The sequence below is a fragment of the Alistipes sp. AF14-19 genome (assembly GCF_003461645.1).
Classification (GTDB): Bacteria; Bacteroidota; Bacteroidia; order Bacteroidales; family Rikenellaceae; genus Alistipes; species Alistipes shahii.
The window spans coordinates 57,672-109,885 of sequence record NZ_QTXM01000010.1; the positions used below are offsets into that span (position 1 = coordinate 57,672).

Sequence of the window (52,214 nt, forward strand, 5' to 3'; positions counted from 1 at the left end):
TAGTCCGGCAGCACCTTGATAGCCTTGCACCAGCAACTGTGTATCGCCTCGTACTCCGCACCCGTCACGGTGTAAAGTTCCGGTAGTTCCACCTCGAAAGCCACCGTGATGTCGGCGTCCTTTGAGATGATGCAGCCATGCTCCACCGCTAAAAGTGGGAACCTGTTTTCCAGTGTTGTCATTTTCGATGTATTCCTCATTGTCTTTCTTCCTTTCGTTGTCGTTTGAACAGACGGGTTATCCGCCGCCGGTTGATAAGGTATCGGGGATGGCTCCGTGCCGCTCCTAATTTCATCAGCCCGTGTTCACCGTACCGGGCGTTCAGCGCGAAGGTCTGCCATACAAGGAGGGAGGACGATGCCGCGCCGAAGCCGATACATATCCACTGGTCGATACCGACCATGTAGAGGATGACGAACAGGACGAAGAGAGCCAGCAGACCTCCGCAGAAGATGAAGAGGTACTGTGCCTTCAAGCCCTTGAACTCTACCGGACGGCCGATACCCTTGTTGATTGGGTATTCAGCCATACATTATTTATTAAAGGAAGAATGAGCGCAGGATGGTGGCGGCAACAATCAGGAAGATGCACGCGCCGAACCACGAGGCGGCTGTCTTGCTGGTGTCGGGGTCGCCCGATGAAAACTTGCCGTACACTTTTACGCCCCCGATAAGCCCGACGACTGCACCGATGGCGTATATCAGTTTAGTTCCGGGGTCGAAATAAGAACTCACCATAGAGGTGGCTTCGTTGATGCCCGCGATGCCGTTTCCCTGCGCGAAAGCGGAGGCGGTTGCGGCGATGACAAGTGCCGCGGAGAGGATTGCTTTTCTGTTTTTCAAGATGTTCTTGTTCATAAACTGTTCTTGTTTTTTGCCGTCAAAAGGGTGGATGGTCCTTTGTCGGGCGGTTGATACTTTGTTTCTTTACTTTGGTTTTAGTGGATGCCCGTTTGTTTCCACGGACGTGGGCGTGTCCGTTGCGGATGGGGATGCGCCTTGCGTTTCCTCGCCGCGTGGGTTGATGTCATTCTTTCATGTTCATTTCTTTTATTGTTGTCATACATAGTTGCGAATGTCGAACTCCTCGATGTTGTCCGGCACGACGAACTCCTTTTCAGATTTCTTCAGCCGAATCTCGATAAGCCCCTTGATGCGGATGCCTATCTCCGAAGAGCCTTCCATCATTTTCTCGTACAACTCCGTGCCCTCCATGTCGGTGAACACCTTAGCCGCCTTTTCACGTTCCGCCTGTGTCGCGTCCGGGTTTTTGGCGGTCTTGCAGGCGTCGTCAATCTCGTCAAAGCTGCTGCCCGAAGCCCGTGGCGTGTCCGAGGCGTCCTCTTCCGGTTCGTCGTCCCCGTATCCCAGTTCCTCCGGCGGTATGCTCGTGAAGGTCTCATCGAGTTTTTCCTCCGGGACTTGTGCCGGGCGGGATGCGTTTCCCGTTTTTCCGTCGTCAAAAGTAGCCTCTTCCTCCGACAGCTCAATGCCTTTTTCAATAGTGGCGGCTTCTTGCGTCGGTATGGCAGCGGTTGTCCGGGTGGATGCCATCCTGAAACGGCTCTTGCCGATGATGTCCGCCTTTTCCGCAGGGACTTCCTCGTGTGCCGCTATGCGTTTAGCCTCATTCCCGTCCAGTGACCGCCATAATCCGACAATGCCCTTGAAGAAGCGGACAATCCGCGTGTCCATGATGCGCTCGTAAAGGAGCAGGAACAGGAACCAGAGGTTGCAGCCGACCGATACCGCCAGCAGAATGTCTGTCATGCTGATTGTGTAATTCATATCCTTCCGTTTTTGGTTAGAATACTGAATTGTAATTTCGGGCATAAAGGCTCTTTATCGCATCTTCGCACTGGTTGAAGTGGTGCGTCAGCACATGGTCGATGTAAGCGGACAGCGTAAGCCGGTCATGCCCGATTACACGGGTGATACGCATGATACGCTCGTGGTACTCCGGGCGCACATACGCCATCTTCCCCTCACGTGCCTTTACTTCCGGGTCGCGGATGAACAGGCGTTCATAGTCCTTCTCACTGCATTTGCCGCTTACCGGGACAGGCGACAGTATTTCCACACTCGCCTGCACTTGGGTAAACATACCTCCGCAGTCTTGCTGTGGTCTTTTTTCATTCGGTGTCATTTCTTTTTCCATTTTCAAATCAGATCTTCACGTTGTTTCTTGTACAGTTCGTTGATTCTCTCCTTGTGCTGTTCCAGATGCTGGCGCAGCACGGTATCCACATATCCGCCTACTGAGATTTCCCCTCCGGCGATGTCGTTCACGATTCTGAGGATCTTGCCGTGGACGTCACGGCTGATATAGACACATTGGCGGGTCTTTATCTCGTTGCGGCGCAGGAATAGCTCGTTGTAGTCCTCGTCCTGCCTTTTCCGGCGTCCACTTTCCCTCTGCGCTTTTTCCCGTGTTACGGGTTGCACAGGAGATGGTTCCGGTGCGGCGGTGTCCTCTTCGGTCGGTGCAGCTGCGGGTACTTCCTGTGCGGGGCGCAGTGTCCCGTCCTGTGTGCGCCGCCCGATGGAGGCTAACAGCAGTTCCTCGTCGATGCCTTCCGTGTTCACTTTCCTGCTGCCCATGCTCACTGCGGTCTGATGATGTCGCTTATCTCTTCGGAAAACTCCCGGATGCCACTCCCTTTCAGCAGTGCCGTGTCCATCGGGAAGATGGTGGAGCGGAAAACGCTCTTGCGCTCTTCCGAAAGGTCACGGCGGAACTTCTTGCTGTCGGGCAAGCGGGTGGAAAGTACCGGAAAGCCCATTTCGGCTATCACTTCCTCGTAGATGCCGTACAAGTCGTTCCTCTCCCTGCCGTCCACCATCGTCCAGAACAGATGCAGCCCCTTTGTTTTCGCCTGTCCGGTAGTCATCAGCCTGTCGCGGAACATCGTGACGAATTTCAGGGTACTCTCCACGACAAAGCGGTCGGCACTCAGCGGAGTGAAAATGTAGTCCATCTGCGAGAGCGTCTTTATCACGCCGTTGCTTCGGAGTGTGCCGGGCATGTCGAAGAACACCACGTCGGGTTTCACGTCCTCAGTGGCAATCATCCTCTCGGCATCGTCGAGGGCGTTCACCGCATTGCTTTTGACGATGGTGTAGGCGTTCTTTTTGATCCGGCGGAAATGGTCGCAAGCGAGAGCCTTGAAGTAGGTGCTGCTGTCGATAAGCCCCATTTCGTGTTCGCGCAGCCCGTGGATGCTGTGCTGCGGGTCGTCGCAGTCCACGACGGCGACATTGTAGCCTTTCACGTTGTGCAGGTAGCTGGCGGCAAGTGCCGTGACAGTGGATTTGCCGATGCCACCTTTCTGTGTTGCGAATGCAACGAAGATTTCCTTACTCATAGTTCCATTTATTTTAATTGTTGATGATTTGTTTTTCTGTTTCCATACGGATTTGGCTGTCGCACCATCCGCTTCCGTGACTACACACGCAGGCGGGTCGTCGCGTATCCGGTTCTGTGGTGAAGCGGTGCGTCGGACAAATGGTGATTGACGACATTGCGTCATGAAGTCATTGAATCCATACGTCACCGAATTGTCGGAGAACCGGGTTTCCGACGGTTCGGGTATCCGTTTCGGCAAGTATCCGAAGAAGCGGATTTCCGGGTATTTGAATGTTCCGTTTATCATATCTTCAAATCGTTCGTTTCTTGAATCATGCTGCAAATAAACAAGTATATTTTGGAACCTGTATCACTTCTCCGGCAAGTGGCGGCACGTTGCGCCGGTTGGCAGTCATTGACCGGGTCAAGCATCTGTCCGATACCGCTTTAAGGGCGTAACTTTGCACCCGGACAGCAGGGTTCGCCGATGACGCGCGGCCCGGAGTCCTGAAAGGTATTTTCCCAATCCGTCCCCTGACGGATTTTTATGTTCACCTGAACATAGCAAGATGTCTTTTCAGCCGCTCAAAATATTTTGAGCAGCCACGAAAAGCACTTGCCCTTGCAGGGGGCGGGCTTTCCCTCCGAAGTCGGGAAGCCTTTCAGAACTGCGGTGCTGTAATCCGAAGCGGCGGCTTATGCCGTCAATCCGCTAAATCCAAAGTAATATGAAAGAGAAAAGGAAAAGCAAATCAGGGAGAAATCCCAAACTTGATCCGGCGGTGTACCGGTACACCGTCCGTTTCAACGAGGAGGAACACAACCGTTTCCTCGCCATGTTCGGAAAATCGGGTGTCTATGCACGGTCTGTTTTCCTCAAAGCGCACTTCTTCGGGCAACCGTTCAAGGTGCTGAAGGTGGACAAGACGTTGGTGGACTATTACACCAAACTGTCGGATTTTCATGCACAATTCCGTGCCGTGGGTACGAATTACAACCAAGTCGTGAAGGAACTGAGGCTGCATTTTTCAGAGAAAAAGGCGATGGCGTTGCTCTACAAATTAGAGCAACACACCGTCGAACTCGTGAAACTGAGCCGCCGGATTGTGGAACTTTCAAGGGAAATGGAGGCAAAATGGTCGCAAAAATCAGTGTAGGAAGTTCGTTGTACGGCGCGATTGCCTACAACGGGGAGAAGATTAACGAGGCGCAGGGGCGGCTTCTCACCACCAACCGCATCTACAATGACGGTTCGGGAACGGTGGACATAGGCAAGGCGATGGAGGGTTTTCTCACCTTCCTGCCACCGCAGATGAAGATCGAGAAGCCGGTGGTGCATATCTCTCTCAACCCGCACCCGGAGGATGTGCTGACCGATATTGAGTTGCAGAATATCGCCCGCGAGTATCTGGAAAAACTCGGTTTCGGAAACCAGCCTTATCTTGTATTCAAGCACGAGGACATCGACCGCCACCACCTGCACATCGTGACGGTCAACGTGGACGAGAACGGGAAAAGGCTCAACCGGGATTTTCTCTACCGCCGCAGCGACCGTATCCGCAGGGAACTGGAACAGAAGTACGGATTGCATCCGGCAGAACGTAAAAATCAGAGATTGGATAATCCGTTGCGCAAGGTGGCCGCATCGGCAGGTGATGTGAAGAAGCAGGTAGGCAACACCGTGAAGGCTCTGAATGGGCAGTACCGTTTCCAGACGATGGGCGAATACCGTGCGCTCCTTTCCTTATATAATATGACGGTGGAGGAAGCGAGGGGCAACGTGCGCGGACGGGAGTATCACGGGCTGGTCTATTCCGTCACGGACGACAAGGGTAACAAGGTGGGCAACCCGTTCAAATCCTCGCTTTTCGGGAAGTCCGCAGGCTATGAAGCCGTACAGAAGAAGTTTGTCCGTTCCAAATCGGAAATCAAGGATAGGAAACTGGCAGACATGACGAAACGCACCGTCCTTTCCGTGCTGCAAGGCACTTATGACAAGGACAAATTTGTATCCCAACTCAAAGAGAAGGGCATCGACACCGTACTGCGCTACACAGAGGAAGGGCGCATCTATGGGGCTACCTTCATCGACCACCGCACGGGATGCGTGCTGAACGGTTCGCGCATGGGTAAGGAGCTTTCGGCGAATGCCTTGCAGGAACACTTCACCCTGCCATACGCCGGACAACCGCCGATACCGCTATCCATCCCTGTGGATGCTGCGGACAAGGCACACGGGCAGACCGCCTACGACAGTGAAGATATATCGGGCGGTATGGGCTTGCTCACTCCCGAAGGTCCGGCGGTAGATGCCGAGGAAGAGGCTTTCATCCGGGCGATGAAGCGCAAAAAGAAGAAAAAACGCAAGGGCTTGGGTATGTAATCAGAGTATCAACAATTAAAAAATCAATGTATGTCACAACAAGAAGACGATTTGAGGGCATTGGCGAAAATCATGGATTTTCTGCGTGCCGTGAGTATCATTTTAGTGGTCATGAACGTGTACTGGTTCTGCTACGAAGCCATCCGGCTGTGGGGCGTGAACATCGGCGTGGTGGACAAAATCCTTCTGAACTTCGACCGCACGGCGGGGCTGTTCCATTCCATTCTCTACACGAAGCTGTTTTCCGTCCTTTTGCTTGCCTTGTCCTGTCTGGGTACGAAGGGTGTCAAGGGTGAGAAAATCACTTGGGGGAGAATCTGGACAGCATTTGCCGTCGGGTTCGTGCTGTTTTTCCTGAACTGGTGGTTGCTGCCCCTGCCGCTGCCGCTTGAAGCGGTGACGGGACTGTATGTCCTTACCATTGGAACGGGCTATGTCTGCCTGTTGATGGGTGGTCTGTGGATGAGCCGCCTGTTGAAACACAATTTGATGGAGGATGTTTTCAACAACGAGAACGAGAGTTTCATGCAGGAAACGAGGCTTATCGAAAGCGAGTATTCGGTCAATCTGCCGACACGTTTCTATTACAGGAAACGCTGGAACAACGGTTGGATCAATGTAGTTAATCCCTTCCGTGCGTCCATCGTGTTGGGTACGCCGGGCAGCGGCAAGTCCTATGCCGTGGTAAACAATTTTATCAAGCAACAGATTGAAAAGGGCTTTAGTCAATACATCTACGATTTCAAGTATCCCGACCTATCTACTATTGCCTACAACCATTTGCTGAACCACCCGGACGGCTACAAGGTAAAGCCGAAGTTCTATGTGATCAACTTCGACGACCCGCGACGCTCTCATCGGTGCAATCCCATTCACCCGGATTTTATGGAAGATATTACGGATGCCTATGAGAGTGCCTACACAATAATGCTCAACCTCAATAAAACGTGGGTGCAAAAGCAGGGCGACTTCTTCGTGGAGTCACCTATCATTCTGTTTGCCAGTATTATCTGGTATCTCAAAATCTATCAGAACGGGAAGTTTTGCACGTTTCCCCATGCTATCGAGTTTCTGAACCGCCGTTACGAGGATATATTTCCGATACTGACCTCTTATCCGGAGCTGGAGAACTACCTTTCGCCGTTCATGGATGCGTGGCTTGGAGGGGCTGCGGAGCAGCTCATGGGTCAGATAGCGTCGGCAAAAATCCCGCTTTCGAGGATGATTTCACCGCAGCTCTACTGGGTGATGTCAGACAGCGAGTTTACGCTGGACATCAACAATCCCGAAGAGCCGAAAATCCTCTGCGTGGGTAACAATCCCGACCGTCAGAATATCTACGGTGCGGCACTCGGTCTGTATAATTCCCGTATCGTGAAGCTCATCAACAAGAAGGGGATGCTGAAGTCATCGGTCATCATCGACGAGTTGCCCACAATATACTTCAAAGGGTTGGACAATCTTATAGCTACCGCCCGAAGCAACAAGGTTGCCGTGTGTCTGGGCTTTCAGGATTTCAGCCAGTTAGTGCGTGACTACGGGGACAAAGAGGCGAAAGTGGTGATGAACACTGTCGGCAATATTTTCTCCGGTCAGGTGGTGGGGGAAACAGCCAAGACGCTCTCCGAGCGGTTCGGTAAGGTGTTGCAGAAACGGCAGTCCATCTCCATCAACCGGCAGGATGTTTCCACCTCCATCAACACGCAGATGGACGCGCTCATTCCACCGAGTAAGATTTCCGGGCTTACGCAGGGAATGTTTGTCGGTTCTGTATCCGACAACTTCAACGAGCGTATCGAGCAGAAGATTTTTCATTGCGAGATTGTGGTGGATGCCGAAAAGGTGAAACGGGAAGAAAGTGCCTACAAGAAAATTCCCGTCATTACAAACTTCACGGACGAGGACGGCAACGACCGCATGAAGGAAACGGTGCAGGCGAACTACCGGCGCATCAAGGAAGAGGTGAAGCAGATTGTGCAGGAGGAACTGGAGCGTATCAAAAACGATCCGGTGCTGTGTAAACTGCTACCAGATAATGAGACTGTCTAACAAGTCCCCAAAATTGAAAATTATCCCTATCGAAGTTTGAAGTGACCCCCAAAAGTTGGATACAATTTTTTTGGGGGGGGGCACTTCAGTTCTGACGGGTAAAATCGTAAAATTCGGACTTGTTAGACAAATACTTACGCGGTTTCAACCTCAGGTACTGAATCTATCGAATTGACAAATTTAACCAATTGCGGATCTGAATCTTTTTGTATGAGGTTTCGGAGACTCTTTTTCAATTCATAAGCATCATCCCCTGCTGTATTTATTAAATCCATATAAAAATCTTTGTTTTGCAGAATCAATGAACGGCATGCCCCATCGGAAATTACAGGTTTCACTATTTTATCAATAACGTCTCCAGCTTGACTTTTCAAATTACCATGCGATCTAAGCCATGTTTCGAAAAATTGAAACTTTATTGCATTGATAGTCTTTTTACCGATGCAGAAATCATTTCTTATATCGGTAACTGTCGATTTAATTTTTCGTTTATCCAATCTTTCAACTATATTCTTGAAACAATTAGGGAAAGGATTCAAACTTTGAGTTCCAGAAGCAATATCCATCAGAATCTTTTTGCCAAATTCAGTCAAGTTATCTGGCAAGGATTTGATTTTAGCCAGTAAATGTTTTATTGCGACAAACCAATAATATGATGTATGTGCTGTTCTTTGGGCGTATAATGTATCAACACTTATTTCAGACAACGCTTCGAACGCTATTTTATTGATATGATCGGTCAGGACATTGCTTATTTTAGTGGTCAAATCGTAAAAAGATGCGTCAGGAATTACATCTTTAATATTGTTCTTAGTGATATACTTATCCAAATCGGTATTCCACTCTGCTAAATGCTCGATAAATACCTCATCCGTTACACCTATTCTGTTCTTAATATCTTCAAATTGGGGCAATATGTCTGAGAGCAATAATTTATAGCCAAGTTTATGATTTACCATGTATTGTAGTGTTTCATTTAATAGCGGTATATTCCATCCCACACTATTTACTAATAAGTCTCCATGATCCACATAATAGTCCATGAGTTCTGCAACATATTTTATATCTCCACCCTCTATTAAGGAAACGGAATGACCATGTGCCAATTGCATGGCGACTAAATCGTAATATCCAGACTCTTTAATGTTTCGGCCATCAGTTTCTAATTCAGAATGCAACTGATTTATGTAGGTTGAATCTAACGTTACAGGTAAAGGTCTTTCTTCGTCAGATGCCAATAAACGATAGGTTGTAAATATAGCCCCTATATTATCTTTATTTACATTCTGTTCATCAATGCAATTCGTGATCGCTTGCAAAAGCGTTGGAAACGTATAGGTAGAATTATCTTTTAACGTTTTTACAATATCTGCATGGTCGAAATTATCGGGTAGTAAGTTTGCCAAATAATTATCGAGCGCCTCCGAATTTGTTGCTACTTGATAATATTTATATGCTTTAGTTGTCGCGTTATCCCGATAGGCAGCATCTGTTGCATTTGCAGCTTGAATATAATCGATAAATGTATTTGGCTTGACTGTTTTTGCTTCAATCAATGACGTAAAATCGCACGCCAACTTATTTTGCGCAATAAACCTGTCTATTGCATCTAACGTTTTGAAATAGTCGCCGCCATTGAAGTCATTGAACCGAACTATCTTCTTATATAATTGAGCAATCACATGGTTTTGGCTTTCCGTGTCTAAATGCAACAGCAGTTCTTGGTATTCGACAGGGAACACCTGCTTCTCTATGGATTCTTTTAATTTCAATTGTGCTATTCTTTGCCATACACGCAGAATAACATCGCTCTTTCGAGTTAATTTATGCAAACAATGTATAATCTTATCGATAAGCGCATTGTCCATACATTGTATAACTTCTTCTAATACAGTGTCAAATTGTTTATTAGTCTCTGCATATTGATTTATGTCGTGGTCTTCTTCTCCGTTGATGCAGCCTTCAATATATTTTTTCAATGGAATTTGTCGAGCATCTTCAACATCGACACCATATACCAAAGCTGCAATTTCGCGTTGTGTTTGCAGATCATTGTTAATTATTGTTTGAATGCCATTCAGATAGTCGCCGGACAATATTTGTTCTACTGGATTTGCCAGAATATCCGTCTTCTTCAAACAGAACAATGCTATGTTTATCATCAAAATTTCGTTACACCACTCTTGTTTAAGAGCGACCATCTCATTGATATATGATATAATTTCCCTAACATTGGCATTAGGATTTACCAATCTGAATATCCGATTTATAGTTTCTTTCGCTTCATTTTCTGTTTCTCCAAATGCTTCAACAAACAGTTTGTTGAATATACTTCGATAGTCGGTAATAACAGGAGGAGCAACACGATAAACAATAGGGAAAGTTTTATTGATAAAATACTTGGTCAGTTGTTTCGTTTGTTCGTCGGTCTCATCTCCGAATGCACAAGCTAAATGTGTTTCATCGAAAGGAATAACAGCCCAAACATTTTCAAAACCGCTATCGGCGAAGAACGTATGGATAGAAGACCATAATTCTTTTACTTTTTCAGCGGGGAGACGATCCATGTTGTCAAAAACAAGGACTAATTTACGTTGTCCTTTTTCCTTGATAAAATCAGAAATGTCTTGCATCCATGTTTTGAACTCGTAAACCGTTGGTTCGTCTTCGCTCAAAGTCTCATAGCAAACGTCCTTTTCGACTTTATCTTGATAAATAGCTAACATATAACTCCATCCATATTTATGATCTTTGCTATATGCCCATTTCCAAACGCACAATGCAATAAGAACTGGCAGTGCAGCTATGATAATAGACAATAAAGAAAACCACCATGTTGTGGGTGTAGGTTTTACTGCATACGCAATAAATGTAAATATCGGAGTTAAAACTGCAACCAAAAATGCCGCAACCATACCATTACTGATAAGGGGATATTTTTCGGTTACGGTCTCCGTTTTACGGGCTAATAAATATTTCAGCTTTTCAGACCATGATACGGTTTTCGTACCTCCACCTTTGACTTTTATTGTTGCATTTCCAGATAGGATACCATCATCAATAAGTTTGCTTGTAAGCAATTCCAATATAGAGCGGCGTTGCAAGTCCTCTTGATGTCCCCATGCGTCATACTCAAAAAAGTAATAGTCGTCTGATAATTCACGTTCCAACATTTTAACCACGTTGGATTTTCCAGATCCCCAAATACCTTCGATGCCGATAATTCGAGGTAAAGTACATTCCTCATCCAATGAATCATTCTGACAAAAATGGCGAGCAATAGTTTTTGCCAACCTTTCTTGCGAACCTCCATCGAATTTGTCAATACCACACGGTTTATTTTGGATAAACCGCGGATATTGCTGTTTGGATTGTAGTTTTGTTTCCATATACGTAATTTATTGATTATACGAACTCCAAATAATTCTCCCGATTTACCACATGAAACTCGGCATAGGGATAGGCTTCTTGGAAGGCTTTCGGTGCGGCCGGCATTTTATTTCCCCACTTGAACTCCAAGGCGGTAAGACTGTCGGCACTCTCCTCAATCAGGTCGATTTCCTGTTTGTCGTAGGTGCGCCAGAAATAGAACTCCCTGTGCAGTCCCTCATTGAAGTTCGCTTTGCGCCGCTCTCCGATGATGTAGTTCTCCCACAGCGCACCGACATCCTGCCGAATGGCCAGCGGTGAGAAAGCCCCGATAATGGCATTGCGAATGCCGTTGTCGTAGAAGTACCACTTGCCAGCTTTTGTAACCTCCTTGCGTAGGTTACGCGAATAAGCCCCCAGACGATAGATAACGAAGACCTTTTCCAATAGGTCGAGGTATTTTTCAACGGTCGTCTTGCTCATGCCGAGTTGTTTACCTAACTCTTCGTAAGAAACTTCGCTGCCCAACTGAAAAGCTATCAATCGCAGTAGATCGCGCATCTTGCTCGAATTTTTTAAGCCGTCAATTGCTAAGATATCTTTAAGCAGGTATGCACCGACAATATCACGTAGGTAGTCTGTTTTACGTTCATAGTTCTCCATCATTACTACTTCGGGATAGGAACCGTAAATCAAGCGCGCTTCGAGGTTCTGGCGGGTTTCAAGTGCCGTTTCCGTCTGTGCGATTTCCCGTTGCGAGAATGGTGTAAGGAGAAATTGCGTACTGCGGCCGACCAACGGTTCACCAGTCTTATTCAGCAAATCGAATGACGAAGAACCACTTGCCAAGACACTTATTCCCGGTATTTCATCAACTATCAACTTCAGAATACTACCGATTTGTGGTATGTTCTGTGCCTCATCAATAGCCAGCAAATCAATACCATCCAATAAATGCCGATAATTGGCTATTGAGCGATTCTCCAATAGTGCTAATGTGTCGTAGTCTTCGCCGTTGAGCATCATCGTCCTACCTGAATAGTTGTCCACAATTTTACGCATCATTACCGTTTTACCAACACGGCGAGCACCAAAAATCAGTACTGCTTTATTGGGCGCGATTCGTGCTGTAATCTTCTCTTGAAGTATTCTATTTACTGTTTCCATACCTTATAAAATATAATGCAAAGATAATCATATTTTTTTAATTGGCGAATTTTACAAAAAAAACGGGCTATTAAATGGCGATTTTTACAACCACAATCTTATGGAAGTTGTTTCATTGTTTTTAGTAATGATATATGTTCATACTATGATGACTCAATAATTTACCAGACATACGTTTCTGAAATTTGTCCTTATAGGAATGAAAAACTCACATATATTGTGCTAATTAATATATAATTAAATGAAAATAAAAAGACAGGATACGAGTATTCCTGTCTTCTCATATGTAATGGATATTTTTTTATTTTCTCATCCGCTCCAACTCCTCATCACGCAACATTCTCTCGTTCAGTTTTTCCTGCATCCTGTCAATGAAATAGGTGCGGCTTTCGTTCTTCCGGCGTTTGATATCAGTGTAGAAGCGGTAGCAGTCTTTAGAATCAACCCCGAATATCTTATAGAGAAGTGGGGCGAGCTGTTTGAGCGGCATATTGCCGTTGTTGATGCAGCCCATCACGTCTATGCCGTAGATAAGTTCCACGAGGTCGATGGCATTGCCCGTCCATTGAAGAAGGCTGGCGGTGGTTTCTGTTGCGTTGTTGGCGGATATTAGTGGTGGCACTTGGGGCGTGGCAAGGAATTTCTGCATCTTTCTTACGAAAGACAGAGCCTTGCTGACGTAGGCGGCAATCTCTCTTTTTTCTTCTGACAGATTACGTACGGGATGGTGCTGCAACTCGATTTCGATGTAGGCAAGCGCGATGACGGTAAGGTTCATGTCCATGCCGCCGTTGCACAGTTCGATCACTTGGGTGGCGAAAGCCGTGTATGCCGTTTCCATATTGCAGTCGCCGGCTTCGTTTATCAGGCGGAAAAAGTCGGTTTCCGCCAGCAAGAAATAATTCATGGTTCTGTCAATTTTGAAAATTACACTTTGTTTTCTGCGTGCGCACATGAATATAATTGGCAAAAAACGCGGCAGAAAATAAAAAATCCAACACTCAATTTTACAAAGTGCTGGATTTCAGAGGTATAAAATTCAGTATTTTTTCACAAGGACAAATTATCTCCGACTTAAATTGTTTGTAATCGGAACATTTATTCTATTCCTGAAAATAGAAATGTATGCTTGCCGCACATTTTGGCTATCTTGCTTTTTTATCAAGGATATAGATAATGCGACATACACCGTTGGGATAGCTTTTCAAAGAGGAAAGCGTCCAGTGTTGCTCTGGCAGAGCCGACTTAAAAAAATGTCGTCCGCTTCCGGATATGAAAGGAACGGTGTATAGTATGATTTCATCCACAGCGTGCATCCGCAGCAGTCCGTTTATATAGTCTGCCGTGTCCGGTGTGGCTTCCGCGAGGTAACGGATGTTTGTGCAGTCTTTTCTCCATTCGTGCAGCATTGAAATGGAATAGTCCGGTGTCACACGGTAAAAGGCTTTCTTCCTGATTTCATCAAGACCGCAACGGTCAAGGCACAAATCCTGATGTGCTTTATCATATAACTCTGAAGAAAGACATCCGTCCATCGTCAGTACGGCGAGAATCTGAACTTTACCCATAATCGTTTCCTTTCGTTAGGCAAGGGTAAAAAAGTAGCGTGCAATTCACACTACCTTCAAGCGATGGCTCTGGTAAAGCCTTTACGGAGAGTACGTGAATGCACGCTATGCGTAAGCATAGCATAAGCATCACGCAATCGTCTCCGTAGTTCCAATTTACCAGATTTTCGCTTGAAACGCCTTGCGGTCTTATCCTATATGTTGGCGGCGAAAAGCTCCTGCCAATCGCCGTTTTTCTCAAATGTTATGCAAAGATAGCCAAATTCAGTGAATTACGGGCTATGATTGCTTGAATTTATATTTAAGTCCATACTCTTCAAGTTTGCTGTATAGTGTTGTCCTGCCTATGCCGAGCAGTTCTGCGGCGACACTCCGGTTGCCGTTTGCCTGTTTCAACGCACGCAATATCCGCTCCTTATCCTCCGCGTCATTGCGCAAGGCGAAGCTGACAGTAGAGGTCGGTTTCGTCACGGCAAGTTCCAGATGCTCTTTCATGACAACACCTTCCTGCGCCTGCAATACAGCACCCATAACTTTCTGCCGAAGTTCCCGCACGTTGCCCGGCCATGCGTGTGTCAGCAACGCTTTACGTGCTTCGGAACTGAACCCGCTCACGCTACACTCCAGCTCTCTGTTTGCCATATCACGGAAGAACTCTGCCAGCGGCATAATGTCTTCTTGACAGTCACGCAACGGAGGAACGGTTATCCCGAAGTCGTGCAGGCGGTACAGAAGATCCTGCCGAAAACGCTTTTCATTCACCGATACCTCCAAATCTTCATTGGTAGCAGCGATGATGCGGACATTGAAATTCCGGTCTGCCTTGTCTCCGACCGGGCGATACCGCCTCTCCTGTATGGCACGGAGCAACATCTGTTGGGTTTCCAACGCGAGGTTTCCTACCTCGTCCAGAAACAACGTGCCGCCTTCCGCCTCATGGAAATATCCTTTCTTGGCATTGTCCGCACCTGTAAATGCACCTTTGACGTGTCCGAAGAAAGCCGACGGTGCAAGCTCTTTGGAGAGTGAACCGCAGTCCACCGCCACAAATGGCTTGCCTGCACGTTTGCTCTTGTCATGCAACAGGTGGGCAATATGCTCCTTGCCCGTGCCGTTCTCACCAAATATCATCACGCTCATATCGGTGGCGGCTACCAGCCTTATGCGGTGCATGATTTTCTGAAAGGCGGAACCTTCACGGGCGAATATAGGCATACGGCGTTGTCCTGCCTGACGTTCTTTCAGTATGGAACGGATCAGGGGGACAAGTTTATCCTCCACAAGCTGTTTGGGAATATAGTCTATCGAGCCGAGTTTCATGCTTTCCACGGCGGTATTAACTTCGGCGTAGTCGGTCATAATGATGAAGGGCTGCATCTTTCCCTCCTTTCGCATCCAGCACAAAAGGTCTATGCCACTGCCGTCAGGCAGACGCAGGTCGGCAACCACGATATCATTATCTGTTGCCTGTTGCAGATGTTTCTTCGCGGTTGAGAGGTGGTAAGCCTTCATATTGCGGTAGCCCTCCCGTGACAGCATATTGCAGACATATTCGCAATACACGATGTTGTCTTCCACCACAATTATTTTTGTCTTATTCATCTTCGTATTTTCTCCTTTCCTCTTCTGCCAACCGTATTATTTCCACTCCCTTATCCAGCACGGCAGTCACGGCATGGCTTAACGCTTCACCATCCGGGAGAGCATCGCCACGAAGCAATCCGTAAAGTACATTCAGCGGTTGGTCGGCACGGAGCACCTCCCACGAACTGCGCAGGTGGTGGATCAGGGAATCCAGCTTTTGCAGGTCTTTTTCTTTTGCTGCATCCCGTACCGCCTGCATTTCCTTTTCTGTTTCAGTTATCAACTTTTCCAGCATGACGGCTTCATTGCCATAGGACAATAAGGCGGAAAAGTCCGGTTTCCCGTCCGGTGTCGCTTTTATGGCACACCTGTCGGAAACCTCCATCAGTTCCGATATGGAGAACGGTTTGAACAGGCATCCGGCAAAGCCTTTTGCCAATAGTTCCCCTTTGTTACAACTGCCCGAAGCGGTTGCCACAACCACCGGGATTGTTGGTGAATTGCCCACGTTGGACGAACGCAACAGTTCCAGCAATTCGAAACCGTTTATATCGGGCATATTCAAGTCTGTCAGCAACAGGCTGTATTCTTTCTGGCGTATCATTTCCATCAGTGCCGCAGCATCGGTGCAAGTGTCGCAGTGTATTCCTTCTTGGGAATACATCTCTTTCAGCATCAGAAGTAATACCTCATCATTGTCAATGGCGACAACATCATGGAATTTATTGTTATGATAAACAGGTGTATTGCTTGTATATCCAAGCTGTTCTTCAGCTTCCTGCATAGAAATTTCAACTGTGAAACGACTGCCTTTCCCTTTCTTGCTGTCTAAACGGATTGTTCCGCCAAGCATCGACACAATATTACGCATTATGGCAAGCCCAAGCCCGAAACCCTCCTTTGCGGCGGCATTTGATAGACGTTCAAACGCACCGAACGCTTGTTTCTGTTCCTCTTCTGTCATGCCTGTACCTGTATCTTCAACGACCAGTGTCAGAACTCCATTATCATATTCAGTAATCAAAGAAACACCGCCTTCTTCTGTGAACTTGACAGCGTTTGACAGCAGGTTATTCCCGATTTGTATTATTCGCTCTTTGTCGGTCAATACAATGGCATCGTGTCCAGTCTTCACGGACAAGGACAGCCCTTTGTTCACGGCAACAGGCATGAACTCCGTTTCAAGTGTGTGCGTGATTGCTGAAATCCGGCAGGGTGACAGACGGGGCTGTTCCTTGCCGTTGTCCAGGCGGAAGAAGTCAAGCAAAGTGTTAAGCATATCCCGCATACGGTCGGAGGATTGCAGTATGTTTTGGATATACTGCCCGGACTTATCCTCACACTGTTCTTTCCGTATCAGTCCGGCATAGCCTGTTATTGCTGTCAGCGGTGTGCGCAGTTCATGGGTGATAGTATGTACCGCCTTCTTCCTTGACGTTATCAGTGCCTCGTTCCGTTGTACGGATTGTTCCAGTTGCCTTATCAAATCAGTTGTCTTGTGCTTGTATTGTTTAATGCTTTTTGCATCACGATGTATGATGATGTAGGAAATTAACAACAATAGAAGAACGAATCCCATTAAACCGCCTACTTGCATAAATGACTTTTCACGCATGGCAACTATTTCGTTTTCCCGGCTTTGCAGTTCGGTTTGTACCTTTTCTTCTATTTGGCAAATCAATTCTTGCAGTTGTCTGTTAAGTTCTGCATTACGAGCTGCAAGGCTGTCGGCTTGTTCCGACAATTGGCGATCCTGCACTTTCTGTTCGCTGATTACGTTTCTATTGACCGAATGAAGGATAGTGGTTGATACTGCTGGAGTTACTTCCTTTTTTTTGCCGAATATGCCTAAGAAACCTTTTCGTTTTTGTAAGGGGCAGAACGAAAACTCCAAAAGGGATAAAAGAGATGAAACGATTGTAAAGTAGATAGTTAGGATAGAACGGTCAAATTTCGGCTGCGTAATTTACCGTAATTTCAGTGCAGGAATTTCAAGGCGAAACGCCCCAATTCAATGCGTAACCGCAATATTCAGTGGTAATTCACCACAAAAACAGGCCCGCACAGCCATTTAAACGTGGTTTGTGCGGGCTTTATAGTATAATGACCGACTGTCCCCCTATTTGAGCGAGTTCAGGCGCAGCGACGCCTTGATAAAAGCAAGCGCCCGGATGCGGTTGATGTGTATCTCCATCGGTTTGTGGTGCTCGTTATAGCTGACCAGCACGATGTGATCCGGTGTATCTGATTTTTGCAGGTATTTCACCGAAACGTGCTCGTCTCCGTCAATGTCGAACGAAATCAGATACATTTCACCCCATATAATGCTGTGCATGATGTCATGTACCTGCTTGTAAAATACGATGTCACCGCTTTTCAGCAGCGGGTACATCGAATCCCCTACGATACGCAATCCTCCGTCGCATTTGGGGATCAGTGTCGTCTCCATGACCTCGACGATCGACTGGCTGTATTGGTCTGCAAACAACGGAACAAGGCCAGCGACGGCCTCCATGTCATATATAGGTATCTGCTGGCGGTCAATCAGACGATCGGTTCGCAGTTTGAAAACCTTATCTACGGTAACATCGGCGACATTCTCCTCGAAAGTTTCCTCACCTTTCGGGTATTCGGGATTTGTCCCTAAATTTTGGAGTTTTCGTATTGGGACATTTTGGGGGACAACTTTGGGTGCATTTATATTGTCCCTAAATTTTGGAGTTTTGGTAAGCAAAATTTCTCCTTCTCCAGTCAACAGCCAAATAGGATTTACATCGTTATAATACGAGAGAAATCTCAATAGATTTTCTTCGGAGATACCATTTGGTTGGCTTAAAACACCGTTTGTTGTTCCAGTATCTCTATAAAAAGCATATTTTGTAATACCTTTCAATTCAAGGTATTGCAAAATTCTGCGTTTTATAACTGAAAAATCTCTCTTATTTTGTTGCATAATTGAGATAACTCTATTATATTTGCGTAAAGTTTACAACACAAAAGTATTCAATTTTTTTGATTATGAGCACAGAAAACCGAGAAAAACGATTGGAGACCATTCGGAACGGTCTCCGGCGCGGGGATAAGAAGCATATCGCACGCCTCGCAGGCGTGCATCCGGTGTGGGTCTCCTACGTGATCATGGGTCGCGGAGTAAGTGAGCGAATTCTGACGATCGCCGAGCAGATCATCGCAGAACGGAAACAGTAAAACTAATACATAGAAAGATGGAACAGCCAAAGCTCCGGTGCATCAAATGCAAGTGCGAAATCAGCGGCGCACATTACAATACCCCCGCGGGGCGGTATTGCTTCAAATGCTGGGACAAGGTTCCGGCCCGCAAGAAAAAGATGATGGAACAGCTGGCTATGGAACGGTTGGCAAATATGGGTCGCCTTTTCGAATAATTGCAATCTATGACCCACGCCTCCCTTTTCAGCGGCATCGGCGGTTTTGATCTGGCTGCCGAGTGGGCGGGATGGACGAACGCCTTCAACTGCGAGATAGACCCTTTTTGTCGAAAAATCCTCAAATACCATTTTCCAGATGCAGAACAATACGGAGACATACGAACAGCAGACTTTGCCGTTTGGCGAGACCGCATCGACGTGCTCACAGGCGGTTTCCCCTGCCAGCCGTTCAGTCTCGCAGGCAAGCGCAAGGGCACGGAGGACGACCGCTACCTCTGGCCGGAAATGCTGCGGGTTATTCGGACTGTTCGACCCAACTGGGTCGTTGGCGAAAACGTTTACGGAATTGTTAACTGGTCGGAAGGAATGGTCCTCGACACGGTGTGTTCTGACCTGGAAGCGGCAGGATACGAAGTGCAGCCGTACATTATACCGGCTTGCGGTGTCGGCGCGCCCCACCGACGGGACAGATGCTGGTTTGTTGCCCACCGTACAGACGCAGGGGTTGAAACAATGCGAGAAGGGCAAGACGGTTTTCATGCCGTTGGAGTTGCTGCCGACGCCGACTGCGATAGACGCCGGGTCGGGGCGTATCAACCGGAGCCTGTCTCCGGGAGCTGCGGAACGTCCGACATTGGCCCTTTCGGCCAAGATGGGCCTGTTGCCGACACCTACGGTCAACGATGCCACGAATTCCAGTCTCCCGGCCAGCCAAGTCAAACGCAAGAGCGGATTGCCCAGAATGGCAATGCAAAGCGACGAATACCGAACTGGAACGACTTCCCGACTGAATCCCCTGTATGTGATCGAAATGATGGGTTTCCCGGTGAACTGGCTGGTCTCTCCTTTCCTGCGTGGTGCCGGGGATCCATCAAAGCATGCGGCAACGCTATAGTGCCGCAGGTAGCCTTGCAGATATTCGAAACGATAAACATAATCAAGTACTATATGATTATCCCGTGAACGCGCAGGCATTGTTTCGGAGCGATACCGACACGGGAGCAAAAACAAGGTTTTAAACGGATTTAAACACGATTTTAATGATCCTGCCAAACGACATACTGATACGCGCGACCTCCGACGGGCAAACCGTCTGGGTGTCGCAGCGTATGGTATGCGAGGTATGCGACATTCCCGAGGAAACGCTTCGTAAAGGGATAAAGCGCTACAAATCCTCCCTTCCTCCCTCGTGGCGGAAGGTTGCCGATCAGTCGGATTTCTTCCTGGGCAAAAAGGAGGGCAAGGCCTGGCGTTGGGGCCGCAAGGGCGGGCAGTACTACTACGACTACGACCATATCCCGAACCGGAAACCGACCTGCTACCGGGACATGCTGCCCTCGAAAGAGGAGCTGATCGGCGCCGTCGAGGGGCAGAACCTTCGGGGCAGCCGCGAGCGCCAGGCCGAACAGCGTCGGATGATCCGGGAACAGGTGCAGCTTCTGATCGACAATACCGACATTGCCTATTACGAGGAGTACAAGGTCGGAGACCTGGCGGTCTACACGCAGGATAAGGCCCGGCAGATGGCTGTTTCTGTCGCCTGGTGCCGTTTTCTGAAACGTGCCCTGTCTCGGAACGAATACAAGCGGCTCGGATTCCCTACGCAGGCCGATTTCCTCGTTCTGTGTGTCGATCTTCTCGCCGAAGCGTCCCTCGAGGGGCTGCGGATCAAGAACGCTGACAGTTTGCGCAAGAAGATCGGCGGCATTCCGGAGGACCCCGGCCAGCTCCGGGAGTGGCTCGTCTCGGGCAAATACGGCAACGATAACCGCCGGATCATCGGCAAGTTCGAACTGGTAGACTACACCACGGGCGAAGTGATGAAGATGGACGCCCACGAGACGGCAATTATGACCTACTGGCTGAATCCCGGAGGCTCGGAAAAGGATACCAAGCGGGAACTGTGGCAACTCTATGCGGGAGACATGGAGGCGATGGGTATTGTTCCCGTGAAGCCTTCGACGTTCAATCACTACACGAACGCATGGAGCCGGAAAATGCTGTCGGCGAAGGAACGCCACGGCAAGAAGCATTTCAAAGATACCTATCGGCCCTATGTTCCTGCCAAACCGCTCGAGTTCGCTAACTCGCTGTGGGCCTCCGACGGTTCGGGCGTCGTACCGTACCGCTATCAGGATCAATATGGCAAATGGCGCATGATGAAGATATACGTGATGCTGATCTCGGATGTCGGCAGCCGCTACATCGCAGGCTATTCCGTGAGCCGGAAAGGTTTGCACCTCGAGGACGGCACGATGCTGCGGCAGGCGATGCGCATGGCGCTCGTCGACAACGGCAAGACCGAGGTGCTGGACTTCATCAGCGACAACCACGGCGCCTATACGGGCGAAGCCTCGAAGGCTTACCTGCAGCGCGTTTGCCGGAACTTTCGCACGATCGCACCGGGGAACTCTCAAGCGAACCCCGCCGAGGCCATGTTCCGGTTGTTTAAACGCCGTTTCAAGAGTTATTTCAAACTGCCTGAGACCTCGTGGAACGCCAGAAGCCTCGAAAGCATGGCGAATCCGGACTACTACGACATCATGGCCCTGCCGACCTATACGGAAGCTATCGAGAAACTGACGGTCGCCATCCGTGAATGGAACAACACGCGCCTGGAAAATGAACTCACTCCTTCGGAATGGTTTCATACACTGAAGAACGACCGGGCCGGACAATATACCGATCGGCAATACCGCCGGATCACGGGTGAAATGTCGAAGCGGGATTTAAGCTATCTACGGTCGATTTTGACACTCGAACGCGACGGCAAGGAGTACAAGTTCGACATCCCGACGGATGCTGGCACTGTGGCCCTGATCGCGCAGCACATGGGGTATGCTTCATCGTTCAAAACGCATGTCTATTGGAACTCCGAAGGGGCTGATGTCTACACGACCGACGAGGTTTACATGTTCACCTGTTCGCCTGCACCGCTGGCGTCGAAGTCCATGACCGAAGCAACCCCCGACAGTCTCCGGGCCCTGGCTTACTACAACCGCAAAGGTGCAGAGTTCGAGGAGATGGTCGACGGGTTCGTCGAGGATGTCGAAGCGGCAAAGGCGGTCATGGTCCGCGGCTATGACTTCAACATCCGGGACAACGCCACCAAGGAGGATTACAACGCCATGCACGAGCAGATCAGCGCCGCCGAATATGAACGGGGCCGTGCGAAGCTGGAGGCCAAGAAACAACGCGCCCGGGAGCGGGAGCGAAAGAAGGTAGACCAGGTCCAACAGCAGGCAGTGATCGACTACCACAAAAATCACATTTCCGATTTGTCAAAATACATCAAATAACCGCCTTATGGAAAAAATCAAAAAAGACGAAATCATTACTGCCGCCAAGCAGTACATGCAGCGGCACGGCATGTCGCAGAATGCCTTGGCGAAGACTTGCGGAATCAGCGCGTCGTATCTTTCCAACCTGCTGAACGGGGTCTATGAATACAAATCCGGCCCTGACAAGGTTACGGAGATCGCCGACCGCTATTTCATTACGCTTGCATCGGTGATCGGCTTCGAGATCGAGCAAACCTTTTGGAAGGTAGAGCCTACGCCGCAGTTTGTGATCGCCATCTCGGCTCTCGAACGTGCGCATCTGAACTGCACCGCACGTTTCGGCGGCGTGAAGATGATCATCGGCGAAAAAGGCTGCGGCAAGACCACGGCGATCGACCAGTACTGCAAGGCCAATCCGACCAACACGTTTCGTGTGACGATCAACGCCGAGGACGGCATCCGAGACATCCTCGAGGAGATCGGTCGCTTGCTCGACCTCGACCTGCCGATGCAGAAAGGTGCACGCCTGCGCCTGATCGGTTCCGAGTTCCGGCGCCGTGCGCTGTGCGGGGAGCGCAACATGCTGATCCTCGACGAGGGTGAGAACACCAAACTGCCGGGTATCCGGGCCTATAAAGCCATCTATGACATGATCAAGGGATATGCGGCCTTTGCGATCGCCGGAACCGCCGATCTGCTGAAACTGCTCGACAGGCTCGAACTGCGCGGTGTCAACGGCGTTCCGCAGTTCAAAAGCCGGATGAAGGCGAACACGATTATTCTGCCGCCGATCGACCGGAAATTCGAGAACTTCATGTATAAGGTCAAGGATGAAAACCTCCGCAAAATCCTCGTCGAGCTCTGCACCGATTACCGGGAGCTTAACGATTACCTCGAGCCTGCGATCATCGCCGCGCACAAGGACGGCGTGGCGCTCACGGACGACTATTTCAGAACCATGTACGGCATAATGAAAAACAACAACAATGGGACAGCAAAACGGTATTAAAATCAGCCCGGAACTGATCGCGGAATTGCGCAGGTTTGCCGGGACAGTCGCCCAAACCGGGGCAAGCATCAACGAGATTATGAGTGTCGCGGATGCAATGCGGCAGACCTTCCTCGACAATTATTCGAAGGAGGCCCTGAAAGCGATCAAAACCATCAAATCGTAATCAGTATGCCCGAGATCATCGAACTAACCAAATCATCGGCGGCAAGCCTGGACTGTCTTTCATACATGATTGACAAGCGCCGTAAGAACATACTGATCGCGGAGACCTATCTGAAGTTGCACAGGCAGAATCTCTCCCCGGAGCGGATCGCGCAGATCGAGCAAGACCTGGAAGACATGCGTTTTGGCTTGCACAACATGGAGACCGACTATTGCAGCATCGCCGGGGAACCTTACACTGACAAACGTAATTCTTAATCAATATCACTATGAAAGACGAACTGAAAGACATGACCGCCGACCAACTGGAACAGCTGCTCGAGCAGAAGCGGGCCGAGGAGCGCCAGGCCGCAGACAAACGGCGCCGGGACTATGAGGAGACGCGGGCCGACTTCGTGAAGCGTATGGCAGCCGAAACCCGCAATATCACTGGCCGGGTGCGCGAGTTCTACGACCTGGTTGTGGCCGAGACCGATGCTTTCCGAAAAATCATGCAGGAGTACGGAGCCACGCGCCGGGACGACCAGCTCGGCTACTCGGTGCAGGAGGGAGACTTCCGCCTCGAGGTGAAATGCAATCGGGTAAAATGCTTTGACGAACGGGCCGACGTGGCCGCCGCCCGGCTGATCGACTTCCTGAAGGCATGGATCGGCGGACGGGAGAAAGGGGCCGACGATCCGATGTACCAGTTGGCAATGACGCTCCTGGAGCGTAACCGCAAGGGCGATCTGGACTACAAGTCCATCAGCAAACTGTATGATCTCGAGGCGCAGTTCAACGATCCCGAATACTCGGAGATCATGCAGTTGTTTAAGGAGAGCAACGTCGTTAACGGCACCGCCATAAACTTCTACTTCCACCAGCGCGACGAGCGCGGTGTATGGCACAGGATCGAGCCGTCATTTAACCGGATGTAAGCCATGACTATCAGACCTTCCATATCCCTATTTATCATCTACCTGGGGCTCAAATTGGCTGATGCGGTCGATTGGTCGTGGTGGTGGGTAACATGTCCGTTGTGGATCGACGCTCTTTTTCACCTTATCCTTTTTGTTTGGGCTTTCTGTAGGGCGATTCGCAAACAGCTACGATCCTAATTCCCGAACGGTTTTCTGCGGCGGTTCGATTCCGCCGCCGGGAGCAACATGATTAAATTAAATATTGTAACAAAATGACCGAATTCGAACGCGGCGCAAAGGTTCGCCGGATCAATACTCTGATGTCGGCCTGCCGCCTGATCCCCAACCGGACGGACATCCTGGCGTTGTGGGATGCCCGCAGCTATGACGAACTTACCGACAATGAGATCGTCGCCCTGCAGGCATATATGGAGTTTGCCCACCGGGCCAAGACGACCCCGGCCACTGATGCGATCCGGCGTCTCCGGTCGCAGGTCCTGGCACACCTGACAAAACTCGGGATGTACGCTTCGCCCGAGGACTGGACGAAGGTGAACCGTTTCCTGCTGCAGCGGCGGATATGCGGGCGTCTGCTCTATATGCTCGATGCACAGGAACTGCAAGCACTGGTGCGCAAACTGCGGGCCATCGGAGACAAGAAGCCCGCCACGACCTCACGGCCTTCGGTTCAGGTGACGCCGATCTACATCATTCCGGGAGGCGGTCCGACCGTGGTGAACTGACATAAAAAAGCCCTGCAATATTGCTATCACAAGGCCGACCTGCTACAAAGATAGTCAATAATTGCGGAAAATGGCATACAACAACAAAAATCACATCCGAAAACGTGAGCATGCGGTGCGGATCACGAAGCAGTACTATGAACCCGGGCGGCAGGATAGGTGTCTGAAATGGGTGTGGAAAAAGTACATCTACGACCAGTTTCATGTCGAATATGCTGCCTATTTGTCCTGGCTCCGCAAAGAACGCGAACGCACGCAGCAGGACATCCGACAACCAACTCTGTTCGATTGATTTTATTCAGGGCTTTCGATCTGCTTCAGGTTGAAAGCCTTGTATTTTTCCAATTCACTCACAACCTCCGGATACTTTATTGGTAAACCGTCAATGAAACGATCAATGTCTTCTATTAAGTATTGCCGTCGCTTTAGGATAGCTGATTTCCGCACCAGTTGAGCGATGGCACTTTCCCAGTAGCGGCGGTAGTTTGAGGCGAGAGAACAGTATTTCTCACGGATCATCTCGTCAATATCCATTTTATCAGGGTGTTCAAGGTGTTCAAATTCCTGCGGGGTGATGGTTGTCCGCCAATTCGTCTCAAATTCGTTGATCCCTTTTTTTAGAATTGCAGAATAGTTGGACTGTCCGGATAGCCCTTTGAGTTCTTCAATGATATTACGAAGATTTTCCGCTTTCTTGAGTAGTGTGTGGTCCGAATTACACTCTTGAAACTCGCGCATAGAGGCAAGTGCAACGTGTACGGTCAGCCAATGATCCCGGGAACTGCTCGGATTACATTGAACTGCAGGGGTTATCGAAGTCGGAGTATGCTCTTTCGGTTTAGGGGTGTTGACGGGAGTTGTCAAGATTTTCCAAATTTTGCTCCAGTTGGACATATACGCTTGTTTTGTTTCAAAAATAGTAAAAAAAGCAATCTTATGCGAAACAGCCCGGCAAATTGCCGGGCTGTTTCGTTACGAGCGTTCCGTGGTGATGTCGATCTGGACGCCTTCGGCCTTTTTTCGCGGCTTATAGGCTGCGTTGTCCGTCCCGCCGAACCGGAACTGCATGACGTATTCACGGATCGCATCTTCACGTTTCACCCGCCGCAGGGATGTGCGCGTAAGGCCCGAAAACCCCTCTCCGGAGAGTCCCTGCAACTGGGTGTAGATCAACCGCAGCAGGACGAACATGCGGAATGCTTTGTTACGGTTCGGTGCGAGGGCTGAAATGTTTACGGGATCGAAGTGCGCTACCCGTACGGTCAGGATCGCCTCGCCCAGTTGCACCTTTCGCGTGCAGTCCGAGAACTCGGCCTCGGCAATGTCGATCAGCACGCACGGGAAATTGACGGGCGGCCGCTCGTTGTAGAAATCCAGCTGTCCCCAATCCTCGGCCAGATAGGCGATCTTCTCGGGGAGCAGTTCCAGCAGTCGGTCCTGGACTGCGATCATTGCATTTTCAATCATTTTAAAGACGTTTAAACGGTGTTTTACCGAGGTTGCAGGACTTTTGCGAGTTCCCGGAAAGCGCTCTGCAGGTTTTGGTGTATAACCTCCCGTACCGCCTGCCGGACACGGGGATGGTCGCCGATAAATTGGCGTTGTGGAATTGTTATATGATCCTTTTTTGTCAAAGCCATATTTTTCCAGAACTGCGCCTTCGCTGACAGCATTCGATTACGCTGGGTGTTGCTGGCCTGTCGTTTCTTGGCAGAGGTGGTAATGCCTCCGGCGTTTTGGCAGTACATGGCCCAAAAGAATTTTCGCATCCGGGGTGTGATCTTGATCTTTCCGCCCCGGTTGTGCAGCCCCATGTAGGGCGTATCGGTCGAGAACTCGACGCCGTTCTGCCGGATGGTCCCCCGAAAACTGCGCCGTCCGCGTCCCGTCACCTGCAGGAGCGATCCGCGTCCGCCGGGATAGGACCGATCCGGCCAGGGGCGGTCAAAGAATGCCCGCCGTTCGAAGTTGCGGTCGAACTCGTCGAGCAGTTCGACCTTCAGGTCGGTCAGGATTTTTCGCTTCAGATCAAATAATTTCGGCATTTCATTTGCTTTTCGCGTTTTAAAACGTTATTTTTGCGCAAAGCGCAAACTTTTATGAAACATCTGATTGACATAGAAAAGGAGCAACCTTATCAGTGTGAGGATTGTCGGCATTTCAAAGGAGGTATTCGGTGCGCCGCATTCGACGTGATTCCAATGTCGATATACGATAATGCCGAATCTCACAATAAGGTACTCGAAGGGCAGCATGGTAGCTATGTCTTCGAAACAGACAAGCCTCGTGAAACAATGCGCGTATATGAAGTTGCAGATATTTAGTTCTGCTTTTTCGCATCGTATTTTCGGTTTATAAGTTCACCTACCGCGACTGCCAAAGGTCGCGGTTTTTCGTTATTCCGATACTCGCTCCACGCTTCGGCAATAAATTCCTTTTGCGGCGTGTAATTGGACTTACGGAAGAAAGAGGTGCAATACGCATATGCCGACAGGTTATCGGCGATGAATCGTTCTCCTTGAGCTTTGGCCGGATTGTAGATAGCCAAAAAATCCGGATCAGTGTACAGCGAAAGCATTTCGTCTATTTTATGCCCAAGTTCATGGTCAAAAACGGCTTTAACCGTGTCACAACCTACCGGATGAAATTTGTGCTGCACATCATACTCCAGTTGCTTCTTGACCTTAGTCCCAGCCCAAGTGGAATTAAAAGCCAAACCATTCAATGCGTATTCAGTAAAATTCTTTGATGAATAGGCATACGTAGAGGAACTGCATCCGGCCATGCGTTTCGCCCAGTTCTTGGCATACTTACGCAATACGTCATCTTGCATCCCGGGATTTAGTTTACATAGCTCTGTGTATTTTACATCCTCCAGTGCTGCCACGCGCCCTTTTACTGACCCTACGAATTTGATTTTATCGCGAAGTTCCGGAAAATCTGTAAAATGGTGTGATACGCAAGCAAATATTTCCTGTACCTGCGCCATGTCGGATTTTTTAAATCCGTCGAGGCGGCATTTTACACCGAGCTGTGTGCGGAACGCTTCCTCGGCCTCGGCAATCGTCTTGGCAGCAAACCCATTTTTAACCTCCCGCTTGTCGGCCATATCGGTTATTACCGTTTTTGCCTGGATTGAAAGGTTGTAATACGGATGGTGTTTCGGGAAAATCACTCTATCCATGCCGGGATTGAAACGGAACATTTCAGCGCGGTTACGTCCCTGACTGTCGAGGTCCGTGGTCGCTTCGCGTACAAGCTGTGAAACCTCGTTCCGATCGGTGTAATCGTATTTGCCCTTGCGTACCTGCACGACCCTGCACCGACATTTCCATCCGTTCGGCGGCATGATCTCCGACCAGCACGGATCGTCCTGCGGACGGGTCAGTCCTTCGAGTTTCGCATGCGCGGGCCGTACTTTGCCGTCGTTGGCCGTGCGGTATTGCAGATCGTAATCATTCCCTTCTCGCTCGATTTCGGCCCATTGCGCCGCCGCCTGTGCGGAGTGTACGGCAAACTGATGTTCTGCCTCCAGATAGCGTTCGTTGTACTCGGGGTGTATCTGTCGGACCTCCTCGAAAAACTTTCCGAACGGTTTGATCCGTCCCCGATCATCGCGCAGGAGCTGCGAGGCCTCACGCAGTTCGTGATAGGTCTTGCAGCCCGAAAACACGAACACGTCGCGCCCGAGCCTGTCGGCCATTTCCGTCGGAATTTCAGCATCCTTCAGTCCGATGTTGACCCCTTCCATCAGGGCGTCGGTTATTTCGTCGATCAGCGTCCGGATCGGCTGATCCTCGAGCATGTCGGGACGAAAGTCCCCGGCCTTTTGCAAGTGCTTTGCGGCGTTTCGGAACGTCGACAGACGCACGACAGGCTTTTTGTCTTTGCCGCCCTCCGCTGCCAGCATCACCGGATCACCCAGTCCGTAGACCGCCGCCAGTCTTTCGTGCAGCCCCCTGTACGCGATCAGGGGGCGGTTGCGAAAAAATCGACTTCCCGGGGCTGCGGCACGGACAGCTGTCCCGGCACGGTGAAGGCCTTATCGGTGCAGACGATGCCGAACTTCTCCTCGATCCAGTCGTTCGGCACGTCCTTGAACTGAAGGAGCTGCACGACCATCGCCCACAGTTTTTCGACGTCCTCCTCCTGCTGCCAGGAAAACACGCTTCCCTCGGGCAGAATGCCTATGTACACCAGAGCGGGGATCACCGTGGAGTTCCAATATCCCGCCAGCATCTTACGGTCCGCCATCACCAGCTTCTCGAACAGCCGGATGCTGCTCTCCTCTTTGGAGCGGTTGCCGTTCACGGTGTCCTGTCCGATCACGGCTCCGTTCACCAGCACCGAGACCGCCTCCTTGCACAGGGCGATCAGGTTGTTGTAGACATCGCCGTTGGTGTCGGCTCCCTTTGCGAACTGGAACTCCTCCGTGCGGTCGATGATGAAGTAGGCCGCCGCTCCCATGTCGCGCAGCATGGCCTCGGCGCGGTCGAGCATGGCGGGGTCCTGCGTGTCGGTCTTCATAAACCGGGGCGGGATGCCGTATATCTCGCAGAGCTCCGACCAGCAGGATTGCGCGAAGCGCATGAACAGCACGTGCGGCACGGCCTTGTTCAGCAGGCCGTAGTCGTGATCCTTGCCGAACTCCAGGATGAAGTTCCCGAACTCCCGGACCTCGCGGTACTGGAGGCCTTTACTGTCGTCTTCCCGGAACAGCAGCATTCCCTTCTCGGGAATCACGTTCTGCCGGGGCAGCAGGGTGACGGCCACGGGTTCGGTTGTGTTCCCGGTCGTCGTGAGTTCCACGAGCGTATGACCGTACATCACGCTGTCGAGGATGTGGGTGTTGAGCTCCGTGACCCATGATGCCGCATTGAGGACCGCCGTAGCCTGGTCGTCGATCTCGTCGCCTACCTTGATCTCGAAAGGTGTCAGGAGCGTCGCCTTCTGCCGCAGTTCGATCTGCGAGGTGAGATGCGCGCAGAGCATCACGTCGTCGTAAAGATTCATCAGCCGTGCCCGGCGCGGATTGTCGACGTTATCCGCCGCGCGCAGCGCCGACCGCCAGGTGGCGATGTCGGACCGGGTCCGCGACAGGGTTTTCGGAACGATACTGCGGATGTAGCCCTCGCGCCGCCTGGCTGTTTTCGGACCATTCGTTTTTACGGCCAAATTCGCGGTCTTATTCGTGGCGTCGTGGGTTTTCCTGCTTCTGTTCTTTTTCTGCATTGTGTGAACGATTAAAGGGTATTTAAACGGTGTTTAGTCATCGAAGCCGTGGCGGAACTTGCGGCGGCTACCCATCCGGGCAGTGATGCGGACCTCTCCGTCTTCAGTCTTGAGCAGCGGCAAACCGGGTGCGAGGGGCTTGTCGGTACCCTTCAGGCCCGCAACCTTCTCGAGCCAGTCGATCGCCGCCCGGCGGTATTCACTGACCTGCTCGAAAATCAGATCGGTGTTCGCCCGGCGGCATAGGTTCCACACCGCGATATTCTTGCAGTGCTCCAGAAGCGTGGCGTGGCGGTCTTCTCCCGTGGCCGAGAATATCGCCTCGCAGTCGTATTTGGCATTCAGGTAGCTCCGCGCCTCGTCGATGGCCGCCAGGATCGCCATACGGATCGTGACGGCGCTTGTGGTGATGTTCTGCAGCTGGTATTCGCAGATCGCCGTGTATAAGTCCTCCTTTTCGATGAACATGGCTTACAGGCTTTGATATTCGTCGATGGCGTCGAAACACGGGCAGGCCTTCATCCACTCCCACGGCTCGATGATCCCGTCGCCGTTCAGGTCGGGCGAGAAGTCGCGGTGTCCGCAGATCATGGCGTCGGGGAACTGTTCGCGGAGTTGTTGCAGCAGGAAGAACAGCGACGCCTTCTGTTCCTCGGTGCGGGTATCTTTGGGCTTGCCGTCGGCGTCCAGTCCTCCGATGTAGCAGATGCCGATGCTGTTGGCGTTGCTGCCCTGCACATGGGCCCCGACCTGGGCGATGTCGCGGCCCTTGCGGATCGTACCGTCAAGCAGGATCACGTAGTGGTAGCCGACCTTGCGGAATCCCCGCTGACGGTGCCAGCGGTCGATGTCTTCGATGCCGAACGGCACCCCCTCTTTGGTTGCGCTGCAATGCAGCACGATATACTTGATTTTACGCATGTCGTTGAATATTGGATTAGTATTTACGCTGTGCCCGGATGCCGACGCGGTAGGTCCCCTTTGCCTGCCGGAATACGGTATTGAGTTTCGAGAGTGCGCCTTCTGCCGCATCGGGGCCGTCGACGGCTGCGCCTCCGCCCTTCTCGAATGCCAGGTACTGATCGACGAGTTCCTGGAAGTCAGGGCTGTCCCGCTCGTCGATATTGAACCACACATTTCGGCGCTCGAAATAAGACTGCGTAGCTTCGATACGGTCGTATTTGTCAGCCTTCGGGCGCTTATCCGCCTTGACGGGGATGTAGTATCCGCGGGCATCGCCCTCGGCATCGAAGTCGTTGACGAACTCGTCCATCGAGAACAGGCCCTCGATCCAATAGCGGACCTTGCGGCAGTTGTGCAGCTCCGTCGTTTCGTACAGGTCATAGAGCCATTTTGCCAAGACCGTGCGGGACTGCTGGCGCAGAAAGCAGTAGATGAAATGGAACTCGCGGTCTTTCTTGCCGACGAGGATCATCCCCTTATGGCATGCCTGGGCCTTGTAGGAAAGGTCTCCGTAGAAGACCAGGGCGTCATACTCGTTCAGGGGCAGCATCTTCTTCCACTGAATGTCCTCGGCCTTGAACACCTTGCCGTCCTCGACGTGGACGTGCATATACTCGCGCATGAACGACCGCGAGGGGATGCTGCGGTACTTTTTGCGCCAGTGCTCTGCCGAGGTCTTCTCGGGCCAGTTCGGCTCGAAGGTCGTCAGGTCCTTCACGGCGGGCACCGTCAGTACCCGGTGTATGGGCTTTTCGCCCTCCTGCCGGGATTTTTCAGCCAGGACTTTGAACTGCTTTTTAAGGCGGTTTGTGATGCTGTTCTTATGAAAGTTGTTGTTGGCATACACGAATCGCCGGGTCGATCCGTCCGCCTCGTCGAAACATCCCATCAGATCCTCGAAGATCCACTCGACGGCCTCGCGCATCAGACGGTCGTTGTTGACATGACGACGCGTGTCGACATCATCCACGGCGATATAGTCGGGACGCTGCTCCTCCTCGCGGACGCCGCGCGGGTCCTGACCGAAACCGAGAGCCGTGAAGCGTACGCCGTCGGAGGTCAGGAACTCCCCGGACGACCAGTCGCCCTGTTTGTAGCGGCAGCCGTAATCGTTGATCAGGCGTTTGTTGTAGACAAGCTGCGCCTGGCATGCCGAGAGCAGTTTATGCGCCTTGTCCTCGGTCTCGCCGATCAGCAGCATGTAGCGCAGGCGGCCCGTGTACATCAGGTACAGGGGAATACCCATGTCGACGTGTACGGACTTCGCCCCGGATCGGTAAATCTCCCACAAGGCCATGATCACGTCGTTGTCGATGATCTCCTGCGCACCCTGACGGTGGAACCACGCACAGGGCACCTTGGCATAGTTCGGAAAATAGTACTCGAACCAGGTGACGTAATCCTTCTCGATACGTTTCACGCGGGCGATCTTGTCCGCGGGGCGTTCGTGGATGTCTACGACCGAAGCTTTCGCGATGCGTCGGCAATGCTCCTCGTAGTTGTCGATGAGCTTTTGAAATTTCTTGTCGATGTCTGCCATGTGCCGTTACTTTAAGGAATCGACCTGCGCCCGGTGCTGAATGAACATGCGGTGGTATTCTGTGATCTTCACGACCTCCTGGGGGTTGATCTCGGCAACGAAGTTGTCGACCTCCTTCAACACGGAGATCACCACCGACAGCGGGACCTTGCCATCGAAGTATTGCAGGCTTTTGGCTACTTTCGAAAGTCCGTCAGTATCGAGCCGGGCCTTGTTTCTCTCGGCGATCCATTGCATCTCGTCCAGCAACAGTTCGCGGATTTTTCCGGGGGCCGCCAGGCTGGCCTTGCGTTTTTCGTCCCACTTCATACCGCGTCGCCATTCGGACAGCGTGGCCTCACGAATGCCGAGCAACTCGGCAATGCCTGCACAGGTCATTCCCTGTTCTACAAAACAGTTGTAGGCCGCCGTATATAATTTGTGTTTCGGGGTTGTCATATGCTCTTTTTTGTGCAAAGATGGCATGCCGAAACGCGAATGCGAAAAATAGTTCAATACCTTGACAGTCTTTTTGTTGCGTCGGATTTTGAAGCCTATGTTTGCATCAAAAATGAGGCGCATGGCTTTACCGAAATTCATTTTTAACGACGAAACGAAAAAGAACTCGCACGGTTTTTTCCTGCTTAACGGCGGCGGCAAGTTCGAACGCTTCCAGGAGTATTCCCCGATGCTCGACAACCACGATCTCAACCGTCTGATAGGGCGCTGGGACAACCTGCATGTCGAGGGGGCGCTGCTTGTTGCCGATCCTGTCTTCGACGACGGGATCACCCTGGGTGCGGAACGCAAGGGCCAGGTCGAGCGCGGGTTCCTGCGCGGGGCATCGCCCGGCATCGTCATCCTGCGGGCCGAGTACCGCACGAATCCGGCAGGCGGTGAGGACCTCTATGTCACCGAGTGGGAGCTGTTCGAGGGTTCCGTAACCTCCGTGCCGTCGAATGCCGGGGCCGTGACGCTCAAAATCTACACGGGCGACGGCCATCTGGTCGAAGATGGCGACGTGCGTCTTCATGTCGACAACATCGTGAAACTCTGCGCGGAGAGTTCGCCGCAGGGTCGAAAACCCAATATCAAACCAATGGAAAAAATCACCCTTTCCGCCGAGGCATACGTCGCGCTCGGCATCAATCAGGACGCGGACGCTACGGCGATGAGCAAGGCTATCGTGCAGCTGGCTGCCGACCGCAACAAACACAAGGAGACTGCCGATGCCCTGCAGAAGGAGATCGACGCAGCTCGTAAGAAACGCGCCGAGGACATGGTCAATCTGGCCGTTGAACAGGGCAGGATCGGAGCTCCCGCCCGTGAGAAGTACGTCGAGCTCGCCATGAAGGATTACGACCTGGTGTCGGAAACCCTGAAGGCCATCCCCGCGAAGGCTTCGCTGGCGGCTTCCGTCACCAAGATCGCCGGGAACGTGATTCCGGCCGATCGCCAGAACTGGACGCACCTGCGCTGGCTGAAGGAGGACCCCGAGGGCCTTGCGAAGATCAAAGCCGAGAATCCCGAGGTTTTCGAGACCATCCGGAAAAAGCACAACTAATCAAAATCAGACAGATATGCCTATTGAAAAAGAACTGTGGGTTGACATCATCAAAGAGCAGCCCATTCAGGAGGGTGACTTCCTGAACGAATCCGAAGACCTCAGTGCCCTGGTCGACAACAACACGCTGCACCTGGCCGAGGCAGGTGTCGAGCCGGAGGTATTCATCGACAACGACACTTATCCGGTCGGTATCGTGCAGCGCGAGGATGTGCCGAAGGACATCCTGCTGCATACCCTCGACACGAAGAACACCGTCGTGCGCAACATCGAGCAGATGCAGGCCGCCTACGACAAGATGCAGAGTGTGACGCGCGGTCATGTGAACGCCCTCACGCGCAAGCGCCGGGCAATGGCCGCCTACAACTGGTGTCCGCTGCAGAACGGTGAGTTCACGCCCGTCCTGGTGACGACCGGCGAAGCCGTCAACGGTCGCCGTCGCCTGACCTTCGACGACCTCGACCTGCTCGAAGCGAAGTTCAAGGCAATGGAGGTCGACATGACGCAGCTGTGCCTGGTCCTCACTACGGAGCACGAAGCCGACCTGAAGTCCGAGAACCGCAAGTTGTACAAGGAGTACATGCGTGACGGGAAGATCGGCAATTTCAAGGTCTTCAGCTACCCGCATCTGCCTCTGTTCGACACCACGACGGGCAAGAAGCAGGCTTTCGGCTCGGCCAAAGGCGAGAACAGCGCGATGGCGTCGATCGCCTGGATTCGTACCGAGGTGATGCGTGCGACGGGTACGGTCGATGTTTTCCACCGCGAGAAGGACCCCGAAGCCCGTGGCGACATCCTGGGCTACCAGCAGCGTTTCTCGGCCCTGCCTCTGCGCAACAAGTACATCGGAGCCATCTATTCGGGTAAGTAGTCATGGAAGGAGCTGTGCAGTATCTCGGTCAGTATGCGATCAAGGCGTCCCTGGTGGCCGCAGCCTATTTCGCACCATGCCAGGAGGTAATCGGCATTGTGTTCCTGTTCTGGCTCGCCGATCTCGTCTTCGGTGTTCTCGCCAGCAAGAACCGCCACGCACCTCGATCGTCGCGCCGAATGCGCAAGAGCGTAGGCAAACTGATCGGCTACATGGCCGCGATACTGCTGGCCTTTCTGATCGACAAGCTCGTCCCGAATCTGTGGATCATTCCGCACCGACTGATGGCGGCCTACCTGTGCGTCTGCGAGCTTATCTCGATCCTCGAGAACCTGGCGATCATCACGCAGGCCAAAGCCTTCGTGTCGCTGATCAAGCTGATCCGTGGCAAGAACGACGAAAACGTAATTTACGATTTGATCAATGAGAAAAATGCTGATTATTCTGCTCGCAGCCCTTTTGGCCGCGTGCAGTCCAAGCCTCAAACTGCAATCTTCGCAGACGGAGGCGACCGATACGGTGACCGTGACCGAACAGGTCCGGGATACGGTGGTGGTCCTCGAACGCGACCAGTCGATGCTCCGGGCGCTTCTCGAATGCGACAGCGTGGGTCAGGTGCAGATGCGCCGACTGATGGAGTACCAGGCGGGGAACCGCTTGAAGCCTCCCGACATCGAGGTCCGCGATAATGTCCTGACGGCTACGGCCCAGGCCGACAGTATGGCTATTTACCTGACTTTGAAAGACCGCATCGAACGCCATACGTCTACCCGCAAAGAGTTTCAAGTCGTCGAGGTCAATCGCCAGAATACCTGGCAGCGGACCTGGATGCGTATCGGACAGGTTTCAGCCGTGTCGCTGATCCTGTTCGGGGTCTATAAAACCCGCAAACTGTTAAAAATCTGAAAACATGAATATTAAAGACATGAGCGCCGAGCAGCGCAAGGAGGAGCTGGCCCGCCTGGCTGATGCCGTGAAAGCCGCAAAAGCCGAAACCAAAACCGCAAAGGCACGGGTCGCCGAGGGTAAGGACGCCGTGAAAGGCGCTAAAACCGCCGAGGAGAAGGCTGCCCTCAAGGAGAGCCTGGCGGCCCTGGAAGCGGCTTGTCAGGCCGCCACGGCGAAGGTCGCCGAGGCCGTAGCCCGGGAGGCTGATTTCCGCGCCGAGGCCAAAGCCATCGAGGATGCCGAGAAGGCCGAAGCGGATCAGGCCCGCAGGGAAGCCGAGGAGGCTGCCGCCGAGCAGGCCCGGAAGGCCGACCCGTTCCAGGCCCTGGCCGAGAAGTATGCGAAAGCCTATCCCGACTGCAAGGCCTTCCACATCACCAGCGACAGACAGGTGTTCCTCGACAAAGACAAGAACCTCGCGCAGTACCATCAGAAGGGCCTCGGCGAAGGCGAAGTACGAACCATTAACGTGCGATAACCATGGCATTACCTAACGTAACCATCAACCTCGAGAACGGGAACCTGGGCCGTATCGCACAGAGCGACGACGGTGTCGCCGGGCTGATCCTGACGGGCGCCGCCGTCTCCGACAAGCTCGCGCTGAACGAGGTCTACCTGATCAACTCCTCGCGGGACATCGCCCGGCTGGGCATCACGGCTGAAAACAACCCCCTTGCACACAAGGAGCTGACGGCCTTCTATACGGAGACGGGCGACGGCGCCGAGCTGTACCTGCTCGTCGTTTCCGAGGCCACGCTGCTCTCGCAGATGTGCAGCATCGAGGAGGGCTCGCCGCTGAAGAAACTGATCACCTACGCCAAAGGCCGCATCCGCCTGGTCGGCATCAACCGTCTGCCGCCCGACGAGTACAGCGCCGACACCACCGATACGGGCATCGACAAGGATGCCGTGACGGCGGCCACCGCGGCGCAGTCCGTCGGCGAGAGCTTCGCCCGGAAGGTGATGCCCTTCCGGTGCCTGATTCCCGCCGCTGGCTGGGACGGCAAGACCGACAAGCTCTACAAGCCCCGCGAGGGCAGCACCAACCGTGTAGGCTTCGTTATGGCCTGCGACGATCGGACGAACAAGACCGCTGCAATCGGGCAGATGCTCGGACGCGCCGCACGGATTTCCGTAAACCAGTCTTTGGCCCGCGTGAAGTCGGGAGCGATCACCGCCGAGGGATGGCTGACCAACGGCAGAACCCCCGAGGAGTGCGACGCGATGCTCGACCTGCTGGACGAGGCGGGTTACATCATCTACCGCTCCTTCTCGAAGAAGAACGGCTACTACCCGAACGACGACCACATGGGGGCCCCGCTGTCGGACGATTACAGCAACCTGAACTACGGACGTGTGGCGGACAAGGCCACGATCTACGCCTATACTGCCTACATCGAGGAGATTCAGGACGACATCGAGACCGACGACGAGGGCAACATCCCGCAGGAGATGTGCTCGTACTACGAACGCCTGATCGACAACGCCGTCGCAGTGGCGATGCAGGGCGAGATCAGCGACTTCAAATCGTATGTCGATCCGGCGCAGAATGTCCTCTCGACCCGGCGCATGGCGGTTTCGTGCAGGATCAGACCGCGGGGCACGCTGCGGTACATCATCGTAAACCTCGGATTTGAGAATCCGGCAATCAAGCAGTAGCAGCATGAAAATACGAATCAACGGAAAAGAGTACGACTGGGGCACCATCAAGATCATCATGTGGGGCCGCCCGGTGGTCGGAGCGACCAGTGTCGACTACAAGCTCACCAAGGCAAAGGAGGCTCTGTATGCTGCAGGGCGTTACGCCAAAGGCATCCAGCACGGTCAGCGGGCCGCGTCGGGAACTCTGACGCTGCTGCAGAGCGAGATCATCGCCATGAACCGCGCCGCCCGTGAAAAAGGCTACAAGGACATCCTCGACGTGGATGTGGATATTCTGATCTCCTACATCCCCGAGGACAGCACGGCCATCACGGTCGACCAGATCATCTGCGCCTCGTTTTCGGAACTCCCCTCGGGCATGAAGGCGGGCGACATGAAAAGCGAGCATGCCATGCCGTTCGTCGCTCTCGACATCGACTACGACATCGCGTCGAAATAAAACAAGCCCACGGCATCGAACCGTGGGCTGTTTAAACACCCTTTAAACCCGCATAAAATCATTATGGAAAAGAAGGATATGGCCGCAAAGATCGCGGCATGGAAGAAGAAGCACGGCGATGTATTCGCCTACGAGGTTGACGGCAAAACCTGCTACCTGCATCGTCCGGGACGTGACGTGATCGCTGCTGCATCGGTGGTCGGCAAAGAGGACCCGTTCAAGTTCGCCGAAGTCATCCTGTCGAACTGCTGGCTCGGAGGCGACGAGGAACTGCGTGACGACGACCGCTATTTCATGGGGCTGTCGCAGCTGATTTCGGAAATCGTAGAGATCAGGGTCGGGGAAATAAAAAAACTTTGAGCGGCACCGAGGTCGTCAAGGGTGACGGGTGGCTGCATGCGGGCAACGCCCTGATCCGCTCGGTGCTGCACATGGACCCCGACACGCTGTCGGACGAGGCGTGGGGCTTTCAGGTGAGAATGGCCGAATGGGTGGAGAATGAGCGGGTACGCAGATATACGCCTACCGCCTGATTTGCCACAGGTCGCGCCACTTGTCGATGTGCATGGCACATTTGAAGCCCTCACCCAAAAGGTTAAGCAAAGCGGCAGCCACAAAGATCAAGAATATCCAACCTGCAACAGTCATAGCAATACAGTTTCTGCAAATATATGGATAATCGCGCAAATTACCAAGTAGATATCGGCGGGAATGTCTTCATCGCGATACAGAATATGTTTGCGGAGTTCACAAAGATCGTGCAGGTCGTCGAGAAAGTCGACGAATCCGTGCAGAACTCGACCCGGCAGATTACGGAACACGTTGACAAGTCGGCCAATGCATTCGGCGGTCTGCAAAAACAGATCGAGCGAATCAGTCTGACCTCCATTATCGAGCAGGTCAAACAATTAGCCGAAGGTGTTGCGAATTTAACAGGTCCCGGCATCGGCTTCGAGCAGTCGATGGCCGACCTGTCGTCGATCACGGGTATCGCGGGCGACGAGCTGCGCGACCTGGGGAAAGTCGCCCGGCAGACGGGTAAGGAGAGCGGGCTGGGTGCGCAGCAGGCGGCGAATGCCTTTGCCCTGCTGGCCTCGCAGATTCAGGTGGACAAGATCGGCATGGAGGGGCTGAAGGCCCTGCAGCAGAACACCATCACGCTGTCCCATGCTGCAGGGATGTCGATGAACGATGCCGCCACGGCCCTGGCCGGAACGATCAACCAGTTCGGTCTTCAGGCTACGGAGGCCAACCGGGTGATCAACATTCTGGCGGCAGGTTCGAAGTACGGAGCCGCGGAGATCGTCGACCTTTCGCAGTCGTTCAAGGTCGTCGGTGCGGCGGCCAATGCCGCAGGCCTCACGGTCGAGGACACGGCAGGTGCGATCGAGGTTCTATCGAAAAATAACCTGAAGGGAGCCGAAGCGGGTACGGCCCTGCGCAACATCATGCTGAAGATGCAGACCGTCCTCGGCGTGGACTTCCGCAAAAACAGCTTCTCGGATGCCCTCGATGCCCTGAAGCCCCGCCTGACGGATGCCGCCTATCTGTCGAAAGTGTTCGGCATGGAGAACATCGCCGCAGCGCAGTTTCTGATCAAGAACTCGGATGCCGTGGCCGAAATGACCGCCCAGGTCACGGCCACCAATGTCGCCCAGGAGCAGGCCGCGATCCGCACCGACACCGTGCAGCAGATGATGGCACGCTGCCAGGCCCGGATCGACGACCTGAAGATCGGGTTTTTCGAACTTACGGGATCAACTGGCGGTTACGCCACGATCATCGCGCAGCAGGCTGTAACTGTTTCGCAACTCTTACCCCTGTTCGGGCTGTTCGGCAAGGCGATCGGTTTTGTCACCAGCGCGGAAAAACTACACACCGTGTGGGCCGGAGCCGTAAAGGCGGCAACGGTGGCATGGACAGGCGTACAGTGGCTTTTGAACGCTTCTCTGTGGGGCTGTCCGGTCACCTGGATCGTGGCAGGGATCACGGCCCTGATCGCCGTCATCACCGTTTGCGTTACGAAGGTCGAGGGCTGGGGCAAGCAGTGGGACAGCGTCGTCAAGTTTATGAAGCTGACGGGCAAGTTGTTCGTCGAAACGATCAAGTACGAGTTCAGCACGATGGTCAACGGTATTATGATCGGCCTGGATTACATAAAACTCGGGTGGTACAAGTTCAAGAAGGCCGTAGGCCTGGGCGACAAGGCCGAGAACGAGGCGATGATCTCGCAGATTTCGGGCGACATCGACAGCCGCAAGAAGGCCATCGTCGACGGGGCCAAGAACCTGAAGAACCTCGCCCAGGATGCCGGGAGTTCCCTCTCCTGGGAGCTCTCCTGGAAAAACGGCAAGAATGGCGCAGCCAATGCCGTCAGTCCGTTGATTGCGGCTTCTGAAACCCCGGACGGCACGAAGACGCCCCGCACGAAACAAAAGGTAAACATCGACTTCTCCAAGACGGGGACCGGGACCGGGTCCGGGAGCAAGACGGTGCTCGATCTGAACAAGATCATCCCCGACATGAAAGGATCGGCGGCCTACACGGCCATCGCCTCGCGGCTTTCGGCGGTGCGGGTTCCGTCCCTGGCGACCGCGGCGGCATCGTTGGCCATGCCGCTCACGGTGGCGGCGACTACGCTCCCGCAGTCCGGGGGAACGGCCCGGCCGACACCGACGGAACTGGCATACAACAGTCAGCGCCGCGGAGGTGTCACGATGAGCAAATTCTGCGACACGATCGAGATACACATCGCCAACGCCGACGGGAAGGGCTACAATCAGATCGAGGAGGAAGTCACTGCCGTACTGAAAAAAGTCTTGGACGAATATGAAGCATAAGTATAACATCGAGCACCTGCTGCAGTCGATCATCGGCTATAAGGGCCTGCCTTATCCGGGAGCCTTTTCCCCGAATCGTCCGGCCGGCAGCTACACCGGGGACAACTTCGACATCCCGACCTCTCCAGCTCCGCAGCAAGAGCTCGTGAAAGGTACGCGCCTGTACAAGAAGGATGCCCTGGGCAGGTGGTACTTCATGCCCGTATTCATCAGGCATCAGGACATACGGGGCGAGGATCACACCCTCGAGCTGGAGAACGCCGTGATCAGCATTACCGGAACCAAGAACATCGTGCGTACGCCTCTGGTGGGCCGCCGCGGGTCGGTCAAGGAGCTGATCAGCATCGGAGACTACAAAATCTCCGTCGCGGCCTTCATCAGGTCCGCAGACGGCAGTTATCCCGAGGCGCAGATTGCGCGCATGAAGGAACTTTACAACATCAACGAATCGGTCGAACTGATCTGCGTGCTGACGGACCTGCTGCTCGACGAGGGCGACCGGGTCGTGATCACGGACATCCAGTACCCGCCGACGCCCGGTGTGGAGGATGGCCAGGCGGTGACGATCGAATGCGAAACGGATTCACCTTTTGAACTGATACTGCAATAGCCATGTATCTACCGTGCAGTAAAATAACCATCGGAAGCAAGTATTTCGGCGGAGTGCATGACATCAAGATCAAGCGCTCGATCCATACGATCGGGGCCACGGCTTCGGTGAAGGTTCCGGTGACGGCGGTGCTCCGGCAGACTGGGACCCCTCCGGCCTACGTCGAGACTGCACAGGTGATCAAGGCGGGCGATCCGGTGGAAATCCAGCTCGGGTATGACGGACGCCTGTACACCGAATTTCGGGGTTATGTGAAGCAGCTGAACTTGCAGACGCCCCTCGAGATCGTTTGCGAGGACGAGTTCTACACCACCCGCCGCCGGAATGTCACGCTGCAGGGGAAGACCACGCTCGCTGCTGTTTTGAAAGCCTGCGGCCTGCAGGTGGGATATGCCGCGACGCTGACCCTCGAGGCATTCCCTGCGGACAATAAGCCCGTGGCGTGGGTCCTGGGACAGTTGCAGACCAAGTACGGCCTGGCGGTATGGTTCGACCTCGAGGGGCGTGTCTACGCCTGCGAGCCTTACAAGGTCGTCGGCGATGCCGTGAAATACCGCCTGCGCTACAACGTGGTGAAGGACGACGATCTGAAATATCAGCGGGCCGAAGACGTGAAGCTGAAGATCAAGGCCGTGTGCATCTACAAGGACGGGACGAAGGTCGAGGCCGAGATCGGTCCGAAGGACGGGACGGAGAAGAAGCTGTACTTCTATGACGTGAAGGATCAGCAGGAACTGGCAGCCCTGGCGGCGGCAGAATTGAAGCGATACAGTTACGACGGTTATGCAGGCAGGATCACCGCCTTCCTGCAGCCCTATGCCGCCCCGTGCATGGTGGCCGAGATCGAGGACGAGGTCTACCACGAGCGGGACGGACGGTATTACATCGAAGGAGTAGAAACAACCTACGGGACGGGCGGAGCACGCCGGACCGTGGAAATAGGGATAAAAATATGAGCAGCGAGAAAGAGATACGCGAGGTCCGCATGATGTTATCAGAGCGGTTGCGCAATGCGGCAAAGGCGGCCATGTACGGCACGGTCAAAAGTGTCGACGAGAACGCCAGGACGTGCGACGTGCAGATCGGCGGCATTGTTTACGAAGGGGTGCTGCTGTACTCCGTCGAGAAGGAGAACCTGCGCGGGAGGGTGCTGATCCCCAAGAGGGAGAGCGCGGTGATCGTCGCCCGGATCGACGCGAGCGACCGCTTGTATGTGGCGTTGTTCTCCGAGATCGACAAGGTGGTCTTCACCCTCGGGGATCAGGTGACCATGACCTGCGATGGGGAACGGATCGAGGCCTCGGCCCCGAAGATCGTCCTGAACGGCGGCGAGCTGGGCGGACTGATCAATATCGAGCCGCTCACCCGCAAGATCAACGACCTGATCGAGGCCTTCAACACGCATACGCACACCATTCCCTCGGGAGCGGTGGCCGTGACCGGAAGCGCATCGGCGCAGAACAATCCCAAGCCCGTAGAGGTTCCCGCCCCGGCATCGAAGCACGACAAGGTCCGGCGCGGGGATTATGAGGACACCAACGTAACGCATTGATACGATGATCGACATTTTACAGACATCGACGGGGGACGTGGAGCTGTCCGACGATCTGATCCGGACCGAGGCGACGGAGCAGCACAAGCGGGACCTGCTGCTGGCAAGCCAGGGCGATTTCAAGGAGGCGCCCACCGTCGGCGTCGACTGTGTATCGTTCCTGCATGACACCGATCCGGCGGACTTCCTCCGAACCGTGCGCAAGCAGTGCGAGCGCGACGGAATGCGGGTCGATGCCATAGACTACGATACGGACGGAACATTGACGATAAGCGCAGAATATGACGACAGCAACAGTTAAGGCCCGGCAGACGGTCTACGACATCGCCCTCGAGCAGTATGGAACCTGCGAGGCCGTGGGCGAAATCCTTGCCCTGAATCCGCAGATCGCCAACGATCCGGAAGCCCTCGTGCAGCTGGGGATCGACAGCATCGGCGAAACGGGGTTTTACCTGGACGTGGCCGTTGCACCGGGGACGCAGCTGCGCATCGACGACGAAAGCGGCCTGATGCGCAAGAACACGCTCAAAGAGTTGGGAAACGACATAACAACCTACCGATATGGCCAGAACGATTAACGACATACAGCAGTCGATCATCACCGACCTGCAGACCTATTTCCCGAAGCTCTCGACCTCGAAGGTCGCCGAGTGGCGGCTGTGGACCTATGTGGTCGCAGCGGCGATCCACGCCTTTGAAATAATTCTCGATCTGTTCCGTCAGGAGGTTGACGAGCTGACGGCCAAGATCACTCCGGGCACCAAATTGTGGTATGCCGAAATGTGCTACCGTTTTCAGAACGGACATACACTGGTATTCGACAAGAACACGGCGCAGTTCTACTACGAGCAGGACGACCCCGACAGCCGGATCGTGAAGGTCGTGGCCGTGAACGAGGTCTATAAGATGATTTCGATCCGCGTGGCCAAAACCGACGGAGAGGGCCGGATCATCCCTCTGGACGACAGCGAACGCCGCAACCTGACCGACTACATCGACACGATCCACACGACGGGTATTCCTACGACGATCGTAAGCACGACTGCCGATACGATCCGCTACAACCTGGAGGTGTACTATGATCCGGCGGTCCCCTCGAGTGTCGTGCGTGAGCAGGTCGGACAGGCTCTCGAGACGTTCAAGACCTCGCTGTCATTCGATGCCGTATTCTATGCCCAGCGGCTCGTAGACGCCGTCATGCACGCCGAAGGTGTCGTGACGGTAAAGGTCGTAAGGCTCGAGCATAAGACCAGCGCCGGGGCGGACTTCGCCCCCGTCGATGTGTTGGCCGAACTGGCCGCAGGGTATTTCGAGTACGCAGCCGAGGGGAACACGCTGACCCTGACATCTACCAAATCGCTATGAGGAACTATAAGATAGACTTCCGGAACCAGGTGCGGCAGCTCCTGCCGGAACACAAGCGTCAACCCGTCCGTCTGCGGATTCTGCGGGCCTTTGTAAAGCCGCTGGCGGACCTGTTCGCCGCCTTCAGCCTGTGGCGCGACGAAACCCGTAAACTGCTCAACGTGACCAATCAGGAAGGAGTGCTCGAACAGTTCCTGCGCAACAAATACGGAGCGGCGGACATCACGATCGAATCCTACCGTGAAACGGGGTTTGCGGTCGGGATACGCTCCGAAGGTGTGGGCGTGGCAGTCCCCGTGGGACTGAACAGGGGCGAAGGTACTCCGGCGGTAGTATCGCTCCGGGGAGAGAACCGCGAGCAGTTCGGGAATGTGGACTTCATCGTCCATGTTCCGGCAGGTGTCGATACCGAACAGATACGGGCTGACATCGAGAAATACAGGGCTGCTTTAACAACGTATAAAATAGACCAAAGATGAAAAGACAAACACAAGTGCTCGGCGTCCGTAACTGGTACGGCGATGCGTTCGTATCACTCCAGGAGGAGCCGCTGAAGGTGATCGACGGCTTCTTCTCCCAGTACGGGGCTTTTGTCCTTTCCGGATGCGAGGTGAAGGCAAACGGCAGCAAGTACGACATAGCGCCCGGTCTGGTCGTGCTCGAAGGGCCCGGGGCCGACAATGCGACGGTCAAGGTCGTCGTGCCATTTGCCGGGATTACTGCGACAGCCCTGCCCGTCTACCTCACACTGGGCTACGAGACCGAAACGGATGTCTACAACGACGGCAACGTCAAGCCCATCGCCCACATCTACAAGGCTGTGGCAACAACCGTAAAACCTGCGGGCAGCTATGTGCAGATCACCCGGGACGGCGGCGTGCGGTTCATCGACGCGATTCAGGATGCTACACATCGGCTTATCACTGATAACGAGCGCACTGCCTGGAACAAGGCCATTCAGGACGTAGCGAAATATACACCATTCGATTACGTTGTGGATAGCAACGCTACTTTGGCTGGACTGAACAACAACCCCAATGCGACGTGTGTTCTGATCAAGAAAGGGACATGGACGGCTCCATCAAGTGGCATTCTGCTGCATCCCAATACCAAACGGATTGTTGGACAGCCCGGAAGCCTCGTCCAATATGCAGGTAGTGATTCATGCTTAAAGTACAGCACAATTCCAAGTTTAGAGAGTGGTTACAGCGCCCATGGAGTATGTGTAAAAACGACGGGACAAGGTCACGGATTTGTAAATATGGTTAACTTGGAGGACTGCAAGTGCGAGGGTGCTGATATTTATACGCCAGATGATCCCTATTGTTTCTTCAATTGCAAGAATCTGATCCGTTGCTCCATATTTATCCACTCGAAAAGTCATCAGGCTTGGGGGTTTATGGAGTGCGAAAATATGCTGCAATGCAATGTAAGATCAGATGAATATTCGATTGATTCGATTGGAATCTATCATTGCAGAAACCTTACTCAATGTATCAGCGATGGCGGTATACATTTCAGTTACAATGTATTCATGTGCCAGGGTAGTAGGTATGAATACAGTTATTTCAGCTCCACCGATAATGAGAACTACAAATGTGCCGACACAATGAATGGAGGCTGGAATAAGATCATTACGGCATGATCGTCATTCACAACAACCTGATTCCGCTGGGCAAGGCCCGGACAATCAACTTTTTCGGGGTCCTGTTCACCAAGAACAAGAACCTGACACCAAAAACAGAGAACCACGAAGCCATACACACCCGGCAGCAGATCGAGTGGCTGATCCTCTACGCGACGGCGCTCCTGGTGCTGATTCCTGCCTGCGGATTATCCTGGCGGTGGCTTTGTACTGTGCCGATCTGTTACCATGTCGTCCTGTACTGCACCCTTTGGGCCCTCGAATGGTTGCTGCCGCCATACGACACGGCATACCGAGACATAGCCCTCGAGCGGGAGTGTTACGACAACCAGGCCGATCAGATGTATCTGAAACGCCGCAAATGGTTCGCATGGGTTAAATACCTGTTTAAACGACCTGTAAGATGATACCGAAATTACCGATATATGCCAAAGGCGACAGCATTGGGATTGCCGTATATCCGACGGGAGTTTCTCTCGAAGAGGTGGAGATCGACATGTTGGTTTACACGACCGGGAACGGGCCGAGAATTTACGGATCGACGCAAGGCAGCGGGCTGCCGATCGTCAAAGGAACAGATCGGGCTGTGTTCAATATCCCATCCTCGGAAACCGGAAAACTCGATGCGGGTATCGCAACGCTCGAAACGACCTATACTGTAAAGGCGTCAGGTTATAAAAAAACGTTGACCAACCGATTACTTATACTTACAGATACAAAAATAATGGATTTTTATGGATGATAAACTAACCCATATTATCCTGACAGATCATGCTTTGCGTTATGGACTGGACGGAAAGTCGGCCTATGAGATCGCACAGAAGTATGGTTATGAGGGAACCGAACAGGAATATGCAGAAGGACCTGTCATCGCAAAAGACAAAGCTAATAAGGCTGCTGATAGTGCGGATAAGGCTGCTGAACGTGCAAAAAAATCAGCCTCAAACGCCGACCAGCAGGCTGCGCGTGCGAAATCTCTGGCCGACCACCCTCCGAAGATCGTAACGGTCGACGATACGAATTACTGGGCCTTCTGGGATGAAGAGGCGAACGACTATATGCCCTCGTCCGTCCGCTCGGATGGCGGTCCGATCTTCGCCACGTTCGACATTGATCCGGCGACAATGCTCCTGGGCGTGAATTACCAGCCCGGCTACGGCCACGGTTCCGAGTTCGAACTCAAGGATGACGGGCATTTGTATTACGAAATTAACGACTGACAGATATGGCAAAGACAAATTTAGGGAAAGTGGGCCTTACGCCCAAAAAGGCGTATTCGGCGAGCATTACATACGAGCGCCTGGACTTCGTTACAGCGGGCGATTCGTCCTATGTTTCACTCCAGGATAACAACCTCGGACACCCGGTGACGGACGGGGCTTGGTGGCAGGTTTTGGCGTCCGGGGCCGCTTCGACGGAAGCCGCAACCGCCGCCCTCGACGCTGCCGCCAAAGCTCTCGAAGCCGCCGCAGCGGCCGCCCCCGTCGTTGTCAACGTCGAAGGTGCGGATGTCACGATCAACGTCGAAGGCAACCACAAATACATCTGCGGGGAGCTGACCTCGCTCAAGATCGGGACCGTGGAAAAATCGGCCCGGACTTCGGCGATCTTCTTCACATCGGGAAACGTTGCCACGGAACTCACCTGGTCGGATGACCTCGTGGACATCATCGGCTACAAGACCCCGGCGCCGAATCGAGCCTACGAGATCAATATCGAGGAACTCCGCGCAATCATCGAATAGCCATGGACCGCAGACGAAGTTTGTTGAAGATCGCCGCGCTGCGCAGCGAGCGCGAGCAGCAGGAGGGGGTGAATTGCACGAAAGGGTATCTCCAATTACAGAGCGCCGGACTGCTTTTCGAAGGCCCGCGAACTCTTGAGTGCCTTTTCAGGTACATCCCCAGCGATAAAATGCAAGTGATAGCCGGGTTTGGCATTTCCATGATTGAAATTTATGCCCTGACGACAAATCAGCTTCGCGTCTATTGCGGGGGCGGAAACGCGACAGTAGACATTATTCCAGGGGATAGCTATCTTGTTGATGTTGCCTACGACGGTACTACGGCGATATGCTATCTGAATGGGACAGAAGCCGCACGTTTCCCGGTTACGGGATACAAGATCACGGATTTATTCAGGACCGGCAGCAATACATATATCCCCCAAGGCTCGCTCGTATTTTGCCGCCACTACAACTACGCCCTTTCCGCGGAAGAAGTAGCCGCACACTACAACAACGGCGATCCTGCAGGGTATGTGGTACCGTTAGCCGATAAATATCGTTGGGAAGCCTCTGAATCTAACATTGGAAATATCAGGTTCTATCCTAATAATGAAGGGTCCGGTGTTACCTCTTATTTAGAGGATAATGCTAATGGTTTCACGGGTCGATACGCACATATAATTTGGGGATCGTCAGGTTTATTGTCGGTATACAGCTATCAATTCATGGGGCATCCGGTCGGATGTGTTGTTGAAGCTAAATTCAAGTATCGTAGTAATGCTCCCGTACGCGTTCTGGCAGACAATAGTAGTCTTCCTATCAATATGGAGGATGCGGCTGACGCCACGATTGTATATCGCACAACAGGAACTAATATCTCTGGTTTTAGTGTAACTGTACCAAATGCCGATGCAAATTCATGGGTCGAAATTCAACCTGTGTCGTTACGAACGCTCGGCTGCATCGCCGAGTATTTGCCGCAGAACCTTGTGGGACAATGGCATGAGAAACCGTTTGAGCTCACGGGTATAACTACCTATACATGGACCGGAAAACCCGATGCTGTTTACTATCGGGAGCTTTTATTGGGAAGATTTATTCAAACGAGAGCGGTCGTGATGATTAAAGGTTCTGTGTCCGATTATCAAAGCGGAGAACCTTTTGTATATGTAGGGAATAGGCCGGCGATGATCCCTGCGCAAAATGGGAGTTTTACGCTCAAGGTCATCAACAACCGGGACAATATCAACCGTATCTATTATTATGGCGGGACTGTGGGATCTGATCGACGGTTGACGATTACCATAAATAGTGTCGAGCTGATTCCCGATGTCGCCTTGTCCTGGCTCGACAGCGCCAAGCAACTCCCGCTGAACGACGAGTACTTACCGCCGCTTTTGCAAAGCGACGGAGGATATGACCTGACTGCGTCCGGAACGCCGCAGATAATCATCAAATAAACCGAAAACAATGAACAACTACGCAAAACTGATCGACGGGCGTCTGAAGTACGCCCCTACAACAATCAGGACCGCCGACGGGCTGGTCTGCAACCCGCGTCCGGACAAACTGATCCCGCTTGGATACAAAGAGGTGATCTTCGACGAGCAACCTGAACCATCCGATCCGCCGAAGCATTACCGGGAGGTCTACACAGAGGAAGATGACCGCATTCGGGTCGGCTGGGAGGAGTACGCGCCCGAACCGGAGCTGATGGCGAATCCCGAACAACTCCGAGAGGCCGCCTACCGCGCCGAGGCGGACCAATACCTGATGGCCTACGAGGGCTATCTGGCCGAGGGCAAGATACTCGAAGCCGACGAGCAGAAGGCACTCTATCTTGCCAAGAAGGCCGAGATCAGGGAGCGGTTCCCGGATAAGTAACCTGTCGGTCGAGCTCTCAAAATACCGCAAATATATGAAAAGACTTATCAATAAACTCGTCGGATGGCTCAACGCCATTGCCAAGGACAAATACCAGCACTTCGCAGTCGGGGCGGTCATCGCCTCCGCGGCGTTGATCGTGGCCGTGCCGTTGGGCGCCTGGTGGCGGTGGCTGCCTTTGATTGTGTCGATGATCGCCGTCCTGACGGCCGCCGTTGTCAAGGAGCGCAAGATCGACCCGAAAGCCGACATGCAGGACATTCTATGGACGCTCGCAGGAGGAGGTATGGTGTGGCTGGCAATCTTGGCTGCTATTATTTTTGGATAAATATACCCCAAGTTACTACAATTATAAATAGAGATAGGGGGTAATCCAAATTTAAGGGACGTTTAAGCATGTTTTAAACGTCCCTTAAATTTTGCTTTTTTTGTCGATATTTCAAGATCGGAGGTTGAAATCCGATTATTTCAAAGTGGAATTTTCGAAATGCCGATTATATTTTGGCTTTTTGGACTGTTCCTGCACACTTTTCTGTACAATAACCGGAATTTGATTGGCTATCTTCTTGTTAATAGATTGTTGTTCATCCATTAACCGGACTATCTGGAACATCTGTCGTTCCTTATCCTCTAAAAGACTGCGCACACTATCGATGCGCTCTGCTGGATAGGTGGCCTTGAAACGGCAGAGCATACTGTCCATTGCCATACGCCGTGCATGGTAATGCTCGATATCTTTATCGTTCCATTCCAGTATTGTTTCACCCAATAGAGAAAATTTTATCATTTGAATATTGATATTGTTTATTTCTTTTCGGAGCTCGTCTATTTTTTTATTGCCAAGTTCTAATGCTTCTATCTCCTGCCATTCATAGAGGCTATTATATGCCATACATCCGATAAGAATGGAGATAAGTATATATCCCAACCGTATTGCCTTATAGAAATTTCCTGACCGCTCCATTATTTTAATGACATTGATTTTTGGAACATGAATAAAAGTTTATCTTTTTCGTTCATGCGGATATTATCAGAATAACCGTCTTTTGTTATTTGATACCCACATGGCTTAACCATAAAAATGCCTAAGCCCTTAGTGTACGAACTTACTTCTGAGGCATAGTCTTTACTTGTATTTAATGGAACTTTCCCTTTAATATGACACCACTCATTATTACAACTGATGTCTTCAATCTCAGACATCAGTTTTTGCAAATCTGTAATAGCTTTGGAACTCGCTACTTGGGGTATCTGCAACTCAAAACAGAGCATCGGTTCGAGAATGTCCACACCTGACTGTTGCAAAGCCAGCCTGAAGACATAAGGGGTCAGCTGTCTGAAATCAGCAGGTGTACTTACCGGGCTATAATACTCGGCTTGAGTAAAAGTTACTTTCAGATCTGTCACTTCCCATCCATGTAAACCAGATTGGCAAGACATACGAATCCCTTCAAAAACGGCATTTTGAAAAGAATGGTTCAGATAACCATAGGAGATGTCACTTTCGATTTGCAACCCTGCCCCTAACGGTAAGGGTTCAAGAGTCAGCCCTATTGTGGCCCAGTAAGGGTTGGGTGGTACTTCGATCTGAATAATCTTATTGACCTTTTTTATAGGTCGTTCTTTGTAGATAGTCTTGATCTCATCAAAATGGACCTTTACGGAAAATCGTTCTTCCAGCAATGTCTGTATGATTTCCTTTTGGGTCAAACCATATAACGAGATTTCCAATTCATCACTATATGAGTTTATGGAAAAGGACAAAGACGGGTCTTCAATCCACAATGTATTCAGAGCGGATATCACCTTGCTTCTCTCTTCGGGCTTATTTGGCCGGACGGAGGATTTGAGAGCGGGATGCTGATGAGATAATCCTTGAATCAAACAAGGTTTAGCACCTAAATAATCTCCGATTCGAAAATCTTCTATATCTTCTACAATCGCGATATCATTGGCACCCACTTCATCAACATTTATCTCTCTGCCCTGATAAATAGTCTTTAGATTTTTAATCTTGATGAATTTTTCCGAATCGTTGATTCTTACAACGTCTCGAAGTCTCAGACTTCCGTCAATTATTTTAAGAAAACTTCTTTTATGCCCTTTGGGGTCATGCTCTATCTTATAGAGATAAGCTGAAAGTCTGTTTGAGACTGATGCCGGAGGAAGTATAAAAGAAGAAATGGCGTCCAACAACTCATTGATACCGATATTGAACATTGCTGATCCATGTAGCACCGGATAGACTTTGGCTTTTGCCACAAGAGCGATTATCGTATTCCAATAATCAGCCGGTGAAATTTCGCTATCCGCCAAATATCGTTCTAATATATCGTCGTCATGGTTGCATACAAATTCTTTGTATTCTTCCTTTATATATGTTTGGGAGCAAACCGGATAAACCGATCCATCGACAACAGTTTGC

61 protein-coding genes and 3 pseudogenes (1 of these 64 only partly in view) are annotated in these 52,214 nt (G+C 52.1%); 39 read left to right on the plus strand and 25 right to left on the minus strand.

Going from position 1 to position 52,214, the window contains the following annotated elements:
* The 7 genes from DWW03_RS09905 to DWW03_RS09935 all read right to left on the minus strand — a co-directional run.
* Window positions 1-200 carry the 5' portion of a TraG family conjugative transposon ATPase gene (locus tag DWW03_RS09905; protein WP_004291515.1) on the minus strand. Its footprint begins 2,305 nt before the window's first position, so only the first 200 of its 2,505 coding nucleotides appear in the window; the start codon lies at window positions 198-200; its stop codon lies beyond the left edge, outside the window.
* Window positions 197-529, minus strand: coding sequence for a DUF4133 domain-containing protein (locus DWW03_RS09910; protein WP_004291514.1), 333 nt, complete (start codon window positions 527-529; stop codon window positions 197-199). The genes DWW03_RS09905 and DWW03_RS09910 overlap by 4 nt, the downstream gene beginning before the upstream one ends.
* A gap of 10 nt (window positions 530-539) precedes the next feature.
* Window positions 540-857 (minus strand): DUF4134 domain-containing protein, encoded by a 318-nt coding sequence (locus DWW03_RS09915; RefSeq protein WP_002560983.1) that lies wholly within the window; start codon window positions 855-857, stop codon window positions 540-542.
* A 201-nt stretch (window positions 858-1,058) separates the two neighbouring features.
* Window positions 1,059-1,787: a hypothetical protein gene (locus tag DWW03_RS09920; protein ID WP_004304280.1), complete on the minus strand. Its 729-nt coding sequence runs from the start codon at window positions 1,785-1,787 to the stop codon at window positions 1,059-1,061.
* 16 nt (window positions 1,788-1,803) lie between these two features.
* Window positions 1,804-2,157 carry a DUF3408 domain-containing protein gene (locus DWW03_RS09925; RefSeq protein ID WP_004291505.1) on the minus strand — a complete coding sequence of 118 codons (354 nt, stop codon included), beginning with the start codon at window positions 2,155-2,157 and terminating at the stop codon, window positions 1,804-1,806.
* A gap of 2 nt (window positions 2,158-2,159) precedes the next feature.
* Window positions 2,160-2,600, minus strand: a complete 441-nt coding sequence (locus tag DWW03_RS09930) for a DUF3408 domain-containing protein (protein WP_004291503.1) — start codon at window positions 2,598-2,600, stop codon at window positions 2,160-2,162.
* A gap of 2 nt (window positions 2,601-2,602) precedes the next feature.
* A complete protein-coding gene (locus DWW03_RS09935) occupies window positions 2,603-3,652 on the minus strand; it encodes a ParA family protein (RefSeq protein ID WP_004291492.1) in 1,050 nt (349 codons plus the stop codon).
* A 421-nt stretch (window positions 3,653-4,073) separates the two neighbouring features.
* On the opposite strand from DWW03_RS09935, the gene mobA reads away from it, so the two are divergent.
* Genes mobA through mobC form a run of 3 tightly spaced genes read left to right on the plus strand, consistent with a single transcriptional unit; the run spans window position 4,074 to window position 7,777 of the window.
* On the plus strand, window positions 4,074-4,502 hold the full coding sequence (gene mobA, locus DWW03_RS09950; protein WP_004291488.1) for a conjugal transfer protein MobA: 429 nt from the start codon (window positions 4,074-4,076) through the stop codon (window positions 4,500-4,502).
* Window positions 4,481-5,728: a conjugal transfer protein MobB gene (mobB, locus tag DWW03_RS09955; protein ID WP_004291483.1), complete on the plus strand. Its 1,248-nt coding sequence runs from the start codon at window positions 4,481-4,483 to the stop codon at window positions 5,726-5,728. The genes mobA and mobB overlap by 22 nt, the downstream gene beginning before the upstream one ends.
* Window positions 5,729-5,758: 30 nt before the next feature.
* On the plus strand, window positions 5,759-7,777 hold the full coding sequence (gene mobC / locus DWW03_RS09960; protein WP_004291482.1) for a conjugal transfer protein MobC: 2,019 nt from the start codon (window positions 5,759-5,761) through the stop codon (window positions 7,775-7,777).
* A gap of 134 nt (window positions 7,778-7,911) precedes the next feature.
* On the opposite strand, the gene DWW03_RS09965 is transcribed toward mobC, so the two are convergent.
* The 7 genes and pseudogenes from DWW03_RS09965 to DWW03_RS16775 form a co-directional block, all read right to left on the minus strand.
* On the minus strand, window positions 7,912-11,166 hold the full coding sequence (locus DWW03_RS09965; RefSeq protein WP_004291481.1) for a P-loop NTPase fold protein: 3,255 nt from the start codon (window positions 11,164-11,166) through the stop codon (window positions 7,912-7,914).
* A gap of 16 nt (window positions 11,167-11,182) precedes the next feature.
* Entirely contained in the window at window positions 11,183-12,313 is a 1,131-nt protein-coding gene (locus DWW03_RS09970) for an ATP-binding protein (RefSeq protein WP_004291480.1), read from the minus strand.
* 301 nt (window positions 12,314-12,614) lie between these two features.
* Window positions 12,615-13,220, minus strand: a complete 606-nt coding sequence (locus DWW03_RS09975; RefSeq protein WP_004304269.1) for an RteC domain-containing protein — start codon at window positions 13,218-13,220, stop codon at window positions 12,615-12,617.
* A 238-nt stretch (window positions 13,221-13,458) separates the two neighbouring features.
* The gene (locus DWW03_RS09980; protein WP_004291474.1) at window positions 13,459-13,881 is read right to left on the minus strand and encodes a dihydrofolate reductase family protein; all 423 of its coding nucleotides are present in this window, start codon (window positions 13,879-13,881) and stop codon (window positions 13,459-13,461) included.
* A 279-nt stretch (window positions 13,882-14,160) separates the two neighbouring features.
* On the minus strand, window positions 14,161-15,483 hold the full coding sequence (locus DWW03_RS09985) for a sigma-54-dependent transcriptional regulator (protein WP_004291471.1): 1,323 nt from the start codon (window positions 15,481-15,483) through the stop codon (window positions 14,161-14,163).
* Window positions 15,476-17,332: pseudogene (locus tag DWW03_RS09990) on the minus strand (ATP-binding protein); the annotation flags it as partial. The gene DWW03_RS09985 and the pseudogene DWW03_RS09990, both read right to left, overlap by 8 nt.
* Before the next feature lie 252 nt (window positions 17,333-17,584).
* Window positions 17,585-17,980 carry a helix-turn-helix transcriptional regulator gene (locus DWW03_RS16775; protein WP_220399778.1) on the minus strand — a complete coding sequence of 132 codons (396 nt, stop codon included), beginning with the start codon at window positions 17,978-17,980 and terminating at the stop codon, window positions 17,585-17,587.
* A 503-nt stretch (window positions 17,981-18,483) separates the two neighbouring features.
* Between DWW03_RS16775 and DWW03_RS16445 the strand changes: the two genes are divergently transcribed.
* From DWW03_RS16445 to DWW03_RS10040, 10 genes are all read left to right on the plus strand, one after another.
* Window positions 18,484-18,672, plus strand: a complete 189-nt coding sequence (locus tag DWW03_RS16445; protein WP_147344299.1) for a hypothetical protein — start codon at window positions 18,484-18,486, stop codon at window positions 18,670-18,672.
* Window positions 18,673-18,689: 17 nt separating this feature from the next.
* On the plus strand, window positions 18,690-18,869 hold the full coding sequence (locus tag DWW03_RS10000) for a hypothetical protein (protein WP_118406683.1): 180 nt from the start codon (window positions 18,690-18,692) through the stop codon (window positions 18,867-18,869).
* A 9-nt stretch (window positions 18,870-18,878) separates the two neighbouring features.
* Entirely contained in the window at window positions 18,879-19,835 is a 957-nt protein-coding gene (locus DWW03_RS10005) for a DNA cytosine methyltransferase (RefSeq protein ID WP_118406684.1), read from the plus strand.
* 77 nt (window positions 19,836-19,912) lie between these two features.
* Window positions 19,913-22,171 (plus strand): DDE-type integrase/transposase/recombinase, encoded by a 2,259-nt coding sequence (locus tag DWW03_RS10010; RefSeq protein WP_118406685.1) that lies wholly within the window; start codon window positions 19,913-19,915, stop codon window positions 22,169-22,171.
* Window positions 22,172-22,178: 7 nt separating this feature from the next.
* The gene (locus tag DWW03_RS10015) at window positions 22,179-23,162 is read left to right on the plus strand and encodes an AAA family ATPase (RefSeq protein ID WP_118406686.1); all 984 of its coding nucleotides are present in this window, start codon (window positions 22,179-22,181) and stop codon (window positions 23,160-23,162) included.
* Entirely contained in the window at window positions 23,140-23,328 is a 189-nt protein-coding gene (locus tag DWW03_RS10020) for a hypothetical protein (RefSeq protein ID WP_118406687.1), read from the plus strand. Before DWW03_RS10015 ends, DWW03_RS10020 begins: the two co-directional genes overlap by 23 nt.
* Window positions 23,329-23,333: 5 nt before the next feature.
* A complete protein-coding gene (locus DWW03_RS10025) occupies window positions 23,334-23,585 on the plus strand; it encodes a hypothetical protein (protein WP_118406688.1) in 252 nt (83 codons plus the stop codon).
* A 5-nt stretch (window positions 23,586-23,590) separates the two neighbouring features.
* Entirely contained in the window at window positions 23,591-24,244 is a 654-nt protein-coding gene (locus tag DWW03_RS10030) for a DUF3164 family protein (RefSeq protein WP_240047999.1), read from the plus strand.
* 254 nt (window positions 24,245-24,498) lie between these two features.
* A complete protein-coding gene (locus DWW03_RS10035; RefSeq protein ID WP_118406690.1) occupies window positions 24,499-24,969 on the plus strand; it encodes a hypothetical protein in 471 nt (156 codons plus the stop codon).
* A gap of 70 nt (window positions 24,970-25,039) precedes the next feature.
* Entirely contained in the window at window positions 25,040-25,261 is a 222-nt protein-coding gene (locus tag DWW03_RS10040; protein WP_118406691.1) for a hypothetical protein, read from the plus strand.
* Window positions 25,262-25,263: 2 nt separating this feature from the next.
* Here DWW03_RS10040 and DWW03_RS10045 read toward each other — a convergent pair whose 3' ends face one another.
* From DWW03_RS10045 to DWW03_RS10055, 3 genes are all read right to left on the minus strand, one after another.
* A complete protein-coding gene (locus tag DWW03_RS10045; RefSeq protein ID WP_118406692.1) occupies window positions 25,264-25,863 on the minus strand; it encodes a hypothetical protein in 600 nt (199 codons plus the stop codon).
* A gap of 78 nt (window positions 25,864-25,941) precedes the next feature.
* On the minus strand, window positions 25,942-26,436 hold the full coding sequence (locus DWW03_RS10050) for a hypothetical protein (RefSeq protein ID WP_147344300.1): 495 nt from the start codon (window positions 26,434-26,436) through the stop codon (window positions 25,942-25,944).
* A 23-nt stretch (window positions 26,437-26,459) separates the two neighbouring features.
* A complete protein-coding gene (locus DWW03_RS10055) occupies window positions 26,460-27,014 on the minus strand; it encodes a phage virion morphogenesis protein (protein ID WP_118406694.1) in 555 nt (184 codons plus the stop codon).
* Between the two features lie 54 nt (window positions 27,015-27,068).
* Between DWW03_RS10055 and DWW03_RS10060 the strand changes: the two genes are divergently transcribed.
* Entirely contained in the window at window positions 27,069-27,293 is a 225-nt protein-coding gene (locus DWW03_RS10060) for a hypothetical protein (RefSeq protein WP_118406695.1), read from the plus strand.
* Here the strand turns inward: DWW03_RS10060 and DWW03_RS10065 are convergent.
* Genes DWW03_RS10065 through DWW03_RS16605 form a run of 6 tightly spaced genes read right to left on the minus strand, consistent with a single transcriptional unit; the run spans window position 27,290 to window position 33,142 of the window.
* Window positions 27,290-28,879: a phage minor head protein gene (locus tag DWW03_RS10065; protein ID WP_118406696.1), complete on the minus strand. Its 1,590-nt coding sequence runs from the start codon at window positions 28,877-28,879 to the stop codon at window positions 27,290-27,292. The two genes, DWW03_RS10060 and DWW03_RS10065, sit on opposite strands and share 4 nt — an antisense overlap.
* Before the next feature lie 59 nt (window positions 28,880-28,938).
* Window positions 28,939-30,201, minus strand: coding sequence for a DUF935 family protein (locus DWW03_RS10070; protein WP_118406697.1), 1,263 nt, complete (start codon window positions 30,199-30,201; stop codon window positions 28,939-28,941).
* A gap of 33 nt (window positions 30,202-30,234) precedes the next feature.
* Window positions 30,235-30,669, minus strand: a complete 435-nt coding sequence (locus DWW03_RS10075; protein ID WP_118406698.1) for a phage protein Gp36 family protein — start codon at window positions 30,667-30,669, stop codon at window positions 30,235-30,237.
* 3 nt (window positions 30,670-30,672) lie between these two features.
* A complete protein-coding gene (locus DWW03_RS10080; RefSeq protein WP_118406699.1) occupies window positions 30,673-31,122 on the minus strand; it encodes an N-acetylmuramoyl-L-alanine amidase in 450 nt (149 codons plus the stop codon).
* Between the two features lie 16 nt (window positions 31,123-31,138).
* Window positions 31,139-32,704, minus strand: coding sequence for a hypothetical protein (locus DWW03_RS10085; protein ID WP_118406700.1), 1,566 nt, complete (start codon window positions 32,702-32,704; stop codon window positions 31,139-31,141).
* Between the two features lie 6 nt (window positions 32,705-32,710).
* Window positions 32,711-33,142, minus strand: a complete 432-nt coding sequence (locus DWW03_RS16605) for a hypothetical protein (protein WP_161989174.1) — start codon at window positions 33,140-33,142, stop codon at window positions 32,711-32,713.
* Window positions 33,143-33,263: 121 nt separating this feature from the next.
* Here DWW03_RS16605 and DWW03_RS16610 point away from each other — a divergent pair, with 121 nt between their 5' ends.
* The 25 genes and pseudogenes from DWW03_RS16610 (at window position 33,264) to DWW03_RS10210 (ending at window position 50,117) form a co-directional block, all read left to right on the plus strand.
* Window positions 33,264-34,247, plus strand: coding sequence for a phage protease (locus tag DWW03_RS16610; protein ID WP_161989173.1), 984 nt, complete (start codon window positions 33,264-33,266; stop codon window positions 34,245-34,247).
* 16 nt (window positions 34,248-34,263) lie between these two features.
* On the plus strand, window positions 34,264-35,118 hold the full coding sequence (locus tag DWW03_RS10100; RefSeq protein ID WP_118406703.1) for a hypothetical protein: 855 nt from the start codon (window positions 34,264-34,266) through the stop codon (window positions 35,116-35,118).
* A 2-nt stretch (window positions 35,119-35,120) separates the two neighbouring features.
* A pseudogene (locus DWW03_RS17080) lies at window positions 35,121-35,501 on the plus strand (phage holin family protein); the annotation flags it as partial.
* A 40-nt stretch (window positions 35,502-35,541) separates the two neighbouring features.
* The gene (locus tag DWW03_RS16885) at window positions 35,542-36,024 is read left to right on the plus strand and encodes a hypothetical protein (RefSeq protein WP_259301989.1); all 483 of its coding nucleotides are present in this window, start codon (window positions 35,542-35,544) and stop codon (window positions 36,022-36,024) included.
* 4 nt (window positions 36,025-36,028) lie between these two features.
* A complete protein-coding gene (locus DWW03_RS10115) occupies window positions 36,029-36,544 on the plus strand; it encodes a hypothetical protein (RefSeq protein WP_147344303.1) in 516 nt (171 codons plus the stop codon).
* 2 nt (window positions 36,545-36,546) lie between these two features.
* A complete protein-coding gene (locus DWW03_RS10120; RefSeq protein ID WP_118406707.1) occupies window positions 36,547-37,725 on the plus strand; it encodes a DUF2586 family protein in 1,179 nt (392 codons plus the stop codon).
* A gap of 4 nt (window positions 37,726-37,729) precedes the next feature.
* Window positions 37,730-38,167 (plus strand): hypothetical protein, encoded by a 438-nt coding sequence (locus DWW03_RS10125; RefSeq protein ID WP_118406708.1) that lies wholly within the window; start codon window positions 37,730-37,732, stop codon window positions 38,165-38,167.
* A gap of 63 nt (window positions 38,168-38,230) precedes the next feature.
* Window positions 38,231-38,527, plus strand: a complete 297-nt coding sequence (locus DWW03_RS10130; protein WP_118406709.1) for a hypothetical protein — start codon at window positions 38,231-38,233, stop codon at window positions 38,525-38,527.
* Entirely contained in the window at window positions 38,524-38,700 is a 177-nt protein-coding gene (locus DWW03_RS16615) for a hypothetical protein (protein WP_181989618.1), read from the plus strand. Before DWW03_RS10130 ends, DWW03_RS16615 begins: the two co-directional genes overlap by 4 nt.
* Window positions 38,701-38,838: 138 nt before the next feature.
* A complete protein-coding gene (locus DWW03_RS10135) occupies window positions 38,839-41,007 on the plus strand; it encodes a phage tail tape measure protein (protein WP_240047997.1) in 2,169 nt (722 codons plus the stop codon).
* On the plus strand, window positions 40,997-41,617 hold the full coding sequence (locus DWW03_RS10140) for a DUF6046 domain-containing protein (protein ID WP_118406710.1): 621 nt from the start codon (window positions 40,997-40,999) through the stop codon (window positions 41,615-41,617). Before DWW03_RS10135 ends, DWW03_RS10140 begins: the two co-directional genes overlap by 11 nt.
* A gap of 2 nt (window positions 41,618-41,619) precedes the next feature.
* The gene (locus DWW03_RS10145; protein WP_118406711.1) at window positions 41,620-42,573 is read left to right on the plus strand and encodes a hypothetical protein; all 954 of its coding nucleotides are present in this window, start codon (window positions 41,620-41,622) and stop codon (window positions 42,571-42,573) included.
* On the plus strand, window positions 42,570-43,169 hold the full coding sequence (locus tag DWW03_RS10150) for a hypothetical protein (protein ID WP_118406712.1): 600 nt from the start codon (window positions 42,570-42,572) through the stop codon (window positions 43,167-43,169). The genes DWW03_RS10145 and DWW03_RS10150 overlap by 4 nt, the downstream gene beginning before the upstream one ends.
* A gap of 4 nt (window positions 43,170-43,173) precedes the next feature.
* Window positions 43,174-43,470, plus strand: coding sequence for a hypothetical protein (locus DWW03_RS10155; protein WP_181989619.1), 297 nt, complete (start codon window positions 43,174-43,176; stop codon window positions 43,468-43,470).
* Window positions 43,451-43,747, plus strand: a complete 297-nt coding sequence (locus tag DWW03_RS10160) for a hypothetical protein (RefSeq protein ID WP_118406713.1) — start codon at window positions 43,451-43,453, stop codon at window positions 43,745-43,747. The genes DWW03_RS10155 and DWW03_RS10160 overlap by 20 nt, the downstream gene beginning before the upstream one ends.
* Window positions 43,731-44,534, plus strand: coding sequence for a hypothetical protein (locus tag DWW03_RS10165; RefSeq protein ID WP_118406714.1), 804 nt, complete (start codon window positions 43,731-43,733; stop codon window positions 44,532-44,534). The genes DWW03_RS10160 and DWW03_RS10165 overlap by 17 nt, the downstream gene beginning before the upstream one ends.
* Entirely contained in the window at window positions 44,531-45,013 is a 483-nt protein-coding gene (locus DWW03_RS10170) for a hypothetical protein (RefSeq protein ID WP_118406715.1), read from the plus strand. Before DWW03_RS10165 ends, DWW03_RS10170 begins: the two co-directional genes overlap by 4 nt.
* Window positions 45,010-46,179, plus strand: a complete 1,170-nt coding sequence (locus DWW03_RS10175) for a hypothetical protein (RefSeq protein ID WP_118406716.1) — start codon at window positions 45,010-45,012, stop codon at window positions 46,177-46,179. Before DWW03_RS10170 ends, DWW03_RS10175 begins: the two co-directional genes overlap by 4 nt.
* Entirely contained in the window at window positions 46,176-46,586 is a 411-nt protein-coding gene (locus tag DWW03_RS10180; RefSeq protein WP_118406717.1) for a hypothetical protein, read from the plus strand. The genes DWW03_RS10175 and DWW03_RS10180 overlap by 4 nt, the downstream gene beginning before the upstream one ends.
* Window positions 46,583-46,921: a hypothetical protein gene (locus tag DWW03_RS10185; protein ID WP_118406718.1), complete on the plus strand. Its 339-nt coding sequence runs from the start codon at window positions 46,583-46,585 to the stop codon at window positions 46,919-46,921. The genes DWW03_RS10180 and DWW03_RS10185 overlap by 4 nt, the downstream gene beginning before the upstream one ends.
* Window positions 46,914-47,399 (plus strand): hypothetical protein, encoded by a 486-nt coding sequence (locus DWW03_RS10190; RefSeq protein WP_118406719.1) that lies wholly within the window; start codon window positions 46,914-46,916, stop codon window positions 47,397-47,399. Before DWW03_RS10185 ends, DWW03_RS10190 begins: the two co-directional genes overlap by 8 nt.
* Window positions 47,400-47,404: 5 nt before the next feature.
* Window positions 47,405-47,923 carry a hypothetical protein gene (locus DWW03_RS10195; RefSeq protein ID WP_147344304.1) on the plus strand — a complete coding sequence of 173 codons (519 nt, stop codon included), beginning with the start codon at window positions 47,405-47,407 and terminating at the stop codon, window positions 47,921-47,923.
* A 2-nt stretch (window positions 47,924-47,925) separates the two neighbouring features.
* Window positions 47,926-49,365 (plus strand): hypothetical protein, encoded by a 1,440-nt coding sequence (locus DWW03_RS10200; protein WP_118406721.1) that lies wholly within the window; start codon window positions 47,926-47,928, stop codon window positions 49,363-49,365.
* 10 nt (window positions 49,366-49,375) lie between these two features.
* Window positions 49,376-49,789 carry a hypothetical protein gene (locus DWW03_RS10205; RefSeq protein WP_118406722.1) on the plus strand — a complete coding sequence of 138 codons (414 nt, stop codon included), beginning with the start codon at window positions 49,376-49,378 and terminating at the stop codon, window positions 49,787-49,789.
* Window positions 49,790-49,823: 34 nt separating this feature from the next.
* Window positions 49,824-50,117, plus strand: coding sequence for a hypothetical protein (locus tag DWW03_RS10210; protein WP_118406723.1), 294 nt, complete (start codon window positions 49,824-49,826; stop codon window positions 50,115-50,117).
* Between the two features lie 171 nt (window positions 50,118-50,288).
* Here the strand turns inward: DWW03_RS10210 and DWW03_RS10215 are convergent.
* Both DWW03_RS10215 and DWW03_RS10220 read right to left on the minus strand, forming a co-directional pair.
* Window positions 50,289-50,753: pseudogene (locus DWW03_RS10215) on the minus strand (hypothetical protein); the annotation flags it as partial.
* On the minus strand, window positions 50,753-52,214 hold a 1,462-nt coding region (locus DWW03_RS10220), incomplete at its 5' end, for a TetM/TetW/TetO/TetS family tetracycline resistance ribosomal protection protein (protein ID WP_118406727.1). The gene DWW03_RS10220 and the pseudogene DWW03_RS10215, both read right to left, overlap by 1 nt.

What these genes read in the sequence shown, in the direction of transcription:
- DWW03_RS10055 (WP_118406694.1), bottom strand. Translation starts at nt 27,014, where the DNA reads ATGCCGAAATTATTTGATCTGAAGCGAAAAATCCTGACCGACCTGAAG.
- DWW03_RS09930 (WP_004291503.1), bottom strand. Translation starts at nt 2,600, where the DNA reads ATGGGCAGCAGGAAAGTGAACACGGAAGGCATCGACGAGGAACTGCTG.
- DWW03_RS10080 (WP_118406699.1), bottom strand. Translation starts at nt 31,122, where the DNA reads ATGCGTAAAATCAAGTATATCGTGCTGCATTGCAGCGCAACCAAAGAG.
- DWW03_RS10040 (WP_118406691.1), top strand. Translation starts at nt 25,040, where the DNA reads ATGGCATACAACAACAAAAATCACATCCGAAAACGTGAGCATGCGGTG.
- DWW03_RS10125 (WP_118406708.1), top strand. Translation starts at nt 37,730, where the DNA reads ATGAAAATACGAATCAACGGAAAAGAGTACGACTGGGGCACCATCAAG.
- DWW03_RS10155 (WP_181989619.1), top strand. Translation starts at nt 43,174, where the DNA reads ATGATCGACATTTTACAGACATCGACGGGGGACGTGGAGCTGTCCGAC.
- DWW03_RS09980 (WP_004291474.1), bottom strand. Translation starts at nt 13,881, where the DNA reads ATGGGTAAAGTTCAGATTCTCGCCGTACTGACGATGGACGGATGTCTT.
- DWW03_RS16885 (WP_259301989.1), top strand. Translation starts at nt 35,542, where the DNA reads ATGAGAAAAATGCTGATTATTCTGCTCGCAGCCCTTTTGGCCGCGTGC.
- DWW03_RS10050 (WP_147344300.1), bottom strand. Translation starts at nt 26,436, where the DNA reads ATGATTGAAAATGCAATGATCGCAGTCCAGGACCGACTGCTGGAACTG.
- DWW03_RS10130 (WP_118406709.1), top strand. Translation starts at nt 38,231, where the DNA reads ATGGAAAAGAAGGATATGGCCGCAAAGATCGCGGCATGGAAGAAGAAG.
- DWW03_RS10195 (WP_147344304.1), top strand. Translation starts at nt 47,405, where the DNA reads ATGGCAAAGACAAATTTAGGGAAAGTGGGCCTTACGCCCAAAAAGGCG.
- DWW03_RS09935 (WP_004291492.1), bottom strand. Translation starts at nt 3,652, where the DNA reads ATGATAAACGGAACATTCAAATACCCGGAAATCCGCTTCTTCGGATAC.
- mobC (WP_004291482.1), top strand. Translation starts at nt 5,759, where the DNA reads ATGTCACAACAAGAAGACGATTTGAGGGCATTGGCGAAAATCATGGAT.
- DWW03_RS10005 (WP_118406684.1), top strand. Translation starts at nt 18,879, where the DNA reads ATGACCCACGCCTCCCTTTTCAGCGGCATCGGCGGTTTTGATCTGGCT.
- DWW03_RS10120 (WP_118406707.1), top strand. Translation starts at nt 36,547, where the DNA reads ATGGCATTACCTAACGTAACCATCAACCTCGAGAACGGGAACCTGGGC.
- DWW03_RS16445 (WP_147344299.1), top strand. Translation starts at nt 18,484, where the DNA reads ATGAGCACAGAAAACCGAGAAAAACGATTGGAGACCATTCGGAACGGT.
- DWW03_RS10135 (WP_240047997.1), top strand. Translation starts at nt 38,839, where the DNA reads ATGGATAATCGCGCAAATTACCAAGTAGATATCGGCGGGAATGTCTTC.
- DWW03_RS16605 (WP_161989174.1), bottom strand. Translation starts at nt 33,142, where the DNA reads ATGACAACCCCGAAACACAAATTATATACGGCGGCCTACAACTGTTTT.
- DWW03_RS10010 (WP_118406685.1), top strand. Translation starts at nt 19,913, where the DNA reads ATGATCCTGCCAAACGACATACTGATACGCGCGACCTCCGACGGGCAA.
- DWW03_RS09925 (WP_004291505.1), bottom strand. Translation starts at nt 2,157, where the DNA reads ATGGAAAAAGAAATGACACCGAATGAAAAAAGACCACAGCAAGACTGC.
- DWW03_RS10060 (WP_118406695.1), top strand. Translation starts at nt 27,069, where the DNA reads ATGAAACATCTGATTGACATAGAAAAGGAGCAACCTTATCAGTGTGAG.
- mobA (WP_004291488.1), top strand. Translation starts at nt 4,074, where the DNA reads ATGAAAGAGAAAAGGAAAAGCAAATCAGGGAGAAATCCCAAACTTGAT.
- DWW03_RS09920 (WP_004304280.1), bottom strand. Translation starts at nt 1,787, where the DNA reads ATGAATTACACAATCAGCATGACAGACATTCTGCTGGCGGTATCGGTC.
- DWW03_RS10160 (WP_118406713.1), top strand. Translation starts at nt 43,451, where the DNA reads ATGACGACAGCAACAGTTAAGGCCCGGCAGACGGTCTACGACATCGCC.
- DWW03_RS10190 (WP_118406719.1), top strand. Translation starts at nt 46,914, where the DNA reads ATGGATGATAAACTAACCCATATTATCCTGACAGATCATGCTTTGCGT.
- DWW03_RS09975 (WP_004304269.1), bottom strand. Translation starts at nt 13,220, where the DNA reads ATGAATTATTTCTTGCTGGCGGAAACCGACTTTTTCCGCCTGATAAAC.
- DWW03_RS10150 (WP_118406712.1), top strand. Translation starts at nt 42,570, where the DNA reads ATGAGCAGCGAGAAAGAGATACGCGAGGTCCGCATGATGTTATCAGAG.
- DWW03_RS10140 (WP_118406710.1), top strand. Translation starts at nt 40,997, where the DNA reads ATGAAGCATAAGTATAACATCGAGCACCTGCTGCAGTCGATCATCGGC.
- DWW03_RS09985 (WP_004291471.1), bottom strand. Translation starts at nt 15,483, where the DNA reads ATGAATAAGACAAAAATAATTGTGGTGGAAGACAACATCGTGTATTGC.
- DWW03_RS10200 (WP_118406721.1), top strand. Translation starts at nt 47,926, where the DNA reads ATGGACCGCAGACGAAGTTTGTTGAAGATCGCCGCGCTGCGCAGCGAG.
- DWW03_RS10205 (WP_118406722.1), top strand. Translation starts at nt 49,376, where the DNA reads ATGAACAACTACGCAAAACTGATCGACGGGCGTCTGAAGTACGCCCCT.
- DWW03_RS10075 (WP_118406698.1), bottom strand. Translation starts at nt 30,669, where the DNA reads ATGTTCATCGAAAAGGAGGACTTATACACGGCGATCTGCGAATACCAG.
- DWW03_RS10065 (WP_118406696.1), bottom strand. Translation starts at nt 28,879, where the DNA reads ATGCTGGCAGCGGAGGGCGGCAAAGACAAAAAGCCTGTCGTGCGTCTG.
- DWW03_RS10180 (WP_118406717.1), top strand. Translation starts at nt 46,176, where the DNA reads ATGATCGTCATTCACAACAACCTGATTCCGCTGGGCAAGGCCCGGACA.
- DWW03_RS10100 (WP_118406703.1), top strand. Translation starts at nt 34,264, where the DNA reads ATGCCTATTGAAAAAGAACTGTGGGTTGACATCATCAAAGAGCAGCCC.
- DWW03_RS10115 (WP_147344303.1), top strand. Translation starts at nt 36,029, where the DNA reads ATGAATATTAAAGACATGAGCGCCGAGCAGCGCAAGGAGGAGCTGGCC.
- DWW03_RS09970 (WP_004291480.1), bottom strand. Translation starts at nt 12,313, where the DNA reads ATGGAAACAGTAAATAGAATACTTCAAGAGAAGATTACAGCACGAATC.
- mobB (WP_004291483.1), top strand. Translation starts at nt 4,481, where the DNA reads ATGGTCGCAAAAATCAGTGTAGGAAGTTCGTTGTACGGCGCGATTGCC.
- DWW03_RS10175 (WP_118406716.1), top strand. Translation starts at nt 45,010, where the DNA reads ATGAAAAGACAAACACAAGTGCTCGGCGTCCGTAACTGGTACGGCGAT.
- DWW03_RS09915 (WP_002560983.1), bottom strand. Translation starts at nt 857, where the DNA reads ATGAACAAGAACATCTTGAAAAACAGAAAAGCAATCCTCTCCGCGGCA.
- DWW03_RS10000 (WP_118406683.1), top strand. Translation starts at nt 18,690, where the DNA reads ATGGAACAGCCAAAGCTCCGGTGCATCAAATGCAAGTGCGAAATCAGC.
- DWW03_RS10070 (WP_118406697.1), bottom strand. Translation starts at nt 30,201, where the DNA reads ATGCAGAAAAAGAACAGAAGCAGGAAAACCCACGACGCCACGAATAAG.
- DWW03_RS10165 (WP_118406714.1), top strand. Translation starts at nt 43,731, where the DNA reads ATGGCCAGAACGATTAACGACATACAGCAGTCGATCATCACCGACCTG.
- DWW03_RS16610 (WP_161989173.1), top strand. Translation starts at nt 33,264, where the DNA reads ATGGCTTTACCGAAATTCATTTTTAACGACGAAACGAAAAAGAACTCG.
- DWW03_RS09910 (WP_004291514.1), bottom strand. Translation starts at nt 529, where the DNA reads ATGGCTGAATACCCAATCAACAAGGGTATCGGCCGTCCGGTAGAGTTC.
- DWW03_RS10045 (WP_118406692.1), bottom strand. Translation starts at nt 25,863, where the DNA reads ATGTCCAACTGGAGCAAAATTTGGAAAATCTTGACAACTCCCGTCAAC.
- DWW03_RS10210 (WP_118406723.1), top strand. Translation starts at nt 49,824, where the DNA reads ATGAAAAGACTTATCAATAAACTCGTCGGATGGCTCAACGCCATTGCC.
- DWW03_RS10145 (WP_118406711.1), top strand. Translation starts at nt 41,620, where the DNA reads ATGTATCTACCGTGCAGTAAAATAACCATCGGAAGCAAGTATTTCGGC.
- DWW03_RS10020 (WP_118406687.1), top strand. Translation starts at nt 23,140, where the DNA reads ATGGGACAGCAAAACGGTATTAAAATCAGCCCGGAACTGATCGCGGAA.
- DWW03_RS10025 (WP_118406688.1), top strand. Translation starts at nt 23,334, where the DNA reads ATGCCCGAGATCATCGAACTAACCAAATCATCGGCGGCAAGCCTGGAC.
- DWW03_RS10035 (WP_118406690.1), top strand. Translation starts at nt 24,499, where the DNA reads ATGACCGAATTCGAACGCGGCGCAAAGGTTCGCCGGATCAATACTCTG.
- DWW03_RS10170 (WP_118406715.1), top strand. Translation starts at nt 44,531, where the DNA reads ATGAGGAACTATAAGATAGACTTCCGGAACCAGGTGCGGCAGCTCCTG.
- DWW03_RS10185 (WP_118406718.1), top strand. Translation starts at nt 46,583, where the DNA reads ATGATACCGAAATTACCGATATATGCCAAAGGCGACAGCATTGGGATT.
- DWW03_RS09965 (WP_004291481.1), bottom strand. Translation starts at nt 11,166, where the DNA reads ATGGAAACAAAACTACAATCCAAACAGCAATATCCGCGGTTTATCCAA.
- DWW03_RS16775 (WP_220399778.1), bottom strand. Translation starts at nt 17,980, where the DNA reads ATGGAGGCCGTCGCTGGCCTTGTTCCGTTGTTTGCAGACCAATACAGC.
- DWW03_RS10085 (WP_118406700.1), bottom strand. Translation starts at nt 32,704, where the DNA reads ATGGCAGACATCGACAAGAAATTTCAAAAGCTCATCGACAACTACGAG.
- DWW03_RS10015 (WP_118406686.1), top strand. Translation starts at nt 22,179, where the DNA reads ATGGAAAAAATCAAAAAAGACGAAATCATTACTGCCGCCAAGCAGTAC.